Annotated in this window: 56 protein-coding genes and 1 tRNA gene (2 of these 57 only partly in view); 32 read left to right on the top strand and 25 right to left on the bottom strand. The window is 65.9% G+C overall.

Features of this window, described 5'->3' with window-relative positions:
* The 3 genes from OU996_RS14705 to OU996_RS14715 all read left to right on the top strand — a co-directional run.
* A protein-coding gene (locus tag OU996_RS14705) for a CYTH and CHAD domain-containing protein (RefSeq protein WP_267582355.1) crosses the window boundary here: on the top strand, positions 1–824 show its final stretch. Its footprint begins 850 nt before the window's first position; the window shows 824 of its 1674 coding nt (coding positions 851–1674); its start codon lies beyond the left edge, outside the window; the stop codon is at positions 822–824.
* 111 nt (positions 825–935) lie between these two features.
* Positions 936–3293, top strand: a complete 2358-nt coding sequence (locus OU996_RS14710) for an Orn/Lys/Arg decarboxylase N-terminal domain-containing protein (RefSeq protein ID WP_267582356.1) — start codon at positions 936–938, stop codon at positions 3291–3293.
* A gap of 20 nt (positions 3294–3313) precedes the next feature.
* A complete protein-coding gene (locus tag OU996_RS14715; protein WP_267582357.1) occupies positions 3314–3874 on the top strand; it encodes a GNAT family N-acetyltransferase in 561 nt (186 codons plus the stop codon).
* 603 nt (positions 3875–4477) lie between these two features.
* Here the strand turns inward: OU996_RS14715 and OU996_RS14720 are convergent.
* The 3 genes from OU996_RS14720 to OU996_RS14730 all read right to left on the bottom strand — a co-directional run bounded on the left by OU996_RS14720 (position 4478) and on the right by OU996_RS14730 (position 6289).
* Positions 4478–4567 (bottom strand) — tRNA-Ser (locus OU996_RS14720).
* Between the two features lie 67 nt (positions 4568–4634).
* Positions 4635–5801, bottom strand: coding sequence for a tyrosine-type recombinase/integrase (locus tag OU996_RS14725; protein ID WP_267582358.1), 1167 nt, complete (start codon positions 5799–5801; stop codon positions 4635–4637).
* A complete protein-coding gene (locus OU996_RS14730) occupies positions 5798–6289 on the bottom strand; it encodes a hypothetical protein (RefSeq protein WP_267582359.1) in 492 nt (163 codons plus the stop codon). The genes OU996_RS14725 and OU996_RS14730 overlap by 4 nt, the downstream gene beginning before the upstream one ends.
* Before the next feature lie 210 nt (positions 6290–6499).
* Between OU996_RS14730 and OU996_RS14735 the strand changes: the two genes are divergently transcribed.
* Genes OU996_RS14735 through OU996_RS14750 form a run of 5 tightly spaced genes read left to right on the top strand, consistent with a single transcriptional unit; the run spans position 6500 to position 8140 of the window.
* Positions 6500–6673, top strand: a complete 174-nt coding sequence (locus tag OU996_RS14735) for a hypothetical protein (RefSeq protein ID WP_267582360.1) — start codon at positions 6500–6502, stop codon at positions 6671–6673.
* Between the two features lie 12 nt (positions 6674–6685).
* Positions 6686–6919: a hypothetical protein gene (locus OU996_RS14740; RefSeq protein WP_267582361.1), complete on the top strand. Its 234-nt coding sequence runs from the start codon at positions 6686–6688 to the stop codon at positions 6917–6919.
* The gene (locus OU996_RS14745; protein ID WP_267582362.1) at positions 6916–7509 is read left to right on the top strand and encodes a hypothetical protein; all 594 of its coding nucleotides are present in this window, start codon (positions 6916–6918) and stop codon (positions 7507–7509) included. The genes OU996_RS14740 and OU996_RS14745 overlap by 4 nt, the downstream gene beginning before the upstream one ends.
* A 5-nt stretch (positions 7510–7514) precedes the next feature.
* Complete coding sequence (locus OU996_RS21455) at positions 7515–7784, top strand: DUF6074 family protein (protein WP_420712767.1); 270 nt, start codon at positions 7515–7517, stop codon at positions 7782–7784.
* Positions 7781–8140 carry a hypothetical protein gene (locus tag OU996_RS14750; protein ID WP_267582363.1) on the top strand — a complete coding sequence of 120 codons (360 nt, stop codon included), beginning with the start codon at positions 7781–7783 and terminating at the stop codon, positions 8138–8140. The genes OU996_RS21455 and OU996_RS14750 overlap by 4 nt, the downstream gene beginning before the upstream one ends.
* Positions 8141–8156: 16 nt before the next feature.
* On the opposite strand, the gene OU996_RS14755 is transcribed toward OU996_RS14750, so the two are convergent.
* Complete coding sequence (locus OU996_RS14755) at positions 8157–10775, bottom strand: phage tail tape measure protein (protein WP_267582364.1); 2619 nt, start codon at positions 10773–10775, stop codon at positions 8157–8159.
* A gap of 101 nt (positions 10776–10876) precedes the next feature.
* The gene (locus OU996_RS14760) at positions 10877–11326 is read right to left on the bottom strand and encodes a phage tail assembly protein (RefSeq protein ID WP_267582365.1); all 450 of its coding nucleotides are present in this window, start codon (positions 11324–11326) and stop codon (positions 10877–10879) included.
* 142 nt (positions 11327–11468) lie between these two features.
* Between OU996_RS14760 and OU996_RS14765 the strand changes: the two genes are divergently transcribed.
* The 9 genes from OU996_RS14765 to OU996_RS14800 all read left to right on the top strand — a co-directional run bounded on the left by OU996_RS14765 (position 11469) and on the right by OU996_RS14800 (position 19093).
* A complete protein-coding gene (locus OU996_RS14765; RefSeq protein ID WP_267582366.1) occupies positions 11469–11891 on the top strand; it encodes a hypothetical protein in 423 nt (140 codons plus the stop codon).
* Complete coding sequence (locus OU996_RS14770; protein ID WP_267582367.1) at positions 11888–13234, top strand: phage portal protein; 1347 nt, start codon at positions 11888–11890, stop codon at positions 13232–13234. The genes OU996_RS14765 and OU996_RS14770 overlap by 4 nt, the downstream gene beginning before the upstream one ends.
* Positions 13231–15015, top strand: coding sequence for a prohead protease/major capsid protein fusion protein (locus OU996_RS14775; RefSeq protein ID WP_267582368.1), 1785 nt, complete (start codon positions 13231–13233; stop codon positions 15013–15015). Before OU996_RS14770 ends, OU996_RS14775 begins: the two co-directional genes overlap by 4 nt.
* A 1-nt stretch (position 15016) precedes the next feature.
* Positions 15017–15235, top strand: coding sequence for a phage head-tail joining protein (locus OU996_RS21460; RefSeq protein WP_420712637.1), 219 nt, complete (start codon positions 15017–15019; stop codon positions 15233–15235).
* The gene (locus tag OU996_RS14780) at positions 15232–15567 is read left to right on the top strand and encodes a DUF2190 family protein (protein WP_267582369.1); all 336 of its coding nucleotides are present in this window, start codon (positions 15232–15234) and stop codon (positions 15565–15567) included. Before OU996_RS21460 ends, OU996_RS14780 begins: the two co-directional genes overlap by 4 nt.
* 15 nt (positions 15568–15582) lie before the next feature.
* Complete coding sequence (locus OU996_RS14785; protein WP_267582370.1) at positions 15583–16146, top strand: hypothetical protein; 564 nt, start codon at positions 15583–15585, stop codon at positions 16144–16146.
* Between the two features lie 116 nt (positions 16147–16262).
* On the top strand, positions 16263–16712 hold the full coding sequence (locus OU996_RS14790) for a hypothetical protein (protein WP_267582371.1): 450 nt from the start codon (positions 16263–16265) through the stop codon (positions 16710–16712).
* On the top strand, positions 16693–18495 hold the full coding sequence (locus tag OU996_RS14795) for a phage terminase large subunit family protein (RefSeq protein WP_267582372.1): 1803 nt from the start codon (positions 16693–16695) through the stop codon (positions 18493–18495). Before OU996_RS14790 ends, OU996_RS14795 begins: the two co-directional genes overlap by 20 nt.
* A gap of 211 nt (positions 18496–18706) precedes the next feature.
* Positions 18707–19093 carry a hypothetical protein gene (locus OU996_RS14800; protein WP_267582373.1) on the top strand — a complete coding sequence of 129 codons (387 nt, stop codon included), beginning with the start codon at positions 18707–18709 and terminating at the stop codon, positions 19091–19093.
* 59 nt (positions 19094–19152) lie between these two features.
* Here the strand turns inward: OU996_RS14800 and OU996_RS14805 are convergent, their stop codons facing one another.
* The 5 genes from OU996_RS14805 to OU996_RS14825 form a co-directional block, all read right to left on the bottom strand.
* On the bottom strand, positions 19153–19686 hold the full coding sequence (locus OU996_RS14805) for a hypothetical protein (RefSeq protein ID WP_267582374.1): 534 nt from the start codon (positions 19684–19686) through the stop codon (positions 19153–19155).
* 290 nt (positions 19687–19976) lie between these two features.
* Entirely contained in the window at positions 19977–20591 is a 615-nt protein-coding gene (locus OU996_RS14810; protein ID WP_267582375.1) for a hypothetical protein, read from the bottom strand.
* Positions 20592–20660: 69 nt separating this feature from the next.
* A complete protein-coding gene (locus OU996_RS14815) occupies positions 20661–21434 on the bottom strand; it encodes a hypothetical protein (RefSeq protein WP_267582376.1) in 774 nt (257 codons plus the stop codon).
* A gap of 1564 nt (positions 21435–22998) precedes the next feature.
* A complete protein-coding gene (locus tag OU996_RS14820) occupies positions 22999–23622 on the bottom strand; it encodes a hypothetical protein (protein WP_267582377.1) in 624 nt (207 codons plus the stop codon).
* Between the two features lie 270 nt (positions 23623–23892).
* Positions 23893–24162: a hypothetical protein gene (locus OU996_RS14825; protein ID WP_267582378.1), complete on the bottom strand. Its 270-nt coding sequence runs from the start codon at positions 24160–24162 to the stop codon at positions 23893–23895.
* 574 nt (positions 24163–24736) lie between these two features.
* Here OU996_RS14825 and OU996_RS14830 point away from each other — a divergent pair.
* From OU996_RS14830 to rimO, 3 genes are all read left to right on the top strand, one after another.
* Positions 24737–25303, top strand: coding sequence for a hypothetical protein (locus tag OU996_RS14830; protein WP_267582379.1), 567 nt, complete (start codon positions 24737–24739; stop codon positions 25301–25303).
* A 137-nt stretch (positions 25304–25440) separates the two neighbouring features.
* On the top strand, positions 25441–25767 hold the full coding sequence (locus tag OU996_RS14835) for an antibiotic biosynthesis monooxygenase family protein (RefSeq protein ID WP_267582380.1): 327 nt from the start codon (positions 25441–25443) through the stop codon (positions 25765–25767).
* 131 nt (positions 25768–25898) lie between these two features.
* Entirely contained in the window at positions 25899–27254 is a 1356-nt protein-coding gene (gene rimO, locus OU996_RS14840) for a 30S ribosomal protein S12 methylthiotransferase RimO (protein ID WP_267582381.1), read from the top strand.
* Positions 27255–27275: 21 nt separating this feature from the next.
* Here rimO and OU996_RS14845 read toward each other — a convergent pair whose 3' ends face one another.
* The 9 genes from OU996_RS14845 to OU996_RS14885 form a co-directional block, all read right to left on the bottom strand.
* The gene (locus OU996_RS14845) at positions 27276–28040 is read right to left on the bottom strand and encodes a DUF4239 domain-containing protein (RefSeq protein WP_267582382.1); all 765 of its coding nucleotides are present in this window, start codon (positions 28038–28040) and stop codon (positions 27276–27278) included.
* A gap of 21 nt (positions 28041–28061) precedes the next feature.
* Positions 28062–29285: an ArgE/DapE family deacylase gene (locus tag OU996_RS14850; protein ID WP_267582383.1), complete on the bottom strand. Its 1224-nt coding sequence runs from the start codon at positions 29283–29285 to the stop codon at positions 28062–28064.
* Complete coding sequence (locus OU996_RS14855) at positions 29282–30562, bottom strand: allantoate amidohydrolase (protein ID WP_267582384.1); 1281 nt, start codon at positions 30560–30562, stop codon at positions 29282–29284. Before OU996_RS14855 ends, OU996_RS14850 begins: the two co-directional genes overlap by 4 nt.
* A gap of 151 nt (positions 30563–30713) precedes the next feature.
* Entirely contained in the window at positions 30714–31799 is a 1086-nt protein-coding gene (locus OU996_RS14860) for a BMP family ABC transporter substrate-binding protein (RefSeq protein ID WP_267582385.1), read from the bottom strand.
* Positions 31800–31899: 100 nt separating this feature from the next.
* Entirely contained in the window at positions 31900–32823 is a 924-nt protein-coding gene (locus OU996_RS14865) for an ABC transporter permease (RefSeq protein WP_267582386.1), read from the bottom strand.
* Positions 32816–33892 carry an ABC transporter permease gene (locus OU996_RS14870; protein WP_267582387.1) on the bottom strand — a complete coding sequence of 359 codons (1077 nt, stop codon included), beginning with the start codon at positions 33890–33892 and terminating at the stop codon, positions 32816–32818. The genes OU996_RS14865 and OU996_RS14870 overlap by 8 nt, the downstream gene beginning before the upstream one ends.
* Positions 33882–35435, bottom strand: coding sequence for an ABC transporter ATP-binding protein (locus OU996_RS14875; RefSeq protein ID WP_267582388.1), 1554 nt, complete (start codon positions 35433–35435; stop codon positions 33882–33884). The genes OU996_RS14870 and OU996_RS14875 overlap by 11 nt, the downstream gene beginning before the upstream one ends.
* Before the next feature lie 183 nt (positions 35436–35618).
* Positions 35619–36596 carry a quinone oxidoreductase family protein gene (locus tag OU996_RS14880; protein ID WP_267582389.1) on the bottom strand — a complete coding sequence of 326 codons (978 nt, stop codon included), beginning with the start codon at positions 36594–36596 and terminating at the stop codon, positions 35619–35621.
* Positions 36597–36642: 46 nt separating this feature from the next.
* Positions 36643–37404, bottom strand: a complete 762-nt coding sequence (locus tag OU996_RS14885) for a CDP-alcohol phosphatidyltransferase family protein (RefSeq protein WP_267582390.1) — start codon at positions 37402–37404, stop codon at positions 36643–36645.
* 177 nt (positions 37405–37581) lie between these two features.
* Between OU996_RS14885 and OU996_RS14890 the strand changes: the two genes are divergently transcribed.
* Positions 37582–38793, top strand: a complete 1212-nt coding sequence (locus OU996_RS14890; protein ID WP_267582391.1) for a UbiH/UbiF family hydroxylase — start codon at positions 37582–37584, stop codon at positions 38791–38793.
* Positions 38794–38795: 2 nt separating this feature from the next.
* Here the strand turns inward: OU996_RS14890 and OU996_RS14895 are convergent, their stop codons facing one another.
* Positions 38796–39755 carry an AEC family transporter gene (locus OU996_RS14895; RefSeq protein WP_267582392.1) on the bottom strand — a complete coding sequence of 320 codons (960 nt, stop codon included), beginning with the start codon at positions 39753–39755 and terminating at the stop codon, positions 38796–38798.
* 159 nt (positions 39756–39914) lie between these two features.
* Here OU996_RS14895 and hspQ point away from each other — a divergent pair, with 159 nt between their 5' ends.
* Positions 39915–40247: a heat shock protein HspQ gene (hspQ, locus tag OU996_RS14900; RefSeq protein WP_420712768.1), complete on the top strand. Its 333-nt coding sequence runs from the start codon at positions 39915–39917 to the stop codon at positions 40245–40247.
* Positions 40248–40335: 88 nt separating this feature from the next.
* Here hspQ and OU996_RS14905 read toward each other — a convergent pair whose 3' ends face one another.
* Complete coding sequence (locus OU996_RS14905) at positions 40336–41100, bottom strand: invasion associated locus B family protein (protein ID WP_267582394.1); 765 nt, start codon at positions 41098–41100, stop codon at positions 40336–40338.
* Positions 41101–41413: 313 nt separating this feature from the next.
* Between OU996_RS14905 and OU996_RS14910 the strand changes: the two genes are divergently transcribed.
* Positions 41414–43114: an extracellular solute-binding protein gene (locus OU996_RS14910; protein WP_267585725.1), complete on the top strand. Its 1701-nt coding sequence runs from the start codon at positions 41414–41416 to the stop codon at positions 43112–43114.
* 169 nt (positions 43115–43283) lie between these two features.
* Entirely contained in the window at positions 43284–43631 is a 348-nt protein-coding gene (locus OU996_RS14915; RefSeq protein WP_267582395.1) for a hypothetical protein, read from the top strand.
* 37 nt (positions 43632–43668) lie between these two features.
* On the opposite strand, the gene mfd is transcribed toward OU996_RS14915, so the two are convergent.
* Together mfd and OU996_RS14925 are read right to left on the bottom strand one after the other, a co-directional pair.
* Entirely contained in the window at positions 43669–47193 is a 3525-nt protein-coding gene (mfd, locus tag OU996_RS14920) for a transcription-repair coupling factor (protein WP_267582396.1), read from the bottom strand.
* Positions 47190–47486 (bottom strand): succinate dehydrogenase assembly factor 2, encoded by a 297-nt coding sequence (locus tag OU996_RS14925; protein ID WP_267582397.1) that lies wholly within the window; start codon positions 47484–47486, stop codon positions 47190–47192. The genes mfd and OU996_RS14925 overlap by 4 nt, the downstream gene beginning before the upstream one ends.
* 183 nt (positions 47487–47669) lie before the next feature.
* Here OU996_RS14925 and recG point away from each other — a divergent pair, with 183 nt between their 5' ends.
* From recG to mobA, 3 genes are all read left to right on the top strand, one after another.
* Complete coding sequence (recG, locus tag OU996_RS14930; RefSeq protein ID WP_420712638.1) at positions 47670–49754, top strand: ATP-dependent DNA helicase RecG; 2085 nt, start codon at positions 47670–47672, stop codon at positions 49752–49754.
* 107 nt (positions 49755–49861) lie between these two features.
* The gene (locus OU996_RS14935) at positions 49862–50203 is read left to right on the top strand and encodes a YbaN family protein (protein ID WP_267582398.1); all 342 of its coding nucleotides are present in this window, start codon (positions 49862–49864) and stop codon (positions 50201–50203) included.
* Entirely contained in the window at positions 50203–50808 is a 606-nt protein-coding gene (mobA, locus tag OU996_RS14940; RefSeq protein ID WP_267582399.1) for a molybdenum cofactor guanylyltransferase MobA, read from the top strand. The genes OU996_RS14935 and mobA overlap by 1 nt, the downstream gene beginning before the upstream one ends.
* On the opposite strand, the gene mobB is transcribed toward mobA, so the two are convergent.
* Positions 50796–51332, bottom strand: a complete 537-nt coding sequence (mobB, locus tag OU996_RS14945) for a molybdopterin-guanine dinucleotide biosynthesis protein B (protein WP_267582400.1) — start codon at positions 51330–51332, stop codon at positions 50796–50798. The two genes, mobA and mobB, sit on opposite strands and share 13 nt — an antisense overlap.
* Before the next feature lie 187 nt (positions 51333–51519).
* Between mobB and OU996_RS14950 the strand changes: the two genes are divergently transcribed.
* On the top strand, positions 51520–51777 hold the full coding sequence (locus tag OU996_RS14950) for a sulfurtransferase TusA family protein (protein WP_267582401.1): 258 nt from the start codon (positions 51520–51522) through the stop codon (positions 51775–51777).
* Here OU996_RS14950 and OU996_RS14955 read toward each other — a convergent pair.
* A complete protein-coding gene (locus OU996_RS14955) occupies positions 51767–52258 on the bottom strand; it encodes a hypothetical protein (RefSeq protein ID WP_267582402.1) in 492 nt (163 codons plus the stop codon). The genes OU996_RS14950 and OU996_RS14955 overlap by 11 nt on opposite strands.
* Before the next feature lie 230 nt (positions 52259–52488).
* Between OU996_RS14955 and OU996_RS14960 the strand changes: the two genes are divergently transcribed.
* The 4 genes from OU996_RS14960 to OU996_RS14975 form a co-directional block, all read left to right on the top strand.
* A complete protein-coding gene (locus OU996_RS14960) occupies positions 52489–53142 on the top strand; it encodes an alpha/beta hydrolase (protein WP_267582403.1) in 654 nt (217 codons plus the stop codon).
* 67 nt (positions 53143–53209) lie between these two features.
* A complete protein-coding gene (locus tag OU996_RS14965) occupies positions 53210–53491 on the top strand; it encodes an RNA-binding S4 domain-containing protein (RefSeq protein ID WP_267582404.1) in 282 nt (93 codons plus the stop codon).
* A gap of 129 nt (positions 53492–53620) precedes the next feature.
* Positions 53621–55321: a methyl-accepting chemotaxis protein gene (locus tag OU996_RS14970; RefSeq protein ID WP_267582405.1), complete on the top strand. Its 1701-nt coding sequence runs from the start codon at positions 53621–53623 to the stop codon at positions 55319–55321.
* A gap of 202 nt (positions 55322–55523) precedes the next feature.
* On the top strand, positions 55524–55781 hold the start of the coding sequence (locus tag OU996_RS14975) for a GGDEF domain-containing protein (RefSeq protein WP_267582406.1). Its footprint extends 999 nt past the window's final position; only the first 258 of its 1257 coding nucleotides appear in the window; it begins with the start codon at positions 55524–55526; its stop codon lies off the right edge, out of view.

Here is a 55781-nt window from a genome sequence, read left to right on the forward strand (position 1 = left end):
ATCTGATGGCGGCGCATCATGGCCAGGACCCCGAGGGCGTCCACCAGCTGCGGGTCGCGCTGCGGCGTCTGCGCACCGCTATATCGCTGTTCAAGAAGGAAGTCCCCGCCTCGGCGCTCGAGGCTCTCGGGCTTGACGCCAAGAGGCTGGCCAGCGCGCTCGGGCCGGCCCGCAACTGGGACGTGTTCGCCACGTCGACCATCGCCGCGATCGAGCGCGCCAATCTGCCCGGCATCGACTTCACCGAGCTCAGATCCGCCACCGCCGCGCCGCGGGCGCGTAGCTATCAGGCCGTCCGCGTCGATCTGATCGATCTCGAATGCACCCGCTTCCTGCTGTCGCTCGGCCGGGTGATCGAGCGCCGAAGCTGGCGCAACGATATCGGCATCGAGGCTCTCGCCGTGCTCACCCAGCCGGCGCGCGAGTTCGCCGGGCGCGGGCTGGCGCGCCTGCACCGCAAGGCGCTGAAACAGGGCCACAATTTCCGCAAGTTGCGGCCGACGGCACGGCATGAGCTGCGCCTGACGCTGAAGAAGCTGCGTTATACGGCGGAGTTTCTGCTGCCGCTTTACGACTGTGACGATGCCGCCCGGAAATATCTGAAGCGGATGTCCCGGCTGCAGGACATCCTCGGCATCGACAACGACATCACCACCACGCAGGCGCTGCTGCGCGAGGTGGAGGAGAGCACGTCGCTGCCGCAGGTCCACAAGGCCATCGGCGCCATCACCGGCTGGCAGGGGCGCGACCGCATTGAGACCGCCGAGTCACTGCGGCGCAGCTGGCGCAAGTTCATCGATGCCGAGCCGTTCTGGCCCGGCTAGCCGGGCGGCGCGCCCCTCACTGTCCCTCTAGGATCGTCACCGCGTTGTCGTGCTCTCGTCATGAGGCACGTCGAAACGTCACGTCGACGCCGAAGAGGAGGGGATGCCTGGATGGACTATTTCAAACGCTTCAACTTCCTTTTCGCGACCCCCGCCTTCGATGCGGACGATCTGGAGGGCGCCCGCTATCACCAAATCGTCGCGGAGATAGAGAGCTCCGGCTTCGAGGTGGTGCGCGCGCGCACCATCGAAGATGCCGAGATCGCGGTTCAGACCGACGCCGCCATCGGCTGCATGATGGTGGACTGGGGCAAGAAGGGCATGGAGGGTAAGACGGCCTCGCTCATCAATTTGATGCGCCGGCGCGGCCTCGACTTTCCCATCATTCTGCTGATCCGCCGCAAGCGGTTCGAGGACGTGCCGGTGGAGGTGCTCGACTTCATCGATGGCTATGTCTTCCTCTCCGAAGAAACCCCCGCCTTCATCGCCAAGAACCTCATCAGCCGGCTCAAGCAATATGCCGAGACCCTGAAGACGCCGTTCTTCGGCGCGCTGGTGGATTATGCCGAGGAGGGCAACCAGCTCTGGACCTGCCCCGGGCATAATGGCGGCGTGTTCTACTCGCGCAGCCCGATCGGCCGCGTGTTCATGGAGCATTTGGGCGAGGCGGTGTTCCGCGACGACCTCGACAACTCCGTAATCGATCTCGGTGACCTTCTGACCCATGAGGGCCCGGCCCTTGCGGCGCAAAAGGAAGCGGCCAAGATCTTCGGCGCCGAGAAGACCTATTTCGTGCTCAACGGCACCTCGACCTCGAACAAGGTCGCGCTCTCCGCCCTCGTGACAGATGGCGACCTCGTGCTGTTTGACCGCAACAACCACAAGGCCGCCCATCATGGCGCGCTGATGATCTCCGGCGGCATTCCGGTCTATGTGCCGACCGTGCGCAATGCCTGGGGGCTGATCGGCCCGATGGATTTCGCGGCGCTGGACGAGGAGGCGCTGCGCGAGCGCATCCGCACCCATCCGCTGGTCACTGACCCCGAGGCCTGGCAGAAGCCGCGTCCGTTCCGCGTCGCGGTGGTCGAGCAATGCACCTATGACGGCACGATCCACAATGCCGAGATGATCCTCGGGAAGATCGGGCATCTGTGCGACTACATCATGTTCGACGAGGCCTGGGCAGGCTTCATGAAGTTCCACCCGCTCTATGCCGGGCGCTTCGCCATGGGGCTGAAGGATCTGGGACCGGACGCGCCTGGCATCATCGCCACCCAGTCGACCCACAAGCAGCTCGCGAGCTTCAGCCAGGCCTCGCAGATCCACATGAAGGACCGGCATATCAAGGGGCAGAAGCGGCGCGTGGAGCATCGGCGCTTCAATGAGAGCTTCATGCAGCACGCCTCCACGTCGCCCTTTTACCCACTATTCGCCTCGCTCGACGTTGGCGCGCAGATGATGAAGGGACGCTCCGGCGAAGTGCTGTGGGACGACACGATCCGCCTCGGCATTGAGCTGCGCAAGAAGATCCGCGCGGTGCGCCGGGAGTTCGAGGAGAAGGAACAGCGCCCCGAGCGCCGCTGGTTCTTCGAGCCCTTCGTACCGGACCGGGTGGCGATTCCCGATGCCGCCAGCCCCGGCGCGGTCCATGACGTGCCGTGGGAGAGCGTCTCCACCGACCAGCTCGCCACCAACCCGGCCTTCTGGCATCTCACGCCGGGTGCCGCCTGGCACGGCTATGCCGGCATGGCGGCGGGCTTCGCCATGACCGATCCCAACAAGCTGACACTGCTCACGCCCGGCTTCGACCGCTCCACCGGCGCCTATGCGGAGCACGGAATCCCGGCCCCCGTGGTCGCGCAATATCTGCGCGAGAATCGCATCGTCGCGGAGAAGAACGACCTCAATTCGCTGCTGTTCCTGCTGACGCCGGGCGTTGAATCGAGCAAGGCCGGCACGCTGATCAGCGGTCTGGTCGCCTTCAAGAAACTGCACGACGACAACGCCTTGCTGGAAGACGCGATCCCCGAATTCTACCGGCGCCGGCCCGGGCGCTATGAAGGCGTGCGCCTGCGCGACCTGTGCGGGGAGATGCACCGCTTCTTCCGCAGCGCCAATGTCAGCGCATTGCAGGCCATGCAGTTCGCGGCTGAGCACCTGCCCGATATCGCCCTGTCGCCCCACGATGCGGCGCGCTGCCTGGTGCGCAACGATGTGGATTACCTGCCGATCGACGCCATTGCCGGGCGCATCGCGACCACGCCTTTCGTGGTCTACCCGCCGGGCATCGCCACGATTGTCCCCGGCGAAAGGCTCACGCAGCGCGCCCAGCCGATGATCGACTATCTCAGGATGTTTGAAGCCTGCTTCAATACGTTTCCGGGCTTTGACGTCGAGATCCAGGGCGTCTATCGCGAGACCGATGCAGCCGGTCGCATCCGGCTCTATACCTATGTGGTTGCGGAATAAGCGGGAGTCCGGGTTCGTTCATGGAGCAGGAGAACGCGGTCATTGTCCGCCCGACGCGGGATTCCGACGTGGATGCCATGCTGGCGATCTACCGCCATCACATCCGCCGGGGCGTCGAGGAGGGGGTGGACGACAATGACACGCCGCAGCCCGACGACCTGCGGGAGCGGCGCAAAAACCTGAAAAACCGCCGCTTTCCCCACATCGTAGCGGTCCGGGACGGCGAGGTGGTGGGCTATGCCTATGTCGTGCTGTTCCGCAAGCGCCCGGCCTATCGCTACACCGTCAAGCATTCCATCTATGTCCACCACCAGCACATTGGCCACGGCATCGGCAGCCGGCTCATGCGCAGCCTGATCGATGCCTGCGCGGGCGCCGGCTTCCGGCAGATGATCGGCTATATCGACGGAGACAACACCGCGTCGCTCGCCATCCATGAGCGGTTCGGCTTTGTCCGGGTGGGGTTTCTCCCCGCGGTCGCCTACCGTTATGGCCGCTGGGCCGACAGCGTGATGGTGCAGCGCTCTCTGGGTCCCGGCGCCACCGCTCCGCCCAAGCCCCTCCCCCTCTCCACCTATTGACCAACAGGCAGATCTCCACTGCGCCGCGCGCGGCGCTCATCGCCAATCTTCCGAATCCATCCTTCACACCGTGAGGGTGATGATCTCAACCTGGTGCGGGCTGTCGACGGCGTGGCGCAGGACGTTGCCGCCCGCCCACTGGTCCGCATCTCGGGTCGATCGACTCGGGTAAGAGCGCCTTCTGGTCGCGGCAGAACATGAGGAAGAGCGCCAAGGAGTGCTACGATGGCAATAGGTCTCATCGTAAACCGAACCTCTCGTAAATCCACGCGCGAGGCGATCACTGCGCCGCCGCTGATGCGGCATGGTGAGGATGAACTCTGACTGCGTGCGAGTTGCTGCCGGACAGCACGCTGACCATTAACGTCAACGTGCGAAGCGGGGACTTTCGGGCTTTCCGAGACCGGCTGAGGTGGCTGCGTTGATCGCGGACTCACCCCTCGGATATCAGCTGACCACATCTCCGCCGGCCCCCAGACGACGGCCCAATCCGGTTATCTTCAACCCAACCTACTCACAGATGCTAAGGGTGATTTTAACAGCAACGGTGACGATGCGGCCATCAGAAGGCCCATCGCATGGCGGAGCGCAATCGGCGGCAATTGGCGGAAGGGGTGGGATTCGAACCCACGGTGGGCTTGCACCCACGGCGGTTTTCAAGACCGCTGCCTTAAACCACTCGGCCACCCTTCCAAGCCTTGAAACTGCTTGGATCTTGCGCGCCGTCGCGAAGTTCCTGGGGCAATTGCAAACCGAATTGCTAACCTTCGCGATTGACGGCCGCCTGCTTTAGGGCTCCCTGCACCATGGCGTCAACTGCCTGCGCGGCATCGGCCTGCATGCTCGTGGTCGCGTGGCTGTATAGGTCGAGGGTGATGCCGACAGTCGAGTGACCGAGTCGCTCGGAAGCGATCTTGGGGTGAACACCCGCCTCTAGCATCTGCGTCGCATGGGTGTGGCGCAGGTCATGGAAACGGAGCCGGGGGAGCCCAGTTCTCGCAATTAGCCGGGTCCATTCGTGCGTGAGGGAGTCGGGCTTGAGCGGCGCGCCGTCTTCCTGGGCGACAACGTGATGATCGTCAGTTTGCCTCACGCCGACCCGAAGCAACTCCTCCGCTTGTCGCAGGCGATGGCGTCTCAGTTCCTCGACGACCATCGACGAGGCCACCACGACCCGCGGCTTGCCATTCTTCGGCGACTTGAGACGAATCTGCGTGCCGATCTGCTCCAGACTATGGACGACAGCAATCGTGCCAGAGGACAAGTTCACGTCCCGCCACCGGAGCCCGAGTACCTCGCCTCGCCGGAGGCCACACATGACCGCCAGAACGACCGGGACATACGCGCGAGTTGGCCGGAAGGCCTGAAGAAGGTCGGCCGTCTGCGGCAGATCGTAGGCCTCCACCGTAGACTTTTCGACCTTGGGCGGGGTGGTGAGCGCGACAGGATTCCGACTGATCATTCCCCAGCGCACCGCTTGGTCGAAGGCTGTCAGCAGCACGCGGCGAGCGTGATGCACAGTCCTTGGTGACAATCCCCCCTGCCCCTTCCTCCGCCCCGATTCGAGAAGCTGGGCCCATGCGGCGTCAATCGTTGCTGGACCGAGTTTCGTCAGCTTATGGGCGCCCAGGATCGGCTGGACGTTCTTGCGGAGAAGCTGGGCGTATCGATCCAGGGTCTTCGGTGCGACCGTCGTTTTCGCGTGCTCAAGCCATCGGTCGATGTACTCCGCCACTGTCAGCTTCGATGGTTCGGAATAGGTCCCTGCCGACATCTCGCTGATGAGGCGGGCGCACTCCTTCTGCGCCTCGCGCTTGCCACCCTTGAAGGAGTGCCACTTCTTCTTGGGCTTGCCGGTCGCTGGGTCTGAGATCGATAGGACAATCGCCCAGTGGCCGGGCGAGCGTTCGCGAAGATGCCCCTTCATTCTGCCCTCCCCTCGTCCAGCGAGGCGAACGCCGCCGCCAGTTGGTCAGCTCGGTCTTGGGCGGCCTTCTCTGCGCGTTCGATAGCTTCGGCGGCTTCAATCACGTCCGGAGACTGCCGCACGATGCCCAGAAGCTGCACAAGCATGAAGATCTCTCCAGAAAGACGAGCCATTGGGAGAGCGAGATCCGATAGTGCCTTGAGAGCGAACTTTGCGCGGGTCTTCCAGTCCGCAATGCCTCCTTTGGAGATTTCGAGGCTCATCCGGCTGCCGACATCGTACGCGCTCCACAGCGCGTCGTAGCGTGACGCGATCTGTTCGGACCGCCCGTCGATGAAAATTGCCATTGCTGTAAGGCGCCGAATTGCATCCGAGCGGCTCGCGATACCTGCCTTCTCACGCCAAGCGTCAACGGCCTCCATCTCCTCCGGCGAGATAAGCATATGGAGACGTTCAGTTTTCTTCAGTGGCTTATTGTACCCAGCCATGTCGGACCTCGTATGTGCATACGAAGCTGAAACTATACGCATAAATTGGTTGCGGCCAGCCCCATCTCGTACTAGAAAATATGCGCATGTTTTTGATTTATATGCGGATGGAGATGGGTTTCGATGGCATCCTCACGCCTTACCTCAGCCAACAAGGCGCTTAGCCGTAAGCCTCTGCGGCATGTCCTCACACTTGACGAAGCCGTCACTATGCCCGCGATCGACATCCCGGATGCGGGGAGGCTTTTCCTCGGGGGCCTCAGCCGCAATGCGAGCTATGCCGCGGCCCGCGAAGGGCTGATCAAGACGATCACGATTGGGCGTCGGAAGAAGGCCCTCACGAAGCCTCTCGCGGAGGCTGTTGGCGTTACGGTCAAGTTCTGAGGAGTCGACGTGATGTTAGATCGCGAGCTCCTAATTCACCGGCTCACCACGGCCCTGGCCGGCGCTGAGGACCTTCTGCACGATCAACTGTCGGGCTCCCCGTTCGATCGGGACGGTGAGCGCCACTACGGCGTTCGGGCGACAAAGGGGGATCTACTGCTCCTCCTTATCGAAGTCGCGGCTCAGACGGCCAAAGAGCTATCTGCGGCGCTGAGCGGCGGCGTGGTCGCGGAGGCAGCGGAATGAGCGAGCGCAGCCGGATTAAGCGTCCCAAGCGCGGGAAGCAGGCGATCGTCGGCCAGTTCGCCCCGCGCCTGATCGAGATGCTCCGCAGCCCGGCCTACCGAGCGCTGAGCCAGTCGGAGCATCGGATCCTCGCGCGCCTCGAGATCGAGCTGGCCGACCATGGCGGGGCCGATAATGGCAGGTTGCCCGCGACCTACGACGACTTCCAGGAGTATGGGGTTCATCGGCATGCCATCGCCCCCGCGCTGCGTGCGCTCGAGGCACTCGGCTTTATCGAGATCACCGAGCGAGGCCGTGCAGGCAATGGCGAGTGGCGCCGTCCCCATCAGTTCAGATTGACGTACCGGCCGACGAAAGAAGCGGGTTCTTCCGACGATTGGCGTCATGTCGAAACGGTGCGTGCGGCGGAAAAGCTAGCCCGCGCTGCTCGGAAACAGAACTCCAGTGGTGAAGAGCGCACCGGAACCAGTGGCGAAAACCGCACTACGCGTTTCCATGGTTATGGTGCGGATTCCGCCACTACAGCCCATGGTACGGATTCCACCACTACTTTCGATATTTCGGGAGGGGGGCACGAATGCGCAGCTTAGACGGAATGCAGCTGGTCCTCTCTCTCGATCAGACGTGCTGCTGTGTGGTCATCCCCTTTCCGGCCGACAAGAGGGTCGGGAAAATCCAGCGAGTAGCGCAGGTGCTAAGCGAACGTCGCGGCAAAGGTGCCGACGCGTACTGGCGGCGCACGGTCGATGACCTCCGACGCTCAATGGAGAGGGCTGGCCTGGATACCGAGATGATCGAGCGCGAGCTCGAGGCGTTTCGCCGTGCCGTGGCCGGCAGAATGACCCAGCCTGGAGGAGCCGCATGAGCAATGATCGGATCACCCTGACGACCGGGCACATCCTCGCGCTGAGCTGGGAGACGCGCGGCTATGATTGTCACGGCGACTGGACGGCGCGCCAGCCCGTGTTCCTGCTCTGGCGGGATGGCGAGGTCATGGGCTTTGCGTCCGACTACGAGGCTGCCTTGCTGATGGCGGAGCGGCACGGCCGGCGCCTTGGCTGCGGAGTTGAAGACCGAGTTTTAGAAACCTCCGGGCCTGCGACACTGCCGCGATTGCAGCCCGGCCCGGCGACCGCCCCGCGTCCCGGCAAACCGACATCTGTGGCCGGTCGGCTGAGAGCCGTGATGCTGCGCGGCCTCCGACGTTCCCTTGAACGGTGAGCGACAGAGGGGGCGTTCAGGCCCCCTCGTAGCGCGTGGAGGAAAAGGCAACCTGGCTGGAGCGTGCGAGACGGCGCTCGAGCTCGGCCGCGAAGTCGGCAGCCGCGCTCTGAGGCGCGCCGGCACCGAGGTGTACCGTGCCGATATTGACGGTGACCGATGCACCGCCCTTCTGTCGCTCCGTGGCCGGGCGCTGCGCCGGCCGCTCGGCAGGCCGCTCCAATTCGCGAACGACACGGTTCGGGAAAATCGTGCCGTTCGACGCCGGCTGGAAAATCTCCCGACCACGCTCGCCGACCAGATAGGTCTTTCCCGCCTCCACCGGCCCGCCGGATGCGCGGGCACCGTCGAGGGGCGGAGCGCCAATGTCGTGGCTGCCGCGCCCGGGAGCGATCGGGGGCGGTGCAGCCTCCCACGCCGTCGGCGCAGGACGGAGCCGATTGCCCATCCCGCCCAGGCCGACCCCCACCGGGATTTCGATCATCGGCGACAAGATGGACTCCACCCGGTCGCGGATCGCCTCCGCAGCGGCCTCGACCTTGGGGCGCTCGCCAGCGAGTGCCGGCGTGATCTTCGCGAACGCGGACTGTGCGGCCGCCGCAATCTCGTCCAGCTTCCGCAGTTCAGCGGGGCGCGGCAGGGGAAGCGGCACACTGGCGGGAGACGTCACCTCAGGTGCGCGTCCTTCGGACGGCGAGACCGGGCCAACCGGATCGACAGCGTAGCTCGGAGAGGGCCCTTGTGGGCGAGCCGGTTCGGCCGGCGCAGAATTGCCGGAAGCTGGCGCGGCCTCCCCCGCGTTAGGTTCCTTCGGTCCGTGAAACACCTCCTGCAGCTGTCGCCACTTCCGGCCCGCCCAGGACTCGTCCAGCCCCGTCTCGAGCTTGCGCCAGGACTCACCGTTCTCTCGCATCTGCTGAAGCCGCTCCTCGGCCGTCCGGTCCAGGTCCGCGAGCATCTCTGAAACCAGCGCCGCAAGGTTGCCGGCTGCCAGTACGCCGCGCATACCGCCGAGAATGCCGCCAGCTGCCCGGCGGCCAAAAGTCTCGAATCCGGTGACAGACGCGCGAGATGCCGAGCTCGACATGCCCGCGATCATCTGATCAGACGCACGACGAGCCGCACTCATGCCGTCGACCATGCGCCGGCTGGCATCAGCAGCCACCCGCGAATTGCGCGTCACCGCCTGGCTGGCGCGGCTAAAGCCTTCGAGCGAGGCCGGTAGCGCCGTCTCGACGACCTTGCCGACGCGCAGCAGCGAGCCGAGGAAGCCCGTCAGCCTGGCCACCGCCTGCCCCGCCAACGCGGCGCCCTTTGCCGCTTTGAGCAGCCCTCCGAAAAGGAAAAGGCCACCGAAGCGCGCCGCCGTCACGGCGACGTTCAGGCCAACGACAGCTGCCGCCGTTCCGATCAATGTCCTCGTCAATCCGGGGTTCTCCTCCGCGAACTTGGCGAAGGAAGTCGCGATCGGGACGATCGCACCGGCGAGATCGGCGAGCGCCGGCATCAGCGCCGATCCAACGGCGATGTTGATCGACTCCATCGCGACAGCGAAGCGCTGGCCAGCCATGGCGCCGGTCTTCAACCGCTCCTGATAGTCCGCCTCGACGACACCCTGCGCCTTCAGCGCATCCGCGCGGATCTTGCGATAGAGCTCAATGTTCTGGATCAGCGGCCGGAGACCCGCCTGAACCTGCGAGTCCTCAAACAGGTAACCGAGCTTGCCGAGATCGCCCTTCAACGCCCGGTTCGTGATCTCGGCAATGGCCTCGATCGGCGTCAGGCCGCGCTCAGCGGCTTCCTTGAGCTCGCGCTCAAGGTTTACCCCCATCTCGGCGAATTTCTTCACCGTCGCCGGCGCCTGGATTTTCTGAAGAACGTTGCCCAGGTTCGTCGCCGCGGAGGCGGCATCGCCCGTGCCCTTGCGCACAATCTGCAGCGCGGCGGCCAGATCGGCGACGGCCGGCACCCCCTGCTGCTTCAGCCCCTGATAGGCGGCGCCGAGCTGCGGAAAGTAGGTTGCCATGTCCTTGAGTTCGAACGCACCGGCCTTACCCGCCTGCGCCATCACGTCCAGAGTCCGAGCAAACTGATCGGCGGGCACGTTCAGATTGTCGAGCGCCGCATAGCCGGCATTCGACAGGTCCGTGATCTCCGCCCGGTAAGCCACAGCGGCCTTGCCGATGGCCGGAAGCATGCCAAGAGCATCGCCTTCAGAAGCGCCCAGACCGGCGAGAACGTCGAAGCCCTCAGCGAGATCCTGGCTGAGGTTTGTCGTGTCGCGGGCCACCTTGCGGATCTCGGCGCCGAGTCGCGGCAGTTGCGCCCGCGGCAAATCGAGTTTCTGCGCGATGTCCTCGATCTTCGACTCGAAGGTGGTGAAGGCCTCCACCGGCGCCTTTAGGGCGCGATACAAGCCATAGCCTGCGGCCGTGGCCTCGATCATCCGGCCGCGCATCGCCTCGAGCTTGCGTGCGTTCGCGTCCAGCGCCGCGGAGAGCCGGCCCGACAACGTCTCATTGACGCTGCGGGCCGCTCCGCCAATGCCCCGGATCGCTGCCGATGCGTTCCGAGCCGGACCGGTCACCTTGTCGAGCAACGAGACGACGAGAGAAGCGGATTCGGTGCCGGCCATGTATCACCTCGCAAAACGAGCTAGGGCGATCCGGTCGGCCTCTGCGTGCCACGCGCGCAGCCGCCGCCATCGCATACCCATCAGAATGTCGACGCTGGTGTTCAGGATGTGGGCTGTGTCGGCGACGTCGGCGCGCCAGCTGGCGAATTGAGCCCAGGCCCGGACGAGGCCGGCTGCCCACCGCTCGCCGGGGTTTCCGATAAAGGGCTGATGGACTCCAGCACACGCTCGTAGTCCGACCGTCGCAGCTTGCGCACCACCTCCGGCGGGACCTCGGCGAAGCGCGAGATCATCAGGAATGACAGCTTGAGCGGCTCCATGGTGGCAGCCGCTTCTTGCACCTCTTCAACCACTCCCATCGCCGGGTTGCTGACATCAATCGCCGTGTAGCTCCGGCCCTCATGCTCAACGGGAAACTCGAGCGTGACGGGCCCATTGAGCCGACTGGAGGGGGCCGCGGGGGCCGTAGTGCTGGTCGCCACGCCGACGAGCTGGCCAGCATTGATGAGTTCGACTTCAGCCGCCGTGAGCGACCGCGTGACCATATCCATTCCGTTCTCCTGACGTCTGATGGCAGGTGCCGACTTCTGGATCATTTAGAAAAATTGAATCAACGGCACCGAACAATAAGAAAAAATATCATCCAAGGCGTGAAAATGTTAGCCTCAACTGGAATCCGGTTAAGAGGCAGCCATGGCGCGTATCACCCAGGCGGACATTGCCCACCACGTCGGCGTTTCAGCGATGACCATCTATCGTGCCACCCTGACGGTCGGACGCGGTGAGGAAGTGCTCGGCGATGACGTGGCACTCTGTCTCTTGGTCGCATCCGAACTGCGCGATCTCGGCATCGCATGGCCAACGGCCGTTCAGCTTGTCGCTCGCTTCCGTGATGAGGTGAGCTTCCTCAGCTTCGACCCCGCCCTCCGGCGCAGCTGGATCGTGTCCGTTGAGCGTGCGGACGGGTCCCGGTTCCAGATGACGGCCGTGTCCGAGCGGCATCTCGCGAGCATCATCGACTCGCGTTGCCGAGCGGACGTGCTGGCGCTCCACGGTCCCGTCGCGCGCGCCGTGGAAGAGCTCGACGCGCTGAAGGCGCGCAAGGCGGCGGCATGAACCCGATCAGCGCCCTCCGCCGCTTCCTTGGGCCGTCCAGCCGCTCGATCGAGGCCGGCGGGCACGGCCCGCGCTGGACGCCCGGCAAGGCCATCCGCTCGCCAGCGCGTGAGATCACGATCCGCCGGCAGCTCGCCGCCGAGCGCGCGCTATGGCTTGCGCAAAATGACCCGACGGCCGCCGCCATCGTCTCCGCTTGGACCGGCAACATCGTCGCGGACGGCCCGGCCATTGCGGCCAAGACTACCGATGACGCGCTGCGAACCGCGCTCGCTGAACGGTTTGACGCCTGGTGGAGCCGGTGCGACGCCGAAGGCATCGACGACCTGGCCGGCATGCTGCACCGCCTGGTGCGCGGTGTCGTGACCACCGGCGAGGCGTTCGTCATCATGGAGACGGACGAGGCTGGTGAGCTTCGCCTGCGCACCATCGACCCGACGCAGTGCGACGCTACCCTGACGCGCAGTTTGGCGGACGGCCGACGCATCGTCGCCGGCATCGAGATGGACGAGCGCGGTCGTCGCCTCGCCTACTGGATTCGGGATGCCGAGGAACGCCTCACCGCCTACAGCGCCACGCCGCGCCGGGTTGACGCGCGGGACGTGTTGCACCTGTTCGACCGACAGCACCCAGGCCAGCAGCGCGGGCTTTCATGGCTCGCGCCCGTCGCGACGCTGATCGATCAGCTCGGCGAACTGGGAGACACGACGCTCGCATTACTCAACACCAGCGCGCTCTACGGCGCCGTGCTCACCAACGCCAATGGCGACGCCCCTGGTGGGCAGGAGGGGCCGGATCCGACGCTGGAGCCCGGCTCTATCATCCGCGCGCCCGTCGGCTGGGACGTGAAGTTCAGCGACCCGCCGACGATGACCGGCATCGACGCCTATCGGCGCGAGATGCTGCACACGATCGCGGCCGGCGCCGGCGTTCCCTTTGAGCTGATCAGCGCGAACCTTTCCGAGGTGAATTTCTCCTCCGCCCGCGTCGGACTCCATGAGTTCCGTCGGCGCGTCGACACGCTGCGTCGTACGCTGCTGACCGCCCGCTTTCTTGATCCCATTTGGCGCCGGTGGCTCGCTCACGAGGCGCTCCACGGCCGCGTCTCGCCCGCCATTGCAGCGAACCTCGAGATGACCGCCGCCTGGCCGGGCTGGCCTGCCATCGACCCGCTGAAGGATGCCCAGGCCGATCAGATCGCCATCGCCATCGGTGTCGAGAGCCGCCACGCCGTGATCGCCCGGCGCGGCCGGGATCCGCGCGAGGTCGATGCCGAGATCGCCGCCGACACCTTCGTGCCGCGCGCGGCACCGGCGGCCAAGAGCGAGGACAAGCCCGAATGAATGACCTTCTCACCCGGCGGGCGCCGCTCGCCGCCTCGAGCTGGAACGCGGAAGAGCGGACCTTCGAGGTTATCTTCAGCACCGGCGCCAGTGTCGAGCGCATGGATGCGCGCGGCGCCTATGGCGAGCGACTGGACCTCAATCAAGACTGGTCGTCCTTCATCGGCGCGCCCGTGCTGAACGCGCACAAGCGCGGCGATGTCACCGACGTGCTCGGACACGTCATCAAGGCGTGGACCGTCAGTCCGAGCGAGGCCCGCGCCATCATCAAGCTTTCCCGCCGTCCTGACGTCGAGACGGTCGTTCAGGACGTGCTCGACGGGCATTTGCGTGGCGTGTCGGTTGGCTACGCCGTCGCCGATTGGCGCGAGAGCACCGAGGGCGGGAAGCGCACCAAGACGGCGACGCGATGGGCGCCGGCTGAACTTTCCATCGTCCCCGTCGCCGCCGATCCCGGCGCCACCATTCGCAGCGAGGCCACCATGCCCGAACCCACCACCACGACACAGCAGACTTCCACCGTGCCGACTGTGACCCGCGCAGCGGTGAATGCCGAAATCCGTTCCATTGGCGCCCTGGCCGGGCTCGATCAGGCGTGGATCGATGGACAGATCGATTCCGATGCCACCGCCGATACGGCGCGTGCCGCGGCTTTTCAGGCCATGCAGGCCCGTGGCCCGGCACCGATCCACACGGCCCGCGCCAGCGTTGGCACCGACCATAATGACCCGACGGCCATCCGTTCGGCCATGGCGGATGCGATTGCACATCGCCTGGTTCCCGGCCGGTGCAAGCTCGAGGGGCGGGCAACCGAGTTCCGTGGCTACCGGATCCTCGACATGGTCGGCGATCTCGCCCATGCCCGCGGCGATCGGGTGAACCTGCGCGACCAGAATGCCCTGATCGAGCGTGCCGTCGGCGCCCATTCGACGGGGGATTTCCCCCTCCTGCTGGCGGACGCAGCGAACAAGAGCCTGCTGGCGAACTACCAGGCGGCCGAGCCGACCTATCGCGCCTGGGCGGCGCGGCGCAGCTTCAACGACTTCAAGCCGCACAGCTTCCTGCGGGTGGGTGACTTCCCGCAGTTCAAGGAGATCGGCGAGAGCGGCGAGGTGAAATACGGCACCATCTCCGAGAACCGCGAACAGGTGCGCGCGAAGGAATACAATGCCGGCCTTATCATCGGCCGGCGTGCCCTGATCAATGACGACCTGTCGGCTCTTGCCGACTTCTCGTCGATGATCGCCATCCGTGCCGCTGCCGACGAGAACCGCATGGTCTATGCGCTGCTCACGGGCGCGCCGGTGATGTCGGACGGCAAGGCCCTTTTCCATGCCGACCATGGCAACCTCACGCCGCCTGACGCTGTCGCCGGCCAGCCGACTCTCCAGGCCAGCGTGAGCTCCCTACGCAAGCAGAAGAGCCTTGATGGACTGGCGCTCAATCTGACGCCGCGCTTTCTGATCGTGGGCCCAGATCTCGAGCTGGGTGCGCGTCAGGTGCTCACTGCGATCACGCCCTCGAAGACGGCCGATGTGAACCCTTGGGCGGGCTCCATGGAGCTGATCGTCGACGCGAATATCACCGGCTTTGCTTGGTACATCGCTGCGGATCCGGCTGCGGGCCCGTCGATCGTCTACGGCTATGTGGCCGGCGCTGAGGGTCCGCAGATCCGCACCGAGATCGACTTTGACACGCGCGCCGTGAAGGTCGCGGCAGGTCTCGACTTCGGCTGCGGTGCCATCGACTTCCGCGGCCTCGTGAAGAACCCGGGGGAGTGATGTGACGGATCTTCTCGCCTTGACGGAGCAGCTACGGGAACTGCGGGAAGCGCGGGCCTCTGGCGTCCGGCGCGCGGAGTTCCGCGACCGCACGGTGGAGTACCGATCCGACGGAGAGCTCGCTGCGGCTATCCGTGACCTTGAGACCCGCATCGCCGCCGCGGAAGGACGGCCGGCGGTGTCCGTCATTCGTCCCCGCTCATTGAGGAACTGGACATGAAGAACTTCCACCGCAGTGGCAATTCCAACCCCGTGCCGGCCCCGGCCGGGGGCGTGCTGTCCGGTGACGGCGTGCTTGTTGGCGCTCTGTTCGGCATTGCTGCGACCGATGCTGCCGAAGGCGCAGCCGTCGAGATCGCGTGCGTCGGCGTCTTCGAGATGAAGAAGACGAGCGCTCAGGCCTGGACGGTCGGCGCCAAGGTCTATTGGGACAACACGGCGAAGGTGGCGACCACTACCGCGAGCGGCAATTCGCTGATCGGCGTCGCCGTCGCGGCGGCCGCGAACCCCAGCGCCACCGGGCTCGTCCGCCTCAACGGCGTGTCCGTGTGAAGGAGATCAAGGGCCATGGCGACGATCAGGATCGAGGGGGCGGAGACGCTGGGGCGGCTGGCGGTGCGGGTGGAAGGCGCCAATGCGCGCTTGCTCGCACAGACGCTCAATCGCGCCATGGCACCCTCGGCGACCAAGGTGCGCCGAGAGCTGGCCGCTCACACGGGCGCGCCCTATCGCCGTGTTTCCACGGTCGTCGTCCCCTATAAGGCCTCGGCGTCCAATCTCACCTACCAGGTCGACGCCAAGGATGGCTGGATGTCCCTGAAGGACTTCAGCGCCCGGGAGGTCCGGGCCGGCACGTCCGCCGCGCCATGGAAGAAGCGTCGCCTGTTCACCGGTGCCTTCATGATGGGAGGCCCGAAGGGCGGACGCGTGCCCGTCGCCAAGCTAAACGGTCACGTCTTCGTCCGCTCGAGCAAAGAGCGCCTGCTCATTCGCAAGCTCTGGGGGCCGAACATCGCCCGCGAGATGATCCGCGACGGCGCTGCGCCGGTCATCGTCTGGCGCGAGGATGTCGAGCGTCTACCCTTGCTGATCATGCGCGAGGTGAAGCGGCGCATCGAGGCGGGGGCGTGACCATGCCGGCGCGCCGAGGGTCCTCCCTGGCACCAGCCCGCCGCGGGGCGCTGCAGCGCGAGGTTTCACCCGCTGCAACCCCTCCCAAGGGGGCTCCGCCGCCATTTGGGGCGCCGGTGACGGCCGATGACCTGGCCGGGCTCCTTGGCATTGCCCCTCGCACCGTGCGAGAGCTGGCGGCCCGGGGGCTTGTCGTGAAGGCCGGACGTGGCCGCTATGACCTTGCGGCCTCTGTGGCGAGCTATTGCGGTCACCTGCGCGAGCAGGCTGCGGGGCGGGCGGGCGATGCGCAGGCCAGTCTCGCCGTGGAGCGTGCCCGCCAGGCAAAAGAGGCGGCGGACAACCTGGCTCTGCGAAACGCTGAGATGCGGGGAGAGCTGGTGCCGGCGTCGCAGGTGACGGCGGTGTGGTCCGGTACCCTGCGCCGTCTGCGTGCCCGCATTCTCGCGGTGCCGCCGCGCGTGAACCAGCGTTTGCCCTTTCTGAAGGCGCACGACGTGGCGGAGATCGACGCCGAGTTGCGCGAGGCCCTGACGGAGATCGCCCATGACGGCGCATCCGCTTGAGCTCGCGCGGCGCACGGCGCTCGCCCAACTCCTGCCCCCGCCGCGCCTGCCGCTCTCGACTTGGATTGAGCGCAACGTGTTCTTGCCCGATGACGTATCGGCGCAGCCGGGGCCGGTGCGGCTGTGGCCCTATCAGCGCGAAATCGCCGATGCGATCGGGGATCCGACAATTGAGCGCGTGACCATGGTGAAGCCGGTCCGCGTCGGCTTCACCACCATGCTCACGGGCGCTCTGGCCTCCTTCGTTGCCAATGAGCCGGCACCGATCCTCGCTCTTCTGCCGGCCGAAGCCGACTGCCGCGACTACATGGTGTCGGACGTGGAGCCGACCTTCGAGGCTTCCCCATCCCTGGCGGGCCTGCTGTCGGCGGACACTTCGGAGGCCGGGCGCAGCACGTTGCTGTCGCGGCGCTTCCCAGGCGGCTTCCTGAAACTCATTGCGGCCAAGGCCCCGCGCAACCTGCGCCGCCATAATGCCCGCGTGCTGTTCGTCGACGAGGCCGACGCCATGCTCCCGGGGCCGGAAGGCGCGCCGATCCCACTGGCGGAGAAGCGCACCCTGTCGTTCCCGAACCGGAAGATCGTGTTGGGCTCGACGCCGACGGATGAGGACACCAGCAACGTGCTGCGCGCCTATGCGGCGAGCGACCAGCGGATCTTCGAGGTACCCTGTCCCCATTGTGGGCATCGCTTCGAGCTGCTGTGGCAGCATATCCAGTGGCCTAAGGATTGGCCGGAGGAAGCGCACGCCGTCTGCCCGGCACATGGCTGTGTCATCGACGAGCGGGACAAGCCCGCAATGGTCGCGGCCGGCACCTGGCGCACGACCGCGCCGGAGGTCAAGGGGCATGCTGGCTTTCGGCTGAACGCCCTCGTCTCGCTGCTCGCAAATGCCTCATGGTCGAAGCTCGCCGCGGAGTTCCGCGCCGCCTCCACCGACAGGGACCTGCTGCGCGTCTTCGTCAACACCATCCTCGCCGAAGGCTGGCGGGATGCGGTGGACACCGTAGACGAGGCGGCGGTCGCCGGCCGCGTGGAGCCGTTCGGGCTCAACGCCATCCCTGCTGAGGCGCTGGCGATCACGGTTGGCGTCGACGTGCAGGACGACCGCCTTGAGGCGACCATCGCCGGATGGACCCGGAACGACGATGCCCTCGTGCTGGGGCACGTCATCATCTGGGGAAGCCCGGGCGACGATACGACATGGGCGGAGCTCGACGAGCTGCTGCGCACCACCTGGACGCACCCGCACGGCGGCAGGCTGAAGGTGGATGCGGCGATCGTCGATTCCGGCGACGGCGATTGGACCGATCGCGTCTATGGCTTCTGCTTTCCTCGGCTCGCCCGGAAGGTCTGGGCCGGGAAGGGCATGGCAGGCACCCGGCCGGCTATCACGGCGAGCAAGACGCCGGTGAAGGGCGGGCGCCTGTTCCTGATCGGCGTCGATGGCCTCAAGACGACGATCCTCGATCGCCTGCGCCGTGCCGGCGGGGACGAGGCGCCGCAAAGCACCATCCGCCTCTCCGCTGACCTGGAGCCGAGCTATTTCGAGCAACTCGCCAGTGAGCACCGCGTCGTCCGCTATGTGCGGGGCCAGCCTGTGCGGCGCTTCGAGCGCATCCCCGGCACCCGTGCCGAGGCGCTGGACTGCCTTGTCTACGCCTTCGCGGCCCGGCGAGGCCTCACCATCACCTTCGACAATCGCGAGGACGAACTGCGCGGCGTGCCGACCGCGCCGGCCCCGCGCATCTCCCGATCCAATTGGATGAACCGCAACCGATGACGCACGAGATTGCCCGGGATCTATCCATCGCACCGGGCAGGCGCTTGCTGATCGCCTCGAATAATCAGCTCGCAACCGGGACCTGTCTTCCGGCAGGTGTGGAACGCCGGGCAGGCGGCATCGTCGCCATCCGCCGCCATCGCGGCACGGTCTCCCTGGACCCGCGGCCGACGGCGCGGAGTGAGGGAGACCACCTCAGGGAGCAATCGCCATGTCCACCTTCGACCGCTTGGACCGCCTCACCAGCCGCGCGATCGACCAGCAGTTTTCCGATCCATTCGTCTGCACGCCGATGAGGTCTGCTCCGAACGGGCGCTCGGAGCCAGATCCCGAGCGGGCGCCTTGGGAGGGGCGCGGCATCTTTGTGGAGACTGCTGCCGATGCGCCCGTCGATATCGGCGCCCGCAACCACAGCAACGACATGCGGAGCCTAGTGACGGGCGCGAATTTCGAACTCAGCGTGGATTGCGTGCGCTATCCAGCCGCCGGCACTGTCCGGCAGAGGGATCGATTCAATATTCGCGGAAAGACGTTCGAAGTGCTGCAGGTCCGTGGTTACATTTCGAGCCGGATAGGATTCGTGCTGGCTGGCGGTTAGGGCGAGGAGCCTCTTGGCCGGACCGGCACTCGAGCTGCTGGCAATAATCCCGTGCCTAATCACATATTGTTATTGGGCCCTGTCTTGGGATTGTTTGTAATGAACGGCGGGCAGCTGAGATCGGCGGGCGGATTGGGCAAATAGCATCTCGGGTCAACACGGCCAGCTCCTGCGCCACTCCCACCTTCGGAGCCAGCCGCAGTACCACCTGTCCCTCCCGTTTTCTGGGCAGAGGACGGCCACGTAGAGATGTTTTTCAGTTTAACCGTTATTGTGTTACCGGCTAGGTCTTCTGAACCTGACGTCGACTTTGCATTTGCAGACAAACCTCCGCCTGCGATAGGAATTGCGGAAGCGCCAATGCCTAATTCACCGCCTGCAGTTCTCTTTGAACTGATATTGAAAACAACAGTTACCTCGTCGACGATCAAGCCGGCCTTCTGTCGATCCGAAGTTCTTTCACGTACTGCCTGAATGCTATCAGCTACGTCAAGCATTGCTTGCTTAAGAGTGATGTCCGGATTTGGCTCGGTAATTTGCCAGCAGCCTCCCAGGCCGATAGCGATCAACAAAAGCGCGAGCATGCGTATCATCGTCTGCCTCCCCCCCCAAAAAAAGACGAAGACACATCGAACCATCAACTGTTTAATCGAGTCGAGTCCAATCGCGAGCTGACCGGCAATCATCTGCCCGTAGCAACGGCGTGCAATCCAATTGATTCTTGCCTGCTCTGAATATTTCGCCTTTACGCCGGTTCAGCGGTCGGCTGCGGCAGCGAATTAGCGGGCTGATGACACGCCCCCCTGATGTTGCAACCGCGCCGTCATCTGGATAGGTCGTACTCAGGGCATCAAAAATGGCTCCATACTGATGGAGTCAGGAATCACGTTGCAAACCCACCGCCGACAACTTCGGCCCGCACCACGTTGTTTTTTGGCTCTCTATAGTTGATGACATTGCCGTCTTCGTCAAAATGAGCCCAATATGCGCACACCGTCTGATGAATATTATTATCATGAGGAATTCTATAAGATGTGCAAATTATAAATCTATAAAGATATGTATTAATTCCTCCTTTTTCTAAATTATCTATCGATAAATTCCACCCTCGAATATATTTTTCGCCAGGAAGAACAAGTCGTTTTGATCCTAGATAACTTTCTTTAGCGCTTTTCTTCGCGAATTTACGAATGAAATCAACTTCATCATTTAATTGTTTGGGAAAAATTTCTACAGATGTATGAACATCCAGCGCTGGTGTCTTACCTTCGTTCTTAACATCAATCTCAATCTGAAAATCAGCACCCGTCGCGTAAAATCGAAGCTCACTTATACTTGGGTATATCGAAATCCACGCCCGCTGATCGGATATCAGCTGCTTGGTTGCAGCACTGGCCGCCCGTGCCGCAGCGAATGCAGCCCAACCAGCAAAACCAGCGGACAATAGCGTCGCGGCAACTGTCACAACTTCAGCAGCAGGCGACCCGGCCAGATCCATCTTCGACGCCACCTTTATAAATCGTCTGATGTGATAATAATAGCTTGAACGGACTCGACCTTAAGCAAGCTAAGCTGCCAACCTCATCCAGCTCTCGACCGATTGATCGAGATCGACAACCACTGATGCCGCTTGGGATAGCAACGTGATCTGGGGCGCCTCGAACGCAGCCCCTCGCTGCTTAACAGCAATTCGGAGCGGCGCGTCGTCGACTTGGCCGATATCGGTTAGCTTTATAAACGAAGAAGCAACCGAATTAGCATTGGGCGTTACCACGTCATAAACAGCGCGCCAGCGCCCCGGCACCGACACGAGCGCATCCACCTTCCAAGTCGATCCAGCTCGACCCGACAATTCAGCGTCGCGCACCAAACGATCGCGCCCGAAACCGATCTCTAGCTTCTCGAACAGAACTCGGCGAGATAGATCGTACGACGCCATCGCCTGACGCTCTGCGGTCCGGACGAGCGCCTGCCTTACTGCCGACCCAAGCATTATGACGGCGTTTGCAAGCCAGTCCTCAGGCACGCTGGCGCAAAAAATCATCCGCTGATCAAAGTGAAGCCCCTCACGATCTGCAATCGCTCGAGCTACCTGACGATACGCATGGAGTCCGCCCGTGAGTTCGGCCTCCAAAGCGCCGAAGCCATCATCGTGCACCATCCATCCGTTATCGTCGTCAGGATGCATCACAATAGGAATGGTCGCCCCGCTCGGCGACAAGAAAGGCGTACGGAAATGCGCCTGTCCGCCGTCCACCCTGAATGAGGCAAGCGCCTCCTTCACCGAGCGGGCGGCAGAGTTCAGGTCTGATCGGGGGGTCACAGCATTATCCTGTCCCACGGGACCTCTCCCTCACACCAAAATCCGTCGATGGCATAATGCGTCTCGATTAGCGAACAAACCTCACCATGGGTTTGCGCCGATTTAATGGGACGCGCCACAGGGAGATTTTGCTTCTGACTGTATGCAAGCTCATGCCCGTCACCCACAACGTTATCTGCTGCCAGATGGGCGTGACAGCCCGATATAGAAGGCGGGACGCCACGCCCCCTTGCCCATAGCGGGTTCCGGTGATGCGGAGGCTCGCCTAAGGGATCCAACTCAATCCGCCCTAAATGCCATTTGCGACCTGCCGTGCTCGCAGAAAGCAAAGCGCAAAAGCCCTCGAACTCTCGGCGGCGACTGAGTGGAACGCAAAGCTCCAGAGTGAGACCCGCAACAACCATTCCATCGACTGCAAGGGGACAAACCCACCGCGCGGTTTTCTCCCCCTGCGACGGACGCACCCACTGCCCGGGCATAGCCACGGTCTTCCGGCTGATTGCGAGCTCTAGAAGCCTGTTCTGAAGTTCGATGGCTGACACGCTGCCCCCACAGCGAGCGATCGAGAGTGACCGCCACCATTTGACGGTATCAGGCGGGCGCGAAGAGTCGAGTCGGCCGACAGAACGACGCCCACCGGGTCCGTCATCAGTCTCGAGATGCTCGCTGCTTCAGGTCATCTATTATTCTAAGAGCCGACATCAGGGGTATGTTGGGCGCCGCTGTCGGCGGAGATGCCGGGATGAGCCCTGGCTTCTTCTCGCCCGCGCTCCGGTCGGCTCTGGCACAGGCGTCCTTCGGCGGTACCCGGCATTTCTCGATCATCTCCTGTATCGCAGCGAGCGTCGTGTAGTCCTTACCAGCAATGCGGAAGATCGTGAGCCGCCCTCGTGCCGCCTCCCGCCGAAGGCCCGCGACATTCATGGTGCCGTCAGGAAAAGCTGCCGTCGCAGCGACGTCCAGGCGCAAAGGCGCGCTAGAATCAAACGGCGCGTCTGCCGCGACACCTAGCCGTCCCGACTTGGTGGTCGGCTTCTGGCGAACGGGGGGCATGTTGCAAACCTAGCTGCTAACGAACGTCGTGGCACGGAAGCGAACAGAGCGGTTTGATCCGGCACAAGGCGCCGGATCAATGCTTACAGATAGGCGCTTTCGATGATTGCAGGGTACTGGTCGATACGGCCATTTCTGAATTTCAAGACCGCTGCCTTAAACCACTCGGCCACCCTTCCGCGTTGCGGGCGCTGGGGCCCGGCGGGGCGGACGCGTTGCGGATCCGCTGCGCCCTTGTTCCCAAACTCGGGCGCTTTGGCAAGCGGCAAACGGAGCCATGGGTGGGGGACGGGACGAGCTTCAGGGCTGAGAACGCCGATGTGTACCCCTGCCCCATCGTCGGCCTTCCCCGGAACGATGCCCGCCTGGCGAATAGCGCTGCCCGCGATAGCGCGCGGCGCCTCATCCATCTGGACGCGCTCCGTTGCGATCGGCCGCCTTCTGTCGGCCCGTCCCTGACCCCACGCAGCCTGTGGCGCGGCAGCATGGGCTTGCACGCCCTGGTGACGGGCGGGCAGCTCATGGTCCATTACGGTGTGGACGGTGACGTCCAGCCGGGGATGGTCCAGGCGGGGGTGGTCCATATGCGCGGTCGGGCGTCGGTGGTGGTGGCCTCTCCGGTGCCCTGCCCCGTCGTTTGATCGGCCGGCGAGCGCGCGCTGCTGCCGGGTGTGGACCCTGGCGACGTGCGGGGCGCGGCGCTGGCAGTCCGCCGTTCGGTGATGAAGCTTTGCGTCTGCCCGAGAATCATCTGCTGCACCACCGGCGCCGTCGGCAGCTGCGCATGGCTGATGAAGCGCGCGCCGGAAGCCCAGGCATCAACATTCACCGCCCCGCGCACATCCGCGAAGCCCGGCCCGTGGATGTTGATGCAGCGGGGCACGGGGCAGGAGGGCGGCGCCGGCGCCGCATCGATGGTGATGATCATCGGCGCCGGCTGGCCAGCGGCGATGAGCTTCCGGGCATAGCGCAGAGCCATGTCGCCGCCCATGGAGTGGCCGATGATGATGTCCGGCACAATGCCCTGGGTCCGGGTCATCAGGTGCGAATCGGTGCGCGTGCGAAAACCTTGCCGCTGCAGCGGACCGGCCAGCGCGGAGACGCCGATATAGTCGCTCTCGACATACACGCCGAGCCCATCGAGCAGCAGCACGAGGGGGGCGGCGCGGGAGCGGAGACTTCGGGCGCTCCCGTCTGGGCGAGAGCCGGAGCCGACAGCCACAGCCATCCGGCCATGGCGACCCCCAGCGCCCCCAACGACGCGGGTCGCCGGGCGAATGGTCCTGGCATAAATGCCGCGCGGAGCTTTGCGTCTCGACTGATCATGTGATCGAGAAGTGCTGGCGGCGGGCGGCGATTTCAAGGCAGGGGACAGGATCGTGTGCTGTTCTGTCCCCTGCCGGAGCGTCCGATGCGTCCCGCGTCAGGCGGCGCGACGCAGAGCCGCGTGATGCGGCTGCAGCCCACAGGCGGCCGACCACGTCTCGAACGCGACCCAGGCGTCCTGCTGCTGCCGGGGTAGTTCTGCCGATTCCATCTGGGTCAGCAACATCTCGGCGAATCGGCCGAGGCGGTCATGCCGCAAGGAGCGGATGAGGTGGATGGCGCCTTGCAGCGAGCGGATTTCGAGTTCCTCGTGGCCGACCCGTACGAGCAGCGGGGTCGGCTGGAAGTCCTTGACGTCGTTCGACATGCCTTCGTCCTCCCTGTGTGAACGGCCTTGTGGTGGAGGGCGTGACCTGGCCGGGAGGTCCGCCTGTTCGCCGAGCATCGCAGTCAATCGTAGCGCAACAATGACACAGTCAAGCGGAGTGGCGATGAACAGGCGTCATTCTAGCCCCGTCGGGGGCTTCCCCATTACACCTTTTGGTGATGATCGCCGCTGCGTGCCATGAAGAATATGGCACATCGTACCTTGCATCCGGCATTCCAGCGTCTTGCGGGCAGCAAGAGGCGATCTTGCGGCGATCCGGCCGGAGTTATTGCTCCCTCCAGCAAGAATAGCTGAGTTGTTCGGCTTTCGATCGGCGGCCCAATGTGCCTTGACGGAATGCCAGTCCGCGCGTTGAACGTCGCGAACGTCTTGCGCGCCCGCCCAAGAGATGCCTCATCGCGCGAATACTCTCTATGTATTCGGCATCTCGCTGCTGCGAATGAAATAGATATGAATGCTGCCCTGCAACAGCGAATACATATTGCCATTGCCGCGATACATCATGTTACGCTGCGTATGGCGGCGAAAGACCGCCCTCAAGGAGGAAACGCCAATGAAGTTCCGTATGACTCTCGCCGCGGCGGCCGCGGCGAGCCTTATGTTCGTTGCGCCGGCTTTCGCGCAGGATCCGATGGCCCATGCGCCCGCGGTGACGGCCTATGTCCAGAAGAACGTGCAGCCCTGGCTGAGCGATCCCGTGATCGTCGCGGCGGTCATCGCCTCCAACAAGGCGCATGCCCGGCTGATGCAGACCGATATCGATGCACTCGATCAGAAGTGGAAGGACAAGGATCAGGCGCTGCGCGACTCCACGATGAAGAACCCGGCGGCCGCTTTCCTGGTGAAGAAGAAGGATGCGTCCGGCGGGGTCATCACCGAGGCCTTCGTGATGGACGATCGCGGTCTCAATGTCGCCCAGACCGACGGCACGTCCGATATGTGGCAGGCGGACGAAGCCAAGTGGCAGAAGTCCTATGCGGCCGGCCCCGGTACGATCTTTGTCGACAAGGTTGAAGAAGACGGCGGCAAGAAGATCGCCCAGGTCAGCGTGACCATCTCCGACAAGGATGTCGCCATCGGCGCGATCACCCTCGGCATTGATGTCGACAAGTTGAAGTAAGCCGTATCGTCTCTCCCGAAACCGGCGGGGCGGCATCACGCCGCCCCTTTTTCCTGCGCATCTGCGGGCGCCGATGATCGACCCCGGGCGGTGCATCGGCTAGGCTCCCGCAGCCGGGAAAGACAGGAGAGCACGACATGTTTCTTGCCATGAACCGCTTCAAGGTGAAGCAGGGCTCGGAAGCCGATTTCGAGACCGTCTGGCGCGAACGCGACAGCCACCTCAACACCGTGCCCGGCTTCGTCGCCTTCAATTTGCTGCGCGGCCCGGCGAAGGAGGATCATACCCTCTACGCCTCGCACACGATCTGGCGCTCGCGCGAGGATTTCGAGAGTTGGACGCGCTCGGAAGCCTTCCGCGCCGCCCATCGCAATGCCGGCGGCAACAAGCCGCTTTATGTCGGTCATCCCGAGGTCGAACTGTTCGACAGCGTGATCTCGCTGGACAACCAGCAGGCCGCCTGAGCCCGCCGCGGCACGATCGGAAGCCCCTCCCCGTCCCCCGCGCAGCCCGGACCTGCGCGGGGCGGAGTTGACGGATGGCGGCAGCTGGCTTAACGCCTCGCGATCCTTTCAAGTCCGGGTTCCGACAGGCCATGGCCGAAATCGCGTCGATCGACGCCTCCGCCGCGCGCGGCGAGGCGCCGCGCATCTCCTTCGTCTCGCTGGGTTGCCCCAAGGCGCTCGTCGACAGCGAACGCATCGTCACCAGCCTGCGCTCGGAAGGCTATGAGCTGTCGCGCCATCACGAGGGCGCGGATCTGGTGATCGTGAACACCTGCGGCTTCCTCGACAGCGCCAAGGCCGAGAGCCTCGCCGCGATTGGCGACGCGCTGAAGGAGAACGGCAAGGTCATTGTCACCGGCTGCATGGGCGCCGAGCCCGAGCAGATCCGCGCCGTGCATCCGGGCGTGCTCGCCGTCACCGGCCCGCAGCAATATGAAAGCGTGCTGGCCGCCGTGCATCAGGCGGTGCCGCCGCAGCATGATCCGTTCCTCGATCTGGTGCCGCCGCAGGGCATCAAACTCACCCCGCGCCATTACGCGTACCTAAAGATTTCAGAGGGTTGCAACAATCGCTGCACCTTCTGCATCATCCCGAAGCTGCGCGGCGATCTGGTCAGCCGGCCGGCCGCCGACGTGCTGCGCGAGGCCGAGCGGCTGGTGACGGCCGGAGTCAAGGAGGTCCTCGTCATCTCGCAGGACACCTCCGCCTATGGCGTCGATCTGCGCTACGCGGAGAGCCAGTGGAAGGATCGTCAGGTCCGCACGCGCTTCCTCGATCTCGCCCGCGAACTCGGCACGCTCGGCGCCTGGGTGCGCATGCATTACGTCTACCCCTACCCGCATGTCGACGAGGTGATCGGTCTGATGGCGGATGGGGTAATCCTTCCCTATCTCGACATCCCCTTCCAGCACGCCTCCCCGACCGTGCTGAAGCGTATGAAGCGCCCGGCGGCGCAGGAGAAGACGCTGGCCCGCGTGCAGGCTTGGCGCGCTGCCTGCCCCGAGCTGACGCTGCGCTCGACCTTCATCGTCGGCTTCCCCGGCGAGACCGAGGCCGAGTTCCAGGAGCTGATCGACTTCCTGGAGGAAGCCGAACTCGATCGTGTCGGCTGCTTCAAATATGAGCCGGTCGATGGCGCGCCCGCCAATGCGCTTGGCCAGGCCGTGCCGGATGAGGTGAAGGAAGAACGCTGGAAGCGCTTCATGGAAGTGCAGCAGCGTGTCTCCGCCCGCCGGCTGAAGCGCAAGGTCGGCACCCGCCAGCAGGTCATCATCGACTCGGTCGGGCCGACGGTGGCGGTCGGCCGCTCCAAGGCGGATGCGCCGGAGATCGACGGCGTGGTGCACGTCGCCTCGCGTCGCCCGCTGCGCGTCGGCGAGATCACCACGGTGAAGATCGAGCGCGCGGACGCCTATGATTTGCACGGCACGGCGGTCGGCTTCTGACCACCGGCAGGGCTGGCGCTCTCAGGGCGCCAGCACCCGCGTCAGTTCCTCGCGGGGGATGATGTTCTCGTCCACCGTCGGCCAGGCAAGGGCGACGGTGTAGGCGAGCGTCACGGCGAAGGCGATGGAGAAGGTTGCGAGGCTGATGATGAGCTGCGGGCGCTTGCCGACATGCAGCGCCGCCAGCCCGATCTGCGAGAGAACGCCCAAGAGCACCACAACGGCCCAGCGATGGGGCGCCAGATCGACATGCAGGATGAAATAGCGGTCGGTGCGCAGCCGCCGCAATTCGCCCTGCCCGGCCAGCAGCGCGGCGCGCAGATGCCCGGCGATCTGGGAGCGCGCTTCCTCCTCGGCGATCGCGGTGACCAGCGCATCGAAGCGCTCGCTCACGACAGCCTGTGGGTAGGTCCAGCCCTCGTCCCACTCATTCTGCGACAGCGCCCGCGCATAGGCGCCCAGCGCGTCGTCGATGCGCTGGCACGGCGCGCCGCAGATGCGCGCCACGTCGAGCATTGCATCGAGCCGCTGGACCTCCTGCAGCACAGTCTGCGCGAACTTGGTCTCGCGCTGCCAGATGTCGCTCATCATGAAGGCGAGGAACAGCGCGAAGGGCAGCGTGAGCGCCCCAAGATAGGACGTCGCGAGATCCTTGGGCTCGAACCACCTGACAAAGCGTGGCAGCACCGCCACCCAGTAGATCAGGGCACCGCTCAGCAGTGGCACCAGCGCGAACAGCGCCACCAGCCCCCAGTACTCGCCGACGATGAGCTGCATCCAGTTCATGGCCGCAGCTCTCCTGCGCCGCTACTTCGCCGCCAGCAGATCGCGCAGCGTGCCCTCGATCACCGTGGTCGCGGCCTTGAGGTCGCTGATGCGCACATGCTCATCCGCCGCATGGGCATTGGCTTCCAGAATGGAGCGCGGACCGGCGCCGTAGAGAATGGTCGGAATGCCCGCCGCGGTGTAGTGGCGCGCATCGGTGTAGAGCGGCACGGCGGTCGCCGGCGGCGTCTCGCCCAGCACGGTGGTCGCGTGCTTCTGCACGATCTCCACCAGCCGCTCCGTGCCCGGCAGCGTGCGCAGCGGCTCGGCCAGGATGATGCGGCGGCATTCGAGCTCGATGCCGGGCCGCCCGGCGACGGCCTGCTCGATCAGCGCCGCCAGCTCGGCCTCGACGGCAAGACCGTCCTCTTCCGGCGTCAGGCGGCGGTCGACGCGCATGACGATGCGGTCCGGCACCACATTGGTGTTGATGCCGCCCGAGATCAGGCCGACCGTGATCTTGGGCGAACCGATGCCCGGCGTCGCGCTGGTGATGCCGTAGAGCCGCTTGCGCTCGCCATAGATGGCGGTGAGGATGGCGTTCGCCGCTTCCAGCGCATCGGCGCCAGTCTCCGGCATGGCGGCGTGGGCCTGCTTGCCGCGCACCACGATTTCGAGGTGCAGGCAGCCATTATGGGCGATCACCACGGCGTAGGAGAAGCCGGCGGAGATGGCGTAGTCCGGCTTGGTGATCTCGTGCTCGATCAGCCATTTCGGCCCGACGAAGCCACCCGCTTCCTCGTCATAGGTGAAGTGCAGCTCGACCGTCCCGTCGAGGCCCTCCGGGCGCTCCTTCAGCGCCAGCAGGGCGAAGGCGTAGGTGGCGAAATCGGATTTGGAGACGGCGGCGCCGCGCCCATAGATCGCCCCGCCGCGCTCCTCGGCGCCGTAGGGATCATAGGTCCAGCCCTCGCCGGGCGGCACCACGTCGCCATGGGCATTGAGCGCGATCACCGGCCCCTGCCCGCTGCCGAAGCGCTCGCGCACCACGAGGTTCACCACCGACTTCATGCCGTAGGTCTTCACGAAGGGCTCGGGCACCGGATGGCGCTCGACGGTGAAGCCCAGCTCCTCCAGCAACTGGCCGGCGACCTCCGCATGGGGGGCGCAGTCGCCGGGCGGGTTGTCGCTCGGCACGCGCACCAGCGCCTTGAGGAACTCGACCTCGCGCGCGAGGGGCGCCTTGTCGTCGCCGGGGATGGTCACGTCTCTACTCCGCCTGTGGCTTCGCTGAGTTGCGGAAGCTGGAAGCGCTCGATGAAGCGCACCAGCGCGGCCGCCGCAAGCCCCATATCGTCGGGGGAGGCGTATTCGGCCGGGTTATGGCTGATCCCGCCGCGGCAGCGCACGAACAACATGCCGATCGGGCAGAGCGCGGACATGGCCTGCCCGTCATGCCCGGCGCCGGAGGCCAGTGTCGGCGCGCGATGGCCGACGGCGGCGACCGCGTTGCGCAGGCGCAGTTGCAGGTCGCGGAAGCACGGCACGGTCGCGACCTCGTGGAAGGCCGAGATGACGACGCCGAGATGGCGCAGATCGGCGATGCGGTGCGCCTCGCGCTCGAAACGCTCCAGCGCCTCGCGCCGTGACAGGTCCGAACCGGAGCGCAGATCGACGGTGAAGACGACGCGCGAAGGAATGACGTTGATCGAGCCGGGCTCGACATGCACGCGCCCGACCGTCGCCACCATGCCGTGCGGGTCGGCCTTGGCGATGCGCTCGACCGCCAGCGCCATTTCCGCCGCGCCGAGCAGCGCGTCGCGGCGCATGGTCATCGGCACGGTGCCGGCATGGCCAGCCTCGCCGGTCACGGTGACGGACAGGCGCGAGGCGCCGGCAATGGCCGTGACGACGCCGAGCGGCTCGCCTTCGGCTTCGAGCACCGGGCCCTGCTCGATATGCGCCTCGACATAGGCGATGACCTTGTTGGGGTCATAGGCGGCGGCGGGAATGTCGTCGGGGTTCTTGCCATAGGCTAGCAGCGCGTCGCGGTAGCTCACGCCATCCGCGTCCCGCACGCCGAGATTGGCTGGGGAGAAGATGCCCGCGACGGCGGCGGACGCCGAGAGCGTGGTGGGAAAGCGCGTGCCTTCCTCGTCGCCAAAGGCCAGCACGTCGATGCCGAAAGGCTTGGTGACGCCGGCCTTGCGGATCTCGTCCAGCGCGAGAATGCCCAGGATCACGCCGAGCGTGCCGTCATACTTGCCGGCATTGCCGACCGTGTCGATATGCGAGCCAATGAGCAGACGCGGCGCGTCGGGGCCGGCAGGGTGCCAGTGGCCGCGCACCGTGCCGAGGGCGTCCTCGGAAACCTCAAGCCCGGCCGCGCGCATCCATGCGGCCACGCGATCGGCGGCGCGGCGATGTTCGGGGGTGAGGAAGAAGCGGGTCAGCCCGTCCGGCGTGGCGGAGATCGCGCCCAGTTCCTCGATCATGGCGGCGGCGCGCGCGCCCAGCGCAGCGATGTCCAGCGGCACGGTCATGATGTCGGTTCGGCGCCTCCACTGGATGCCGCGGTGAATCCGCCAGCCGGCCCAGTCTCGTCAGCGCATCGCATATGGGTGCCGCTTTGGCAATGTGCGGCGGCAGGGACCGCCGCCGCACCTTCGTCTCAGTCTGGCCTGACTGTCCGCCTCACTGGCCAGGGATCTTGTCGTCGATGCCCTTCACGTACCAGTTCATCGACAGGATGTCCTTGTCCGCGAGAACCGCGCCTTCCTTCACGACCAGCTCACCCTTCTGGTTGGTGATCGGGCCCTTGAAGGGATGAAGCGAGCCGTCCTTGATCGCGGCTTCGGTCTTCTCCGCCATAGCCTTCACATCGTCAGGCATGTTGGTGTAGGGCGCCATGACGACCTCGCCATCCTTCATGCCGCTCCAGGTGTCGGTGGACTTCCAGGTGCCGTCGAGCACTGCCTTGGTACGCTCGATGTAATAGGGCGCCCAATTGTCGACGATGGAAGTGAGCTGCGCCTTCGGCCCGAAGGCGATCATGTCGGACGCCTGGCCGAACGCCTTCATGCCGCGCGACTCGGCGGCCTGCATGGCGGCCGGGCTGTCGGTGTGCTGGGAGATCACGTCAGCGCCCTGGTCCATCAGCGCCTTGGCCGCATCGGCCTCCTTGGCCGGATCGAACCAGGAGTTCACCCAGACGATCTTGATCTTGATGTCGGGGTTGACCGACTGCGCGCCGAGCATCAGCGAGTTGATGCCGGAGATGACTTCCGGGATCGGGAAGGAAGCGATGTAGCCGATCGTGCCGGTCTTGGAGGTCTTGGCCGCGATCTGGCCGAGGATGTAGCGGCCTTCATGGAACTTCGAGTTGTAGGTCGCGACATTGGGCGCCGTCTTGTAGCCCGTCGCGTGCTCGAAATAGACCTTGGGATAGCGCTTCGCCACCTTCAGCGTCGGCTCCATATAGCCGAACGAGGTGGTGAAGATCAGCTTGTTGCCGGCGCGCACGAGCTGCTCGATGACGCGCTCGGCGTCCGGGCCCTCCGGCACGTTCTCGACATAGGTCGTCTCGACCTTGTCGCCGAACTCCTTCTCGACCGCCTTGCGGCCCTGATCGTGCTGGTAGGTCCAGCCGAAATCGCCGACCGGACCGATATAAACGAAGCCGATCTTCAGCTTCTCGGCGGCTGAGGCGCTGGTCGTGCCGACGCCGGCGAGCGCGAAGCCCGCGGCGATGGCGACCGCCATGGAGAGAATCTTGCGCATGAACGTCTCCGTTCCCATTATGTCGCGGCCGAAATAACGTCCGGCAGCACGCGGCCGCGACCGCGATGCCGGGGGCCGTCGCCACGGCCCGAAAAGAGGATCAGCGATCCGGCACGAAGGGCACGCCCAGTCCTGCCGGCGCTCCCTGCCCGCGCTTCAGCGCCGATATGATAACCAGCGCCACAACGGTCGCCAGATAGGGCAGCGAGGACAGCAACTGAGAGGGCACACCGAGGCCGAAGCCCTGAACGTGCAGTTGCAAGATCGAGACCGCGCCGAAGAGATAGGCGCCGGCGAGCAGTGAGAGCGGCTTCCAGGCTGAAAACACCACCAGGGCAAGAGCGATCCAGCCCCGACCGGCCGTCATGTCGCTGGCCCAGAAGGGCGTATAGGCGAGCGACAGATGCGCCCCGGCGAGCCCGGCGCAGGCGCCGCCAAACATGATCGCCAGCGTGCGGATCTTGCGCACGGGGTGGCCCAACGCGTGGGCCGCCACAGGGTTTTCGCCGACGGCGCGCAGCACCAGTCCGGCGCGGGTGCGGGCAAGGCCATAGGTGACCAGCGCCAGAAGCAGCAGCGAGAGATAGACGAAGGCGTCTTGCCCGAAGAGCATCTCACCCACCACCGGCAGCTCGGTGAGGACGGGAATGTGAAGCTGCGGCGCGCCGTCGAGCCGCGTGCCGACGAAGGGCGCGCCGATCAGCCCGGCAATGCCGAGCCCGAGGATCGTTGTCGCCAACCCCGAAGCGACCTGATTGGCTGCAAGCCATACGGCAAGCCCGGCGAAGACCAACGATAACAGCGCACCCGCGATCACGGCGGCGACGGTGCCGAGGATGAGGCTGCCCGTGCCATAGGCGGTCGCGTAGCCAACCGCCGCGCCGACGATCATCATGCCCTCGACGCCGAGATTGAGCGTTCCCGCGCGTTCGGCCACGAGTTCCCCCAGCGAGGCGAGCAGGAGCGTGGTCGCCGCTGCGACGATGCTCGCCAGCACCGCGCCGAAAATGGCCGCATCAAGCATGCTTGGCCCCTTCCACCCGCCGGACGCGGTAGCGCACGAGGACATCCGCCGCGAGGATCGCGATCAGCAGCGTGCCCTGGAACACGCGGGTGACATCGAAGGGCAGGCGCATGCTGATCTGCGCCGCCTCGCCGCCAATATAGGTGAGGGCCAGCACCAGGCTGGAAATGAGGATGAGCACCGGATGCAGGCGCCCGAGCATGGCGGCGATGATCGCGGTGAAGCCGTAGCCCGGCGAAATGCTCGGCTGAAGCTGGCCGATGGGGCCGGCCACTTCGATGATGCCGGCAAGGCCCGCGAGCCCGCCCGAGACCGCGAAGACACCATAGGTCACGCGCTTTTCGTCGAAGCCGGCAAAGGCGGCCGCGCGGGGCGCGGAGCCGCCGAGCTCGATGGAGTAGCCGACCAGCGTGCGGCCAAGCACGAAGGTGGCGACCGCGATGACGACCAGCGCGATGGCGATGCCGCCATGCAGGCGCCCTTCCTCGAACAGCAGCGGCATGATCGCCACATCGTCGAAGGTCACGCTCTGCGGAAAATTGAAGCCCTGCGGGTCACGCCACGGTCCGCGCACCAGATAATCCAGACCGAGCTGGGCGACATAGACCAGCATCAGCGAGGTGAGGATCTCGCTGGCGCCGAAGCGCACGCGCAGGAAGGCGGGGATCAGCCCCCACAGCGCTCCGCCAATGGCGCCCAGCACCAGCATGGCCGGTAGAACCCAAGGGCCGGCGTCGGTGCCATGGGTGACGAGCGCCAGCGATGAGCCCAGCACCGCGCCGGCGACATACTGCCCTTCCGCCCCGATGTTCCAGCGATTGGCGCGGTAGCAAAAAGCGAGGCCGGTGCCGATGAGCATCAGCGGCGAGGCCTTCACCACCAGCTCCTGCAACGTCCACAGATCGGTCAGCGGCACGATGAAATAGATGCCGAAGGCGCGGATCGGATCATGGCCGAGCGCGACGAACATGATGGTGCCGACCACCACCGTCACGGCGATGGCGATCAGCGGCACCGCGGCGAGCCGCAGCGAGGAGATGTGCTCCTGCCGTTCCAGCCTAAGCGGCATGGGTGCCCTCCCCGGTCTGCTCATGCCCGTGGGCGCCACCCATGGCGAGGCCGATCGCCTCGCGCGAGGTCTCGGCGACCGGCACTGGTGCCGTCAACCGACCCTCACTCATCACCGCGATGCGGTCGGTGAATTCCAGCAGTTCGTCCAGATCCTGACTGATGACCAGCACGGCGCAGCCTTCCGCCGCCTTCTCGCGCAACGTCGTGCGGATGAAGGCCGCTGCCGCGGCGTCGACACCCCAGGTCGGCTGGTCGACGATTAGCAGCACAGGTTCGCGCAGCACCTCGCGGCCAATGACGAATTTCTGCAGATTGCCGCCCGAGAGCCGCCGCGCTTTGGGATCCTTGCCGCCGAAGCGCACGTCGAAACGCCGGACGATCTCCTGAAAGCGGTCGTACAGGGCGTTGCGGCGGACGATGCCGTGGCCCACCAGCGCGCCATCGCCATGGGTGGTCAGCAGCACATTGTCCGAGAGCCGCATATCCGGCGCGGCAGCGTGGCCAAGCCGCTCTTCCGGCACGAAGCCGGCCTTGAGCGCGCGCCGGGCGGTCGGCCCGAGCCCGCCGGCGGCGACCTTGTCGATGATGATGGCTTCGGCGTCCGGGTTCGGCTGCTCGCCGGACAGCGCCTCAAACAGGGCTGTCTGGCCGTTGCCCGCCACGCCGGCAATGCCGACGATCTCGCCGGCGCGGATTTCCAGATTGATATCGCGCAGCGCCGAGCCGCGCGAGCCATCGCCGGCAACGTTCAGGTTGCGTACCAGAAGACGCGGCTCGCCCAGCTCATGCGTCACATGGCGCGGCGTGCGGGGCACTTCCGCGCCCACCATCAGCCGGGCGAGGCTCGACGCACTCTCCTGCGCCGGATCGACCTCGGCGATGAATTTGCCGCCGCGCAGCACCGTGGCGCGCTGGCAGAGGCGGCGCACCTCGTCGAGCTTATGGCTGATGAACAGCACCGCCCGGCCCTCGCTTGTGAGCAGGTCGACCGTGCGGAACAGCGATTCGGATTCGTCGGGCGTGAGCACCGAGGTTGGTTCGTCGAGAATGAGCACGCGCGGATCGCCCAGCAGGCAGCGCACGATTTCCACCCGCTGACGTTCCCCAACGGAAAGATCGCCGACGCGGCGATAGGGTTCGACGCCAAGGCCGTAGCGCTGCACGCAGGCGTCGATGCGCGCGGCAAGCGCCGGCAGCGGTTCATGGCCGGCGAGGCCCAGCGCGACATTCTCCACGACGGTGAGTGCATCGAACAGGGCGAAATGCTGGAAGACGACGCCCACCCCCTTGGCCCGCGAACTCGCCGGATCGGGAAAGACGATCGGCGTGCCGTCATAGAGCAGTTCGCCGGAATCGGGCTGCAGCAGGCCGCACAGCATCTTCACCAGCGTCGATTTGCCGGCGCCATTCTCGCCCAGCAGCGCATGGGTCTCACCGCCGCGTATGGCGAGGCTGACCTGATCATTCGCGACCAGCGCGCCGAAACGCTTGGTCAGGGCAACGGCTTCGAGAAGTGGCGCGGCGGCGACAACCTCAGCCATGGGAGATGCCCCCGGCGCACGCGGCGGGAGGGCAGCTAAGCTGTGGCTGCGGCTTGCGATTCATGCTCGACCGAGTGCGGAAGTTGTGTCCGGCAGCATGGCATGACGCAAGGATGGAGCAAGCCTAAACTCTGGTCCATCCGGTCCGAAATTTGACGCCTTTTGCGTCAAATTCCGAACCGATCACGGAAGCAGAACGGTCGAGCCCGTGGTGCGGCGCCCCTCGAGATCGCGATGCGCCTCCGCGACATCCGCCAGCTTGTAGCGCTGGTCGATGGCGATTTTCACCACGCCGGAGCCAACCACCTCGAACAGGTCGCCGGCGTTGGCGAGCAATGCCTCGCGTGTCGCGACATGGCTGAACAATGTCGGGCGGGTCGCGTAGAGCGAGCCCTTCTGCGACAGGGCCAGCAGGCTGAAATTCTGGATCGCGCCCGAGGCGTTGCCAAAGCTGACGAACATGCCGCGCGGGCGCAGGCAGTCAAGCGAGGCCGGATAGGTCGCCTGGCCGACGCCGTCATAGACCACGTCGCAGAGCGCGCCCTCGGTGATGTCCTTCACCCGCGCGACGAAATCCTCCTCGCGGTAGTTGATGACATAGGCGGCGCCATTGGCGCGGGCGAGTTCCGCCTTTTCGGCCGAGCCGACCGTGCCAATGACGGTGGCGCCGAGATGCGTCGCCCACTGGCATAGGATGAGGCCGACGCCGCCGGCGGCCGCCTGCACAAGCACCGTATCGCCCGCCTTCACCGGAAACGTCTGACGCAACAGATAGCGCGCGGTCATGCCCTTCAGCATCATCGCCGCGGCCGTCTCGTCGGGAATGTTGGCGGGCAGCTTGAGCAGTGGCGCCACGGGCATGACGCGCTCGCTGCAATAGGCGCCGAGCGAGGAGCCATAGGCCACGCGATCGCCCGGCTTGAACTCGCTCACGCCCTCGCCGACCTCGACCACCACGCCAGCCGCTTCATTGCCGGGGATGAAGGGGAGGCCCTGCGGCGGCGGGTAGAGACCGCTGCGGAAATAGGTGTCGATGAAGTTCAGCCCGATGGCGGTGTGGCGCAGGCGAACCTGTCCGGGACCGGGGGAGCCGACGGTGATCTCCTCATAGGACAGAACCTCAGGGCCACCGACTTCATGGACACGTACCGCCCAGGCCATGACAACTCCCACGCTTTGATTGGATCGCTTCGGCGCGCGCGCCGGTTCAGAGGCCGCCCGTGCTGTCCTGCGCTGCCGGGCGGCGGAACGGGATCAGTCCGAAGACCAGGAAGTACAGCGCACAGGCGCACAGGCCGAGCACCACCCAGCCCGGCGGGTTCAGTCCTTCCACGACAGCCACAACGGCGAGCACGGCCCAGAGGGCGAGCAAACCAATGGTGAGAAGGCGCAACCGCACCACGCGGAAAGGATGCACGAACTTGATCGGCAGGAAGGTCGCGACCGAGAGCAGCGCGATGATGGCGGCAATCAGCCAGGCATTCATCGGCACCAGGAAGAAATAAAACACGACGAGGTTCCAAACGGCGGGAAAGCCCTGGAAATACAGGTCGTCGGTCTTCATCTCGGTGTCGGCGAAATAGAGCGCGCTGGTCAGCAGAATGGCAGCGCTGGCGGGCACGGCGAGCCAGGCCGGCATCAGCCCGCCCATGGCGACGGCAAAGGCCGGCACCAGCACATAGGTGAGATAGTCCACCACCAGATCGAGCGTTTCGCCTGACCAGCGCGGCAGCACCTCCCACACCCGCGCACGGCGGGCCATCGTGCCGTCGATGCCATCGACGAACAGGGCGGCGCCAAGCCAGGCGAACATGATCGACCAGTGGCCCTCGACCGCCGCGATCAGCGCGAGCAAGCCGCAGACGGCGCCGGAGGCGGTGAACAGGTGAACGGCGAAGGCGAGCGTCTGGCGACGCTTGGGACGCTCTATCATCAGCTTGTCAGCCAGCGACTTTGATGAAATCGCCACTGCTTTTCCTCCTGCGACCCAACCGGCGCATTTTTGATACGTGACTGCACGATCCGCCGACCACTTCCACGCCTATAACATGTGCGCGCATTAGCACGCATTGTCAGTTGGAGTGGTCCTGCTTATCCCACACTCCGGCGCGAGCTTATAGTCCCGCAGACGACAAGGGAGATCGAGATGTCAGCCAAGCCCGGTACCGAACGGCATATCGCGGTGGTCGGTGGCGGCGCAAGCGGCCTCGTGGCGGCTCTGGCGCTCGCTTCCAGCGGCCTCGACGTGACGCTCATCGCCCCTGCACGCAGCGTCGATCCGCGCACCACGGCGCTGATGGATGGTTCGGTGAATGCGCTGAAGGCGCTCGGCGTGTGGGAGCGCCTCGGGCCGCAGGCCGCGCCTTTGCGCATTATGCGCGTGCTCGACGGCACGACGCGGCTGCTGCGTGCGCCGCAGGTCGATTTCCGGGCCGGCGAACTGGGCCTGGAGGCCTTCGCCTGGAATGTCGAGAACGAGGCTCTGCTGGCGGCGCTGGAGGAAGCAGTCGCCGGTGCCCCGCGCATTCGGCGCCTGCGCGCCAGTGTGACCGATGCGGCCGATCAGGGTGGTCACGTGCGTCTTGCCCTGGACACCGGCGACGCGCTGGAAGTCGCGTTGGTTGCGGCCGCCGACGGGCGACAGTCGCCCTGCCGCCGGGCGGCGGGCATCGATGTGCGCACGCGGGACTACCCGCAGGTGGCGGTGACCGCGACGCTGGCGCATGGACGACCGCATGGCGACATCTCCACCGAGTTCCACACCGAGACCGGGCCGTTCACCCTCGTCCCCCTGCCCGGCCAGCGCAGCAGTATCGTTTGCGTGGTTTCGCCCCGCGAGGCGGAGACGCTGATGGCGCTGGACGAGGACGCGTTCAGCCGTGTCATGGAGCGGAAGGCACGTTCCATCCTCGGGGCGATGCGGCTCGATTCGCCGCGCGGCAGCTTTCCGCTCAGCGCCCGTACCGCCACGCTTTTCGCCAAGGGCCGCATCGCGTTGATCGGCGAGGCCGCCCACATCATCCCCCCCATCGGTGCGCAGGGCCTCAATCTCGGTATTCGCGACGCCGCGACGCTGGCCGAAGTGGTGGACGATGTGTCTCGCGCGGGCGGGGATGTCGGCGGTGCGGCGGTGAGTGAGGCCTATGAAAGCCGGCGCCGGGCGGATGTGGAAAGCCGCACCTTCGCGGTCGACCTGCTCAACCGCTCGCTGCTCAGCGGCTTCCTGCCCATGGCGGGGGTGCGCGGTCTCGGCCTGTGGCTGCTCGACAAGACGCCGATGCTGCGGCGGGCGGTGATGCGCGAGGGTGTCGGTCCGACCCGCGACGTTCCGGCCCTTCTCACCGGCAAGGTTGCCTGAACTCAGCGCAGGCCGTGCGGCAGCATGTCGTGCTGCAGGGCGTACAGCATGAGCGTGACGGTGAGCACGGACACCACCGTGCCGATCAGCACGCCGCCGGACGCGCCCTGCACATAGGTCTCGTACTGCTTCGCCATGATGAAGGCGTTGAGCGCGGGCGGCAGGCTCGCCATCAGCACGGCCGTAGCGATCCACACCGGATCGAAGCCGCCGACCATTGAGAGCACCAGCCAGACCAGCGCCGGGTGGACCAGCAGCTTGATGGCCAGCAGCGCGGGCACCTCGCTCTGCATCCGGTTCATCGGTCGCAGCGCGACGGAGACGCCGAGGGTGAACAGCGCGCAGGGCGCTGCGGCGTTGCGCAGGAATTCCAGCGTCTTCTCGATGGCAGCGGGCGGGTGGAACTCGATATAGGCGGCGAAGACGCCGAGGAAGGTTGCGACGTTGAAGGGGTGGGTCACCACGCGGCGCACGACCAAGAGCAGCGTCGCCGACAAGGGCCGTTTGTCGCGCCCGCCGACCGCCATCAGGATCGGCACGATGGTGAAGAAGAACAGGCTGTCAAAGACGAAGATCAGCGCCGTCGGCACCGAGGCGCCCATGCCGAGCGCGCCCAGCGTCAGGCCGGGGCCCATATAGCCGACATTGGAATAGGAGCCGAGAATCGCCGCGATGGTCGCTTCCGGCAGGTTGCCACGGCGCAGCCACAGTCCCACCAGCAGTGACAGCCCGAAGCAAGCCGCTGTCGACAGGGTGGTGGCGGCGATGAAGGCGCCATTGGTCAATTCATGGAACGGGGTGCGAGCCACCAGCGAGAAAAACAGCGCCGGCAGAGCCACATAGATGATGAAAAAGCTCAACCAGGCGAGGCCGCTCTCGGGGATGCGCGCGAGCCGGCCGCATCCCAGCCCGAGGAAGATGACGCCGAAAAACGGAAGTGCTAACGCTAGAACCTCGGCCATTGGCGTTGGCTACCGGCTCGCCAGGGGCCGGTCAATCGGTCTTTCGGGGCGAAAAGCCGTGCCGCCGGTGGCGGATGGCATCGCTGTTGCGTCGACGCCCCGGAGGACAGAACAGATGACGGGACGGCCTCGGGCGTCGCGGGAGAGGATGGACGGATGATGAAGGAGCGCAACGCCAAATACCGGATCGGGCAGATCGTGCGCCACCGGCATTACCCGTTCCGCGGCGTCGTCTTCGACGTCGATCCCGAATTCACCAACACTGATGAATGGTGGGATTCCATCCCCGAGAACATCCGCCCCTCGACCAAGGACCAGCCCTTCTACCACCTGCTGGCGGAAAACGCCGAGACGGAATACGTCGCCTATGTCTCGGAGCAGAATCTTGAGCTCGACACATCCGGCGAGCCGGTGCGCCACCCGCAGGTGCGCGAGATGCTGGCCGCCGATGGCGATGGCGGCTGGCGGGTGCGCAGCGAGCGGCTCCAGTAGCCCGTTTACGTATCTTCAGCGCGGCAAGGGCTGAAAACGAAAACGCCCGGCCGAAGCCGGGCGTTCGATCAATGGGCTCCGCCGAGGCTCACTGGGCCGGCTGGCCGTTCTTCAGCTTCTCGGCGCCGAGCTTCTCGAGACCGGCCTTGGTCTGCTGCTCGCGGGCGTCGGCTTCGGCCTTGATCGCGTCCTGGCGGGCCTTGACCTGATCCTGGATCTTCTTGACCTGGTCCTCGAACACCTTCTGGTCCGTCTCCGGGCCGTCATAGACCTTGGCGAAGTCGCCAAGGCCGATCGGGTAGGAGATCACGCGACCAACCGCGTTGGCGACGCTGATGGTGAGGCCCGGCGACTTCTTCATGCGGTCGATGAAGGCCTGGTCGATCTGGATGTCGCCGCGGCAGGACTGCGGGTCGCACATGACGAAGGTGCCAAGAACCGGCTGCTCATTGGCCAGCGCCACGCGGAAGCCGTTGCGCAGCAGAACGCCCATCTGGGTCGGGAACATCACGAAGAACGCCTTGCGCGGGTCATCCTTGATGTCGAGCAGCCCGAAGCGCACCAGCACCGGGCCGGTGTCGCTGATGATGGTCTGCTCCAGCGTGCAGACCTGCTTCTTGAGGTTCGGATCATCACCGCAGCGCTTGACCCACGGAATCGGGATCGCGGGGATCTGCGCCTGTTGACCCTGCTGGGGCTGGGCCGGAGCCGCCTGCTGCGGCTGCGCGGCGGGGGCCGCAGCGGGCTTCTGGGCAGGCTTGGCGGGCTGGGTCTGCGCAAAGGCGGTGCTGGTCAGCGCCAGCACCATGGCGGCGCCGGCGACCTGGCGCGCGAGAGTCGAGCGGTTGATCATATCGAATTCCTGTCGTTCGGCCCGCGGTGACATGCGGTTGTCGGACGCCTCTGCGCCATCTCGGGAACGTGGGCTGTCTCAAGCCCAATTGAGGCGACAGAGTGACCCTCTGGCAGTTGAATGTCATGGATCGTGCTAGACATTCTCGTGTGAGCGCGAGTCGAATCTGTGGCCAGGGAACGGAAGCGTGACCGATATCGCCCGCCGCGCGTTCCTGCGCAATGCCGTAGTTGTCGGTAGCGGCCTCCTCTGCGCACGCTTCTCCCCCGCGCAGGCGCAGAACCCGGCTTCCGCGAGCCAGCACGGCATCGCCATGCATGGCGAACCGGCCTATCCGGACGGCTTCGCCCATTACGCCAGCGTCAACCCTGACGCCCCCAAAGGTGGGCGGCTGACGCAGGGTGCCGTGGGCAGTTTCGACAGCCTCAATCCCTTCATCGTGCGCGGCACGGCACCGCCCTTCATCCGCTGGAACATCGTTGAGAGCCTGATGGCCCGCTCGCCGGACGAGGCCTTCACCTGCTACGGGCTGCTCGCCCGCAACGTGGAGACCGACGAGGCCCGCAGCTATGTCGCCTTCGAGATCGACCCGCGCGCCCGCTTTTCCGACGGCGCGCCGGTGACGGCGGAAGACGTGCTGTTCTCGTTCAACCTGTTGCGCGTGAAGGGCCGGCCCAACCACCGGACGTTCTACGGCAAGGTGGCGAAGGCGGAGATCACCGGTCCGCGTGCCATCCGCTTCACCTTCGGGGCGGTGGATCGCGAGTTGCCGCTGATCATGGCGCTCATGCCGGTTCTGGCGCGTCATGCCGTGGACGAGGCGAGCTTCGATCAGACCAGCTTCACCGCGCCGCTCGGCAGCGGTCCCTACACGGTGACGCAGGTTCGTCCCGGCGAGAGCGTGATCCTCACCCGGCGCGACGACTATTGGGGCCGCGACCTCCCGGTGAACCGCGGCAACTACAATGTCGACACGCTGCGCTACGATTTCTACCGCGACGTGAACAGCCAGTTCGAGGCGTTCAAGCGCGGGCTCTCCGACATACGCTTCGAGACCGATCCCGGCCGCTGGAAGACCGGCTACGACATTCCCGCCGTGCGCGACGGGCGCATCGTGCAGGAGGAGATCGAGACGGGCATGCCGAAGCCCTACTCGGCGCTGATCTTCAACATACGCCGACCTTTCTTCGCGGATGCGCGGGTCCGCGAAGCGATGGTCGAGCTGTTCGATTTCGAGTGGGCGAACGCCAATCTCTATTTCGGCGTCTACCGGCGCAATGGCAGCTTCTACGACGGCTCGGAGCTGTCGGCGCGCGGACGGCCGGCGGATGCACGCGAGCGGGAACTGCTCTCCCACTATCCCGACGCCGTCCTGCCCGCCGTGATGGACGGCACCTGGCAGCCGCCGACATCGGACGGTTCAGGCCGAGACCGGGCCCGTCTCAAACGCGCGCTGGAGCTATTCGCCAGCGCCGGCTGGGAGCTGAAAGGCGGCAAGCTGACCGCCACGGACGGCCGGGCCTTCGCGCCGGAGCTGCTGGTCGGCACCAAGGACCAGGAGCGGCTCGCCCTCGCCTACCAGAACATGCTGAAACGCGCGGGAGTGACGCTGAACATCCGCCTCGTCGACAATGTGCAGTTCGAGGCTCGCAAGCAGACCTATGACTACGACATGGTGCCCTATATCTGGGACCAGTCTCTCTCGCCCGGCAATGAGCAGGCGTTCTATTTCGGCTCGGCGGCGGCGGATGTGCCGGGCACGCGCAACTTCATGGGGCTGAAGAGTCCGGCGGCGGACGCGATGATCGCGGCGCTGCTCGCCGCCCGCGCGCGGCCCGACTTCGTCTCCGCTGTGCGGGCGCTGGATCGCGTGCTGATCTCCGCCCGCTTTTCGGTGCCGCTGTTCTACACGCCGGGCCAATGGGTGGCGCGCTGGACGGCGATCCAGCGGCCGGAACGCGTGGCGCTCGCCGGCACGCTGGCCGAGAGCTGGTGGCGAGAGCCCGGCCGTTGACGCTGCCCGCGCTGCGCCGGTTTCGTTGACGTTGTTGCAAACAAGCGCTGGACAGTCCGCCGAGAAAAGGTTCCTTAGGGGCGGGTCGTCCGACCCTGCGGACCTCGCCCCGGCGGTGCCGGGGTGCCCCGCGGGGCGATGCGGCTAAGCTGATCTCGGAGTTCTCTCGATGCGTTACGCCCTTGGTCTGGCGGCTGGCGGCCTGGCTCTGGCCCTGTCCGCCCTCAGTGCGGTTCCCGCCGGCGCCCAGTCGTCGATCACCGTGCATCCCCAGCCGAATGCGGGGAGTAACGACCCGGTCAATCTCGAGATCAAGATCAAGCCGCTCAACAACCCGAATTATCTCGACTACGGTCCGTTGCCCGACAATCCGGGCGCCGACCACAGCCAGGACTACATGAACCAGGCCGGCGGCAATTCGCCGGACTTCGCCGGTCCGGGCTCGGATGTCGACGCCGATGTGCTGCCCGACAGCGACGGCGCCTATGACGGGCCGATTTCCGGCACGCCTTTCTGACGCAGCCGGTTGATCGGCCCACACGTGGCGGGCGGCCTCAGGCCGCCTTGGCCCCTTGCTCGGCGATCTTCGCCAGTTCTTTCAGAATGCCGGCCGTGCCCTTGAGGCGCGCATTGGCGTTCGGCCAATCCTCCGAGAACACCACCTTGCCGTCCGGCCGCATCTTCGCGACCACATGGGGCTTGCCGACATAGGTGATGAAGCCGGCCGGGTTCGGGAAGCGCCCGTCCCGGAAGGTGAGCACCGCGCCGCGCGGTCCGGCATCGACCTTCTCCACATTGGCGCGGCGGCAGAACGCCTTGATGCTGACCAGCTTGAGCAGTTGCTCGACCTCCTCGGGTAGCGACCCGAAGCGGTCCACCAGCTCGGCGCCCATCGCCTCGATCTCCTGATCGTTCTCCATATCCGCGAGCCGCCGGTACAGCGACAGGCGCACATGAAGGTCCGCCACATAGTCCTCGGGGATGAGGACCGGCGTGCCGATGGAGATCTGCGGCGACCATTTGTCGGCCGTCGGCGCGGTGATGCCGGCCTTGAGGTTGGCGATCGCCTCCTCCAGCATCTCCTGATAGAGCTCGTAGCCGACTTCCTTGATATGGCCGGACTGCTCGTCGCCCAAGAGGTTGCCGGCGCCGCGAATGTCGAGGTCGTGGCTGGCGAGCTGGAAGCCGGCGCCCAGCGTATCGAGCGACTGAAGCACTTTGAGGCGACGCTCGGCCTGCGTCGTCAGCGCCTTCTCCGTCGGCAGGGTGAAGATGGCATAGGCGCGCGTCTTCGAGCGGCCGACGCGCCCGCGCAGCTGGTAGAGCTGGGCGAGGCCGAACATGTCAGCGCGATGGATGATGAGCGTGTTGGCGGTCGGGATGTCCAGCCCGGATTCCACGATGGTGGTGGAGAGCAGCACGTCGAACTGCCCGTCATAGAAGGCGGACATGATCTCTTCGAGCTGCGTCGCCGCCATCTGGCCATGGGCGACCGCGACACGCACCTCCGGCACGCTCTTGTCAAGGAAGTCCTTGACCTCGCCTAGATCCTCGATGCGGGGGCAGACATAGAAGCTCTGGCCGCCGCGATAGCGCTCACGTAGCAGGGCCTCGCGCACGATCAACGGATCGAACGGCGTGACGAAGCTGCGCACAGCGAGGCGGTCGACCGGCGGCGAGGCGATGATGGAGAGCTCGCGCACCCCGGTCATGGCGAGCTGCAGCGTGCGCGGGATCGGCGTCGCGGTGAGCGTCAGCACATGCACCTCGGCACGGAGCTGCTTCATCTTCTCCTTATGGCCGACGCCGAAATGCTGCTCCTCGTCGATGATGACGAGGCCGAGATCCTTGAAGCTGATGGCCTTGCCGAGCAGCGCGTGGGTGCCGACGACAATGTCGACCGTGCCGTCCGCCAGACCCTTCTTGGTCTCGCTCATCTCCTTGCCGGTGACGAGGCGCGAGGCCTGACGCACCACGATGGGCAGGCCCTTGAACCGCTCGGAGAAGGTCTTGAAGTGCTGGCGCGCCAGCAGCGTGGTCGGCACGACAACGGCGACCTGCTTGCCGTTCAGCGCGACGGCAAAGGCGGCGCGCAGCGCCACCTCGGTCTTGCCGAAGCCGACATCGCCGCAGACCAGCCGGTCCATCGGATGGCCGGAGCCGAGATCGTCGAACACCGCGTCGATCGCGGCTTCCTGGTCCTCGGTCTCCTCATAGGGGAAGCGGGCGCGGAACTCGTCATAGATGCCGGCCGCCGGCACGAGACGCGGCGCTTCGTGGAGCTGGCGCTGCGCGGCGATCTTGATGAGCTCGGCCGCCATCTCGCGGATGCGGCTCTTCATCCGCGCCTTGCGCGCCTGCCAGCCACCACCGCCCAGCCGGTCGAGCTGCGCCTCGGTATCTTCCGAGCCGTAGCGCGAGAGGAGTTCGAGATTCTCCACCGGCAGGAAGAGCTTGGAGCCCTCCGCATAGTGGATTTCGAGGCAGTCATGGGGCGCGCCCATGGCCTCGATGGTCTTCAACCCGATGAAGCGGCCAATGCCGTGATCGACATGCACGACGAGGTCGCCGGCGGTGAGCGAGGTCAGCTCGGCGATGATGTCCTGCGCGCGGCGCGCCTTGCGCTTGGGGCGCACGAGCCGGTCGCCGAGAATGTCCTGCTCGCCGATGACGACCAGTTGGTCGGTCTCGAAGCCGCTCTCGATGCCGAGCACCGCGAGCCCGATGGTGCCCTTGGGCAGCGCCTCGGCGGCGTCGCGCGTGCCGACGGTCTGGGTGCCCTTGAGCCCGTGATCGGCCAGCACCGTGGCCAGCCGGTCGCGCGAGCCGTCCGACCAGGCGGCGAGGATGGTGCGCTTCGTCTTGGCCTGCTCGCGCAGATAACTCACCGCGACGTCGAAAAGCTGCGCCTCCGGGTCGGCACGCTCGGCGGCGAAGGACCGCACGGGGTGACCGTCAAGGTCGAGCACGTTCTTGGCCGGCGGCAGCGCGAAGGCGGACAGCGCTACCTTGGACGCGACAGCGTTGCGCTGCTCCCATTCGGTGGCGGTGAGATACAGCCGATCGGGCGGCAGCGGCTTATAGGGCGTGCCGGTGCTGTGCTCCATGCCGTGGCGGCGGGCGTCGTAATAATCGGCGATCTGGTCGAGCCGCGAGGCGGCGGCCTCCCCGCCCTGCGCTTCCATCACGATCGGCGCGTCGGGCGCGTAGTCGAACAGCGTGTCGAGCCCGTCATGGAACAGTGGCAGCCAGTGCTCCATGCCGGCATAGCGCCGGCCCTCGCTGACATGCTCATAGAGCTGGTCGCCGCGCTGGGCGGCGCCGAACTGCTGCACATAGGCCATGCGGAAGCGCTTCATCGTCTCCGTGGTGAGCTGAAGTTCGCTCATCGGCACGAGATCGAGCGAGCGCAGCTGCATCGCTGTGCGCTGCGTCTCGGGGTCGAAGGAGCGGATCGACTCCAGCGTGTCGCCAAAGAAATCGAGCCGTACCGGCGCCGGCAGGCCCGGCGGGTAGAGATCGACGATGCCTCCACGCACGGCATATTCGCCGGTGTCGCGCACGGTGGAGGTCCGCAGGAAGCCGTTCACCTCGGCCCAACCGACCACATCGTCCATCGACAGCGCATTGCCCGGCGCCGCCGAGAAGGACTGAGTCGCCACCAGGGCGCGCTTCGGCACGCGCTGGAGCGCGGCGTTGACCGTGGTGAGCACGATGGTGCCGGCTTCGCGCCCCTTCACCCGCGCGAGGCGCGCGAGCGTGGTCATGCGCCGCGCGATGATCGCGCCATTGGGCGAGGCGCGGTCATAGGGCAGGCAGTCCCAGGCCGGGAAGGGCAGCACCTCGATGCCCGGCGCGAAGAATCCGAGCGCCCGCTCCAGCTCCGCCATGCGCTCCGTGTCGCGGCAGATCACCAGAAGCGTCGGCCAGGGCGCCTCCTCCTGCGCGGCGAGCGCGCGAGCGAGATCGGCGACGACCAGCCCCTCCATGCCGTTCGGCACATTGGCGAGGGTCAGCGTCTTTCCCGGCGCGAGCTGGGAACTGAGCGTGGCAAGCGGCGAGCGAAGCGGGGTCTTCATAGGCTGGGAACGCCCTCACCCGACAGGTGAAACTGCCGGAAGCGGTGGAAGATGGGGGTGTCATAGGCCGGGTCCGGCACGCCGGAATTGATCCAGCCGAAGAGGTCGGGATCCTCGACCTCGATCAGTTCCTCGAAGGCGGCAACCTCCTCCTCGCTCATCACGCCGATCATGGCGTCGGCGAAGCGGCCCATGAGCAGGTCCATCTCGCGCGTGCCGCGATGCCAGGAACGGTAGAGGATGCGGCGGCGGCGGGCATCGAGGCCGGCGCTCGAACGGGTGGTTCCGGTCATGGGGGCGATTGCTCCAGAGGCTTCTGTCCGAGGGCGCAGCCGCGGAAGGCGGTGTCTTTAGCGCGCCACGCGGTCGCTGTCAGGTAGACCTTGCGATTGGGTGGTCAAGATGCGGCGCATGGCGGTGGGCGGGCGTGGTGATCGGATTGCGCGGGCGGGCCGCTTCGTCCACCTTCCGGCATCATGCTGCGGCCCGACATCCTCAACTCCTATTTCGCGCCGATCACCGGCCTGCCGGGCATCGGACCGAAGCTCGCCAAGCCGTTCAATCGGCTGTTGGGACGACCTGAAGGTGCGCGGGTGCTCGACCTGCTGCTTCACCTGCCGGCCTCCACCATTGACCGCCGCGCCCGCCCCACCCTGCGCGAGGTGGTGCCGGACACGGTGGTGACGGTCGAGGTGCATGTCGACCGTCATGTGCCGACGCCGCGCGGCTCGCGGGCGCCCTATCGCGTCTACGCCCATGACGAGACCGGTGATCTCGTGCTGGCCTTCTTCAAGGCCGACCGGAGCTGGATGGAGCGCCTGCTGCCCGTCGGCGAGACGCGGTGGGTGTCGGGGACCATCAGCCTCTACGACGGCATCCCGCAAATGGTTCACCCGGACCGGGTGCTGGATGCGGCGGGGCTGGCCAAGCTGCCCCCCATCGAACCGGTCTATCCGCTGGTCGAGGGGCTCGGGCACGGCCATGTGCGCCGGGCCGTCGATGCCGCACTCGGCCAGACCGGGGATCTGCCGGAATGGCAGGCGGGAACGCCGGCGCTGGGTTTCCATGAAGCCCTGCGCCGGGTTCACCAGCCCGCGGACACCGAAGACGCGCAGCCCCTCGGCGCCGCTTGGCAACGGCTCGCCTATGATGAATTGCTGGCCGGCCAGATCGCCCTCGCGCTGGTGCGGGCACGCACCGTCAAGCAGGCCGGCCGGCCGAGCATCGGCGATGGGCGGCTGACGGGGCGGATCGAGGCCGCCCTGCCCTTCGCCCTCACCGGCTCGCAGCGCGAGGCGCTCGTCGCCATCCGCGCCGATCTCGCCTCGCAGGACCGGATGCTGCGCCTGCTGCAGGGCGATGTCGGCTCCGGCAAGACGGTCGTCGCGCTGCTCGCCGCCGCGACGGTGGTGGAGGCCGGCCGGCAGGCGGCGATCATGGCGCCTACCGAAATTCTCGCCCGCCAGCACATGAAGACCATCGCCCCGCTCGCCGAGAAAGCCGGGCTGCGGGTCGCCTTGCTGACGGGCCGCGAGAAGGGCAAGGCGCGCGAGGCACTGCTCGTGGCGCTGGCGAGCGGGGAGATCGACCTCGTTATCGGCACCCACGCACTGTTTCAGGAGGGCGTCGCCTTTCGCGACCTCGGCCTTGCCATTGTCGACGAGCAGCACCGTTTCGGCGTCCACCAGCGGCTTGCCCTCGCCTCCAAGGGCGACGCCGTCGACGTGCTGGTGATGACGGCGACCCCTATTCCGCGCACGCTTGTTCTCACCTATTTCGGCGATATGGCGTCGAGCGAGCTGCGGGAGAAGCCGGCCGGGCGCAAGCCGATCGACACCCGCGCCATCCCTTCCGACCGGATCGACGAGATCGTCGCACGCCTCGGCACGGCGCTGGCGCAGGGACGGCGGGCCTACTGGATCTGTCCGCTGGTCGAGGAATCGGAGAATTCCGATCTCGCTGCCGCCGAGGCGCGCTTTGCCGAGCTTCAGGCGCATTTCGGCGCCCGCGTCGGTCTCGTCCACGGCAAGATGAAAGGGGCGGAGAAGGATGCCGCCATGGCCGCCTTCGCTGCGGGTGAGACTCAGCTTCTCGTCGCAACCACTGTCGTCGAGGTGGGCGTCGACGTGCCGGAAGCCTCGATCATCGTCATCGAGCACGCGGAGCGTTTCGGCCTCGCGCAGCTTCACCAGTTGCGCGGGCGGGTCGGGCGTGGCGATGCCGCATCTGTCTGCTTGCTGCTCTACCGCCGCCCGCTCGGCGAAGTCGCGCATCAGCGGCTCGAGGCGCTGCGCTCCTCCGAGGACGGGTTCTTCCTGGCGGAGGAGGATCTGCGGCTGCGTGGCGAGGGCGACGTGCTCGGCACGCGGCAGAGCGGCTTTCCCGGCTTCCGCCTTGCCCGGCTGGACGTTCACGGTGCGCTGCTGGATCGCGCGCGGGCCGAGGCGGCAGAGATCGTTGAGAATGATTCCGATCTTTCCAGCCCGCGTGGAGTGGCCCTGCGGCTTTTGCTACATATCTTTGAAAGGGATGTAGCCGTGAAGCTCCTGAGCGCCGGCTGAGTTATTGTGTGTTGACCATGGGACAACTTGGGCCGAGCGCCGCGATGCCGCCACGGGACGAGCCGAGATCGCCGGTTTATTCCGCTACGTCACCCCTGCGCTGGGTGATGTTCGCGGCCGGTTGGCTGTGCGTCGGTCTCGGTATCTTCGGCATCATCATGCCCGGCATGCCCGGCACGGTGTTTCTTATCCTGGCCGCCTGGCTGTTCTCCCGCTCCTCCCCGCGCTTCGAGGCGTGGCTGCTGGGTCATCCCAAGCTCGGCCCTTCCGTGCGCGCCTGGCGCGCGAATGGGGCGGTGCCGCGCTGGGCACAGTTGGTGGCCACCGGCTCGATGATGGCCAGCTTCGGCATTCTGGTGATGCTCGGCCTGTCGCTGCCGGTACTCGGCATGATCGGCGTGGCCTTCATCGCCGTCTCCGCCTATCTGCTCACCCGGCCGACCGCCTGATGGACGCACCCGCCGGTCTCATCCTCGCGGGCGGCCTGTCCCGGCGCATGGGTGGCGGCGACAAGGCTCTGCTTCGGCTGGGCGGGGAGACCATCCTTGCCCGGATAGCCCGTATTGTCGGGCCTCAGGTTGCCCCGCTTCTGCTCAACGCCAACGGGCCGGCCGCGCGCTTCGGGCTCGATCTGCCGGTCATCCCGGACAGCGTGCCGGACCGGCCGGGGCCTCTGGCCGGCATTCTCGCGGGGCTCGATCACCTGGCGGCACACCTGCCGCAGGCCCGTCACCTGCTCACCGTTCCCTCCGACTGCCCGTTCCTGCCAGCGGACCTCGCCGCAAGGCTAGCTGAAGCAGCATTGGGTGACGGCGCCGCCTGTGCCGGCTCCGGCGGGCGGGTGCATGGCGTGATCGGGCTGTGGCCGGTCGCGGCGCGTGAGGATCTACGCCAACTTCTGGTTCAGGATGGCCAGCGGCGCGTGGATGCCTGGCTCGAGCGGGTCGGCGCCATCACCGTCGACTGGCCCGTCACGCCGCTTGACCCGTTCTTCAACGTCAACACACCCGACGACCTCGCGCGCGCCGAGACGCTGGCGGCTCAGGCTGGCTGAGGCGCACTGGCGCGCCAGGCGATGCTCTCTACGGGAACCGCATGGCGCTCGACCGCCGCCGCGATGGCCTCGATGTCGTCGAGGTCGATGACCGGCAGGGTGATGCCCTCCAGCGCCGCGTCCGACGCGACGGCGACGATGTACGGGTCATCCGGGTGCAGCAGCGGTTTGCCGAGCTCGGCCCGGTGGATCTCGATCTTCGGATGATGGTCGCGCTTGAAGCCCTCGACCAGCACGATGTCGACCGTCGCGAGATGAGAGACCAGTTCCGGCAGTTCCGGCTCGGCGGCACCGCGCAGCTCATGCATCAGCGCCCAGCGATTACCCGACGACACCAGCACCTCGGTCGCGCCGGCGACACGGTGCGTGTGCGAATCCTTGCCGGGCACGTCGATATCGAAATTGTGGTGCGCGTGCTTGATGGTGGAAACGCGCAGCCCCCGGGCCACCAGCGCCGGAATGAGCCGGGCCAGCAGGGTCGTCTTGCCCGCGCCGCTCCACCCGGCGAAACCGATGAGCCGCATCCGCTCCTCCTCAACCATCCGCCGCTGAGGTCGGTCGTCGAGGCGCACAAGTCAAGCGGGTGCCGGCCATGACCCCATAGCCGACGTCGATCCGGCGCGGGCGATCATGCCGCGTCGCGTTCGGCTTGCCGGAGAGACGGCCGCCGGATTAGGTGCGCATATGCAAGGAAAGCGTGCGGAGGCGGCCATGTCCGACGACAGCGATACCGCACTTCAGCTGGACCTCAGGGGGCTGAAATGCCCCCTGCCCGCGCTGCACACGCGGCGGGCGCTGGAACGGGCCGCGCCGGGCGCATGCCTCATCGTCCAATGCACCGACCCGATGGCGGTGATCGACATTCCCCACCTCGCCCAGCAGGACGGCCACCGGCTGGAGAGGCAGGCGCAGCAGGACGGCGTGCTTACCTTCACGCTGCGCAAGGCCACGGTTACCGTTAGTAGCTGATGCCGCAACCGTCGGCGACCTCTTCCAGCGCTTTCGTGGAGCCGCGGGCGTTGAACTTGGTCTCGTGGAAATTCTCGCCCTTCATGGTGATGACGACGGAAATCGATGAATCCGCGTCCATCACCTCAAGGAAGAGATCCTCGTCCACCTCGGCCACCATGCCGAGCGTGCCCTTCACCTCATGGGCGACGGCGTCGAAGACAAGGATTTCGCCCTTGTCCGCCCGCACGCGAAGCTTGGCGCCCACCGAATTCATCGCCTCGACATCCTTGGGATCATCGATCCGTTCGGGCGTGATGAACACCGCCTCGAGATTGTCGCTGCGGCAGCGCAGGCCGAAAACGTAGTCGCCGGCGACGGTCACGGCGAGGTGGGTGGCGTCGTCGTCAAACGCGCCGCCCTCCTTATCCGAGACCCACTGGGCCGAGGCGGTAAGCGATGAAGCCGCCAGCAGCAGGGCGGCGATGAGCAGTCTGGACATGGTTCCTCTCCCCGGGGCGGTGCCCGCAGCGGAAAGAACAACAAAATCACCGCGAATTTCGAGAAAAATCGACGGTGCCCGACTGCGGCGTCTTGCCGGCTGATCAGCGTCCGTGCGTCGTCATGGTCATAGGGGGGGCTGCCAGGGCTGCAGAAAGCCACGGGCGATGGACAAGTCGGGTGGCTCTGATTTTATACGGCGCGTACGTTGCGTGCGCTTCGGGGGAAGGAATGAAACTCGACCGGCTCATTGTCGTGGCCGCGCTGCTGGCGACCACTCTCGGGCTCCTGTTCACTGTGCCGGCCTCGGCCCAGACTTCGCCGCGCCCGCCATGGGCGGCGGCGCCGGTGACGGCCAAGCCCGGCCAGCCGCTGCCGTCCCGCGCTGATACGCATGTGTACCTGCTGCGCGGTCTTTTCGGCGTTTTTTCGCTCGGCATGGACAGCCTGGCGCAGGAACTGTTGGAGAAGGGCTACACGTCACAGATCTATGGCTGGGATGAAGCCCAGAAGGTGATCGACCTCATCAAAACGCGCTCTCAGGCCGGCCATACCGGCCCTGTCGTCATCATCGGCCATTCGCTTGGTGCCAATGCGGTGATCGACATCGCCACGACCATCCAGGCGAACAGCATCCCCGTTGATCTCGGCGTGACCTTCGACGCGACCGACCCCGGTCCCGTGCCAAATAACGTCGCCGTCTTCATCAATTTCTGGGCGCAGGACGGCTTCGGCAAGCCGGTCTCAGCGGTGCCCGGCTATACTGGGCAGCTGGAGAATTTCGACCTCTCCGGCCAGCCCAATATCAGCCACACCAGCATCGACACGATGGACAAGTTCCACCAGTTCGTCATCTCGACGTTGGAAGGCATGACGGGCAACTGATCCCCGCCATGCACTCGAGCGCGGTTTAACGCGTTGACGGACAGGAAGAACGGAGCCTGCGTCGCGCATGAGCGACCCTGACACAGCCTGCCGCGCCGATGTCTGGCTTTGGCGCGCGCGCTTCGCCAAGACCCGCGGCCTTGCCGTCGCGCTCATTGAGCGCGGCATGGTGCGGATCACCCATAACAGCCAGCCGGTGCGGCTGGATAAGCCCGGCCGCGCGCTGCGTCCCGGCGATGTGCTCACCCTCGCTTTGCAGCAGGGAGTCGTCGTGGTTCGGATTGATTCTGTCGGCGCACGTCGCGGGCCTGCGGAAGAAGCGCGAACGCTCTACACGGTCGTTGGCTAAGCGAACGCTTACGCAGCGCCGACGGCTAAAGATCAGCGTTCCGGTGGCGATAGTGCGGCGACGCCAGCCTCGGGCAAGCCAAGCGGACTCATGTTGAAGCAGCCTTCAATAACGCATGAGAGTGCCGCGATGCGATTCACCAACTGGCCCATACTGGGGAAGATTTCTCTCGTCGTGGCGCTGCTCGGCCTTTGTTCGACGGGCTGCACCCTGTTCGCCGGCTGGCGCATGGTGGAAATGCAGGATGACTATACGGCATTGATCGAAGGCGACGCCAAGGCGGCGGTGGCCCTGGCGCGGATGAACCGCGAGGTCGTGTGGTCAGAGCGGTCGATCTTCCACGCGCTGGCCTCCACCAGCCCGGAAGAGAGCCGCGAGGCGGAAAAGGAACTGTCGCACGGGCTCGACGAGCTTCACACCTATGCTACGCAGGCCAAGGCCGCCCTGCCGGATTACGCCGCGCCGATCGAGGCGATCGTCAGCCGTTTCGACAGCCAGGTGAAGACAGCGTGTGGCCCGACCATCATGACGGCGTTCACCGCCACGACCGCTGACGACAAGCACCGCGCCGACAAGATGATGATGGTGGACTGCGAGCCGGCTCTGGAGAAGGTGCGCGCCGACCTCGCCACACTCGTCGCCTCGCTTCAGGACGAGATGCACCAGCGCGAGGAAGAGCTGCACGCACGCGCCGACGCCACGCTGGTTGAACTTTACGCTGGTACCGGCACGGCGATCCTCGCCTGCCTCGTGCTGGCCTTCCTCATCGCCACCAAGGGTATCGTGAAGCCTATCGGCCGCATCGTCGACGTCATGGACTCCCTCACCTCTGGCCACTTCGAGACGGAAGTCGCCGAGACCGAACGCCGCGACGAGGTTGGCCAGTTGGCTCGCGGCCTCGCGCGCTTCCGGCAGGAGTTGATCGCCAACGAGACTCTGCGGGAGCAGGCCGCCCTTGAGGAGCAGCGGTCGGCTGATCGGCTGCGCCAGCAGAAAGAAGAAATCGCTCAGACCTTCGAGATGCGCATGGGGGCTCTCGCCGAGGCCTTCTCGACCTCCTCCAACGAGGTGGCCCAGGCCGCGACCAGCCTCTCCGCCGCGGCGGAGGAGACGACGCGGCAGGCCCGCTCGGTCAGTGACGCGGCGACTGAAGCGTCTTCCGGCGTGCAGACGGTGGCCGCTTCCACGGAGGAAATGTCCGCGTCGGTGCGCGAGATCGCCGAGCAGGTGGTGCGCGCGGCGCAGATCGCGGACAGCGCCTCCACCGATTCGAACCGCATCCAGGGAGAAATCGCCGAACTGACCCAGGCGGCGAGCCAGATCGGCGCGGTCATCGACCTCATCACCAGCATTGCCGGTCAGACCAATCTTCTGGCGCTCAATGCCACGATCGAGGCCGCACGGGCTGGCGAGGCCGGCAAGGGCTTCGCCGTGGTGGCGCAGGAAGTAAAGGAACTCGCCAGCCAGACCGCAAAGGCGACCGACGAAATCTCCGCCAAGGTCAACGAGATCCAGAGCGCGACGGGCCGCTCCGTCTCGTCGATCACCCGAATCGCCACGACCATCAACGAAATCCGCACCGCTTCGGCGGCGATCTCGGCGGCTATCGAGGAACAGGGCGCCGCGACGCGCGAGATCGCTCACAGCACCCAGCATGCCGCGCAGGGCACCCGCGTCGTCAATGAGAGCATCCACGGCGTCGGCGAAGCGGCGGAGACCACGGGCGCGGCCTCGGTGCAGCTTAAGGGGCTCTCGCAGCACCTGTCCGGTCAAGCGGTGGAACTCAACAAGGAAGTGCGCAGCTTCGTGCAAACGCTACGCGCCGCCTGAGCCACCGACATACAGCAGACCTGCGAGCCCCGCGGCGCACCCGCGGGGCTCGTTGCGTTTGCCGCATTAATACCATCGGATGATACGCCGACGGATGACATGCAGTGTCGCCTATTGCCTGCAACCGGCTGGGGACGGATAGTTTAAGCTCGCCTGGCGATGCGCTGCGCGAAACGTCGCGATCGTCACCGCAAGTCATTCCATGAATCCTGCCGAGCTTGACTGGCTGTCTTCCGTCGCGGTGCCGATGCTCGCGGTCCGTGCCGAGACTGTCATGGCGCTCAATCCGGCCGCAGGCGCCCTGTTCGGCGACGCGGTCAAGGCGTGCCCGTTGACCTTAGCGGCGCTCTTTCCCAATTCTGCTGAAACGCTCGCCGCCTTCCTGCGCGCCGCCGAAAACGACGGCGCGTCGGAGGTTCTGCACCTGCGCGCCGACCTTGCTGGCGAATCTCGCCATATC

The organism is Ancylobacter sp. SL191 (genome assembly GCF_026625645.1).
In the GTDB taxonomy this organism is placed as follows: Bacteria; Pseudomonadota; Alphaproteobacteria; order Rhizobiales; family Xanthobacteraceae; genus Ancylobacter.

Coding starts and splice junctions, on each gene's coding strand:
- OU996_RS14710 (WP_267582356.1), top strand. CDS start 936: ATGGACTATTTCAAACGCTTCAACTTCCTTTTCGCGACCCCCGCCTTC.
- OU996_RS14715 (WP_267582357.1), top strand. CDS start 3,314: ATGGAGCAGGAGAACGCGGTCATTGTCCGCCCGACGCGGGATTCCGAC.
- OU996_RS14725 (WP_267582358.1), bottom strand. CDS start 5,801: ATGAAGGGGCATCTTCGCGAACGCTCGCCCGGCCACTGGGCGATTGTC.
- OU996_RS14730 (WP_267582359.1), bottom strand. CDS start 6,289: ATGGCTGGGTACAATAAGCCACTGAAGAAAACTGAACGTCTCCATATG.
- OU996_RS14735 (WP_267582360.1), top strand. CDS start 6,500: ATGCCCGCGATCGACATCCCGGATGCGGGGAGGCTTTTCCTCGGGGGC.
- OU996_RS14740 (WP_267582361.1), top strand. CDS start 6,686: ATGTTAGATCGCGAGCTCCTAATTCACCGGCTCACCACGGCCCTGGCC.
- OU996_RS14745 (WP_267582362.1), top strand. CDS start 6,916: ATGAGCGAGCGCAGCCGGATTAAGCGTCCCAAGCGCGGGAAGCAGGCG.
- OU996_RS21455 (WP_420712767.1), top strand. CDS start 7,515: ATGCAGCTGGTCCTCTCTCTCGATCAGACGTGCTGCTGTGTGGTCATC.
- OU996_RS14750 (WP_267582363.1), top strand. CDS start 7,781: ATGAGCAATGATCGGATCACCCTGACGACCGGGCACATCCTCGCGCTG.
- OU996_RS14755 (WP_267582364.1), bottom strand. CDS start 10,775: ATGGCCGGCACCGAATCCGCTTCTCTCGTCGTCTCGTTGCTCGACAAG.
- OU996_RS14760 (WP_267582365.1), bottom strand. CDS start 11,326: ATGGATATGGTCACGCGGTCGCTCACGGCGGCTGAAGTCGAACTCATC.
- OU996_RS14765 (WP_267582366.1), top strand. CDS start 11,469: ATGGCGCGTATCACCCAGGCGGACATTGCCCACCACGTCGGCGTTTCA.
- OU996_RS14770 (WP_267582367.1), top strand. CDS start 11,888: ATGAACCCGATCAGCGCCCTCCGCCGCTTCCTTGGGCCGTCCAGCCGC.
- OU996_RS14775 (WP_267582368.1), top strand. CDS start 13,231: ATGAATGACCTTCTCACCCGGCGGGCGCCGCTCGCCGCCTCGAGCTGG.
- OU996_RS14780 (WP_267582369.1), top strand. CDS start 15,232: ATGAAGAACTTCCACCGCAGTGGCAATTCCAACCCCGTGCCGGCCCCG.
- OU996_RS14785 (WP_267582370.1), top strand. CDS start 15,583: ATGGCGACGATCAGGATCGAGGGGGCGGAGACGCTGGGGCGGCTGGCG.
- OU996_RS14795 (WP_267582372.1), top strand. CDS start 16,693: ATGACGGCGCATCCGCTTGAGCTCGCGCGGCGCACGGCGCTCGCCCAA.
- OU996_RS14800 (WP_267582373.1), top strand. CDS start 18,707: ATGTCCACCTTCGACCGCTTGGACCGCCTCACCAGCCGCGCGATCGAC.
- OU996_RS14805 (WP_267582374.1), bottom strand. CDS start 19,686: ATGATACGCATGCTCGCGCTTTTGTTGATCGCTATCGGCCTGGGAGGC.
- OU996_RS14810 (WP_267582375.1), bottom strand. CDS start 20,591: ATGGATCTGGCCGGGTCGCCTGCTGCTGAAGTTGTGACAGTTGCCGCG.
- OU996_RS14825 (WP_267582378.1), bottom strand. CDS start 24,162: ATGTCGAACGACGTCAAGGACTTCCAGCCGACCCCGCTGCTCGTACGG.
- OU996_RS14830 (WP_267582379.1), top strand. CDS start 24,737: ATGAAGTTCCGTATGACTCTCGCCGCGGCGGCCGCGGCGAGCCTTATG.
- OU996_RS14835 (WP_267582380.1), top strand. CDS start 25,441: ATGTTTCTTGCCATGAACCGCTTCAAGGTGAAGCAGGGCTCGGAAGCC.
- rimO (WP_267582381.1), top strand. CDS start 25,899: ATGGCCGAAATCGCGTCGATCGACGCCTCCGCCGCGCGCGGCGAGGCG.
- OU996_RS14845 (WP_267582382.1), bottom strand. CDS start 28,040: ATGAACTGGATGCAGCTCATCGTCGGCGAGTACTGGGGGCTGGTGGCG.
- OU996_RS14855 (WP_267582384.1), bottom strand. CDS start 30,562: ATGACCGTGCCGCTGGACATCGCTGCGCTGGGCGCGCGCGCCGCCGCC.
- OU996_RS14860 (WP_267582385.1), bottom strand. CDS start 31,799: ATGCGCAAGATTCTCTCCATGGCGGTCGCCATCGCCGCGGGCTTCGCG.
- OU996_RS14865 (WP_267582386.1), bottom strand. CDS start 32,823: ATGCTTGATGCGGCCATTTTCGGCGCGGTGCTGGCGAGCATCGTCGCA.
- OU996_RS14870 (WP_267582387.1), bottom strand. CDS start 33,892: ATGCCGCTTAGGCTGGAACGGCAGGAGCACATCTCCTCGCTGCGGCTC.
- OU996_RS14875 (WP_267582388.1), bottom strand. CDS start 35,435: ATGGCTGAGGTTGTCGCCGCCGCGCCACTTCTCGAAGCCGTTGCCCTG.
- OU996_RS14880 (WP_267582389.1), bottom strand. CDS start 36,596: ATGGCCTGGGCGGTACGTGTCCATGAAGTCGGTGGCCCTGAGGTTCTG.
- OU996_RS14890 (WP_267582391.1), top strand. CDS start 37,582: ATGTCAGCCAAGCCCGGTACCGAACGGCATATCGCGGTGGTCGGTGGC.
- OU996_RS14895 (WP_267582392.1), bottom strand. CDS start 39,755: ATGGCCGAGGTTCTAGCGTTAGCACTTCCGTTTTTCGGCGTCATCTTC.
- hspQ (WP_420712768.1), top strand. CDS start 39,915: ATGAAGGAGCGCAACGCCAAATACCGGATCGGGCAGATCGTGCGCCAC.
- OU996_RS14905 (WP_267582394.1), bottom strand. CDS start 41,100: ATGATCAACCGCTCGACTCTCGCGCGCCAGGTCGCCGGCGCCGCCATG.
- OU996_RS14910 (WP_267585725.1), top strand. CDS start 41,414: ATGCATGGCGAACCGGCCTATCCGGACGGCTTCGCCCATTACGCCAGC.
- OU996_RS14915 (WP_267582395.1), top strand. CDS start 43,284: ATGCGTTACGCCCTTGGTCTGGCGGCTGGCGGCCTGGCTCTGGCCCTG.
- mfd (WP_267582396.1), bottom strand. CDS start 47,193: ATGAAGACCCCGCTTCGCTCGCCGCTTGCCACGCTCAGTTCCCAGCTC.
- OU996_RS14925 (WP_267582397.1), bottom strand. CDS start 47,486: ATGACCGGAACCACCCGTTCGAGCGCCGGCCTCGATGCCCGCCGCCGC.
- recG (WP_420712638.1), top strand. CDS start 47,670: ATGCTGCGGCCCGACATCCTCAACTCCTATTTCGCGCCGATCACCGGC.
- OU996_RS14935 (WP_267582398.1), top strand. CDS start 49,862: ATGTTCGCGGCCGGTTGGCTGTGCGTCGGTCTCGGTATCTTCGGCATC.
- mobA (WP_267582399.1), top strand. CDS start 50,203: ATGGACGCACCCGCCGGTCTCATCCTCGCGGGCGGCCTGTCCCGGCGC.
- mobB (WP_267582400.1), bottom strand. CDS start 51,332: ATGCGGCTCATCGGTTTCGCCGGGTGGAGCGGCGCGGGCAAGACGACC.
- OU996_RS14950 (WP_267582401.1), top strand. CDS start 51,520: ATGTCCGACGACAGCGATACCGCACTTCAGCTGGACCTCAGGGGGCTG.
- OU996_RS14955 (WP_267582402.1), bottom strand. CDS start 52,258: ATGTCCAGACTGCTCATCGCCGCCCTGCTGCTGGCGGCTTCATCGCTT.
- OU996_RS14960 (WP_267582403.1), top strand. CDS start 52,489: ATGAAACTCGACCGGCTCATTGTCGTGGCCGCGCTGCTGGCGACCACT.
- OU996_RS14965 (WP_267582404.1), top strand. CDS start 53,210: ATGAGCGACCCTGACACAGCCTGCCGCGCCGATGTCTGGCTTTGGCGC.
- OU996_RS14970 (WP_267582405.1), top strand. CDS start 53,621: ATGCGATTCACCAACTGGCCCATACTGGGGAAGATTTCTCTCGTCGTG.